A 57671-nucleotide genomic window follows, 5' to 3' on the forward strand; every position below is an offset into this window, starting at 1 on the left:
CGAGCTTTCGCTCGATGGTATTGATAAGCCCATTGGTGTTGCGGATTATCAATTGCTGTTGCCTAAAGATGAATTACAGAAAGTTCTTACAGACGAAATGAAAGCATTTAATGCCGGGCAAAAACGTGCTTTACCAGCTGAAGGATGAATTAGCAAAATATCACATGTGCAAATTTTGCACATGTGGGTGCTGAACGTCGCAACACAACTAATAGTTAATGGCAATGTAGAGGCTGCCTGCACCGAAGCGACGGCCAAAATCGCTGAAGCCGTCCCACAGGGCATCCCACGTGGCACCGAGTTCCAGCTGCATCGCGGAATTGCGGAAGAACACTATGCCCGCCTCGACTCCGCCAGCAATACCCAGCGCGAAATATTCGCTAAACTCCGCGTAGTGGTTATCCAACTGCGCGCCAAGTCCGATTCCGGCACCAAAGTACGGAGAAACCGCCCCCGACTGGATGTAGTAACGGCCACCGATAAGGAATGTCTCGTGAATCTGCCAACCCTTGCCGAACACCATATTCGTGTTGTTCAGCATGGTAATGGCGGCATGGTTCGACACCTCGAAAATCCTCGCGTAGTGGACCACGAATGACGTCGACCAGTCGCGGTCCACGTCCTTGTCGTCCTCGTTATCGGGGTCGGCAGAGTAATCGTAGTTGTGCCACAGGGCAACGCCCAGGCCAAAACCGTTGTAGTTGCGCGTGGGGCGCTTCTTCTCGAGCGTATCCGGTGCGGGCTTTTCCTCGTACTCTACGGTAACGACAGACGTGTTCACCGGGAGCGGTTCTTTCTTCGCCTCGGCCGTACTCTCGGCAGGAGCCTGGTCGATAAGGTTTTCCTGGGGGCCCAGGAGCGCCTCCACGGTAGCCTTCTCGATAGATACATCCAGGTCGTCAACGCTCGCAGACTTCTGCTTGCTCGAAACCACAACGGCGCCACCCTTGAGCTGTTCGCAGATCACCAGGATGTAACCGCCCATGGTCATGATGCTCGTGCGGAGCTGGATTTCGGAAGAATCCTCGACGGGCGTATTGCCCGACTTGCTCACCGCCGCGCGGAGCAGGGACTTTACCACCGTCGGGGCATCATCCGAAAAGTCGGCACCCGTCGGCTCGAGTATCTGGACGTTCGCGGCAAACGAAACCACCGCGAGGGAGAAAAGCGCTGCGATAAACTTTTTCATATTCATAAAGATATAAAAAAGTGCCAAAAGTGGGCAAACCTGGCATACAACTTTCTATTTTTTTAATAAATACAGGACTAGATCCTTCGACTTCGGGCTTCGCCCTCCGCTCAGGATGACAATCCTAATGACTAATGACCAATGACTAACCTATGAATAAAGCCGCCATCATCGTCGCCGTATCCATGCTCCTGAGCCGTGTCCTCGGGATTTTCCGCGAAATGTTGCTCGCCCATGCCGCGGGCGTATCGCTCGAAAAGAACGCTCTCGACCTCGCCTTCATGATTCCGGACATCCTCAACCATGTGGTGAGTACGGGCTTCCTCTCGATTATCTTCATCCCGATTTTCACGGGCTACAAGGTCGCAGGTGACGAGAAGGGCGGCTGGAAGTTCTTCAGCAACGTGCTGAACACCTTCGGCATCGCATTGCTTATTCTGGTGGTTCCCGCATTCATCTGGATGCAGGAACTTTTGCAGCTCTTGACCGTAGACGGAGCCACGCCGGAACTTATCGAGCGCGCCACGTACTATGGCCGCATCATCTTGCCCGGCCAGGTGTTCATCTTCGTGGGGAGCATCCTCGTGGCCGTGCAGCACACCCGCAAGCAGTTCCTGATTCCCTCGCTCACGGGCCTCATCTACAACGTGGCCATCGTGGGCGGCGGTGCCCTCGGGCTCGCGCTCGGTAAGTACACCGGCACGGATTACGGCCTGGAAGGTTTCGCCTGGGGCGTGCCGGTGGGCGCCTTCATCGGGTTCTTCGCGCTCCAGATTCTCGGCGCCCGGCGTGGCGGCGTGCACTACGAACTCCTGGTACAGCCGACACACCCGGATATCGTGCGCTACTTCAAGATGATGCTCCCGATGTCGCTCGGAGTCGGGTCCATGTTCGGGCTCGAATTCATTATCCGTAGCTTCGGCGCGAACTTCGGCACGGGAGGCATCTCTAGCCTCAACTACGCCTACCGAGTAATGTACACGCTGGTAGCGGTCTTCGGGTTCTCCGTATCCGTCACGAGCTACCCCGACATGGCGCGCCTCGTGAAGGAGGGCGACTTCGGGCAGCTCAACCGCAAAATCTGGAAGAGCCTTTCGCGCATGTTCTGCATCCTCATCCCGGCAGTAGTCGCCGTGTGGGCGCTGAGCTTCCCGGCGGTGCGCATCCTGTTCGAGCGCGGCGCCTTCCAGCGCGAAACGACCGAAGCCATTTCCGAAATTCTCCGCTGGTACCTGCCCGTAAGCCTCGGGCTCTGCCTGCAGGCGGTTCTCGTCCGCAGTTTCTATGCCTGTGAGCGCATGTGGGTGCCGACCCTCCTCAACACCGGCATCTTCGCGGCGACCATTCCCGCGTACATCGTGCTTGGCGCTCCCGAAGCAGGGCTCGGCATCAAGAGCGTGCCCATTGTCGGCGCTACGGGCGCCATACTGCAAGTTATCTCGATGATTTTCATGTGGGCCAAGAAGAACGGCACCGACGGCATGAGGGATGCCCTCCTCAACATGCTCCGCGCGCTTATCGCCTTCGGCATCATGATTGCGGCCGCCATCGGGCTCGACCACGTCTCCGGTGAATTTGTACGTAACACAAGCCTTATCGTCCTCGTCATATACGCCTGCGCAGCGGGCATCGGGCTCTTCACGCTCACGCTCATCGTGCAGCGCTACCTGGGCAGCAAGGACGCAAAGGATATATTGAATGAACTGCTCGGCAAGGTGCTCCGCAAGCTGCACCTCGCAAGGTAAGCCCTTAAAAAAAGCAGCCACTTTTCTATATTTGTAAACATGACCGCAGACGAACTTTTCAACAGACTGAACAAAATCCAGCCGGGCGCCGTGCTTTGCCACTACACCCGTGAAAAAGTCGAACAGATGCTCCCGCTGATCAACGAGATCAACGAACGCAAAAAAGACCAGGATACCGTCATCCTCGCGCACAGTTACTGCGCACCCGAAATCGTGCTCGGTGTCGCCGACTACACGGGCGACAGCTACAAGCTGAGCGAAGACGCCACCAAGGTCCCGCAGAACACCATCCTGTTCTCCGCGGTGCGGTTCATGGGCGAAACGGCCAAGATCCTGAGCCCGCAAAAAGACGTGCTTATCCCGGGCACACTCACGGGCTGCAGCCTCGCCGACTCCATCACCGGCAAGGACGTGCAGGCGCTGCGCGAAAAGTACCCGGACCACGCCTTCATCTGCTACATCAACACCACCGCCGACGTGAAGGCGGCCTGCGACGTGTGCGTCACTAGCGGCAACGTGATGAAGATTGTGGAAGCCTACCCGAACGACAAGATTTGCTTTGTGCCCGACAAGCTCATGGGCCAGAACATCATCACCGAAATGGAAAGCCGCGGCGTCAAGAAAGACATTGTGCTCTACACGGGCAGCTGCTACGTGCACGAGACATACGACGCAGAACTCATCCAGTTCTTCCGCAGCCAGAATCCGGGCCTCAAGGTGGTGAGCCACCCCGAATGCAACCCGTCCGCGGCGTTCTACAGCGACTTCGTGGGCAGTACCGGCCAGATGGTCAAGTACATCGACGGGCTGCCGCCCAAGAGCAAGGTGCTGCTCCTTACGGAATGCGGGCTCAACGCACGCATGCACTACGAGCACCCCGACATGGAATTCATCGGGAGCTGCAGCATGTGCAAGTACATGAAGTCTAACTCGCTCGAGAACATCCTCGAGACGCTCCGCCACCCCGAAAAGGCGAACCGCGTGGAACTCGACGAAGACACGCGCGTGAAGGCGAAGAAGTGCATCGACGCGATGTTCCACTACGCGAACCTCTAGCGCACAACTACACGGCAACAAACAAGCAGGCACGCGCATGGCAAAGAAGGTAGCAGTCGGACTTTCCGGCGGAGTGGATTCCGCCCTCGCCGCTTTCCTACTGAAACAGCAGGGTTACGAGGTCATCGGCATGACGATGGCCACATGGGACGGTTCCATCGACATGCCGCACGTGGAAGGCCGCGAGGGCTGCTTTGGCCCAGGCGAAGACGCGAGCATAGCCGAGGCGAAGACGGTCGCCGACCGGCTCGGTATCCCGCACCACGTGGTACGCATTTCCGAAGACTACAAGCGCGAAGTTCTCGACTACTTCCGTGCCGAATACCGCGCCGGACGCACGCCGAACCCGTGCGTGCGCTGCAACCAGTTCATCAAGTTCGGCGCGCTCCAGACGGCGGCCCGCCGCATGGGAATCGCGTTCGACTACTTCGCCACCGGGCACTACGCCCGACTCGATTTCAAGAACCCCGACGTTCCCTTCCTGTACGCGGCGCTCGACCACGGCAAGGACCAGACGTACTTCCTCTCGCGCCTTACCGCAGAGCAACTCTCGACGGTACTTTTCCCGCTGGGCGGCATGACGAAGGTCCAGGTGAAGGAACTCGCCAAGCAAATCGGCTGGGTGGATTTCGCCACCAAGAAGGAGAGCATGGACTTCCTCGAATGCGGGGACTACTCGGTGCTCTTCGACGAGTCCGACAACGTCCCGGGCGACTTCGTGGACCTGCAGGGCAAGGTACTCGGCCAGCACAAGGGAATCATCCACTACACCATCGGGCAGCGCAAGGGCCTCAACATTGGCGGGCAGCCTGAGCCGCTCTTCGTGGTGGCAATCGACGTGAAGAAGAACCAGGTGGTTCTCGGGCCCCGCAGCACGCTCGACTGCACCGAAGTCGAAGGTACGGAACTCAACCTGATGGTATCGGAATCCTCCCCGCTCCTGAAGGGCGAACTCACCGCGCATATCCGTCTCGGGCACAAGGGCACCCCCGCCCGCATCGAGGCGCTCGACACACAGAAGGGGTTCATCCGCGTGCAGTTCGACGAACCGCAGTTCGCCTCCGCACCCGGCCAGATCCTCGTGCTGTACGCCGACTCGGGTGTGGTCGCCTCCGCCATCATCGCCTAGACCGCCCACGACCCACCCTCACAATCCGCCCTCTTTTCTAAAAAATTACGTGCCGTAGGCCAAAAATCATAATAGATTTTATATGTAGATTTTCCCGGACCTAGGTTCCCGAGGTGTATTCGATGAAACTGCTATCGATACTGAAATCAAAGGACTTGCACTATGCCGTGGCGCTTATCGCCATCGCGTTCCTCGTCAACATAATCCCCTCCAAGATAGCGATTGCGCTCGGAATCCCCGTCTTCATCGATTCCATCGGCACGATCCTCGCCGGTATGCTCGGCGGCACGCTCCCCGCGGTTATCGTGGGCTTCTGCTCCAACGCGTTCAACAGCATATCCGACCTCCCCACGCTCTACTACGGCATCATCAGCATCCTCATCGGCGCAATGGCCGCCATATTCCAGCAGAAGGGCTACTTCAGGACCCTCCCCAAGATAATCGTCATGGTGCTCATGTTCGCCATCCTCGGCGGCGTGCTCGGGTCCATCCTCACCTATTTCCTCTACGGCTATGATTTCGGCGAAGGCGTCTCGGCCCCGTTCGCCATCGGCATCCACGAGCACCTCGGGCTTTCCAAGTTCACCTCGCAGCTCGTCGCCGACTTCATCATCGACGTCATCGACAAGATATTCGTCGTCGCCGCGGTCATCATCACCTACCACAAGATTCCGCTGCACGTAAAGACGCACTGCAGCAGGGTGTTCCTCTTCGACCCCAATCCCGTCACCCAGTTCGAGGATGACGGCACCCGCGCCGTCAAGCGCTCGCTCCTGCGCAGGGTGGTCGTCATGGTCATCACGGCAGAAATCCTCCTCGGCGTGCTCGCGAGCACCACGGGATTCGTCCTCTACCAGCAGCAGTCCATCGAGAAATTCACCGACATCGCGCACGGCCTTACCGAGGCGGCATCCATCGCCGTCGATACCGAGCGGATAGACGAGTTCATCGAGAAGGGCCGCGAGGCGGAGGGCTACACCGACATAGAACAGAAACTCTACAGGATGAGGGACGGGTTCCCGCAGGCGCTGTACCTGTACGTCTACCGCATACAGCCGGACGGCTGCCACGTGGTATTCGACCTCGACACCAAGGAAGGCGAGAAGGCGAGCCAGCCCGGCGACCTCATCGACTTCGACCCGAGTTTCGAGCCATACATGCCGCAACTGCTGAAGGGCGAACCCATCGACCCCATCATCTCCGACGACCAGTACGGCTGGCTCCTCACGGTCTACAAGCCGCTCAAGAACTCTACCGGAAAGACGGTCGCCTACATCGCCGCCGACATTTCCATGGGCGAAATCATCACCGACCAGGCGGAATTCTTCATCAAGCTCCTTTCGATGTTCTTCGGCGTATCCATCCTCATCATGAGCATCGTGCTCGAGTTCGTGAACAGGAGAATCGTGCATCCGGTGAACCGCATGGCATCGGCCGCGATTCACTTCGCCTATAACATGGAACAGGACCGTGCAAACGACATGCACGAAATCAAGAACCTCAACATCCACACCTCCGACGAAATCGAGCACCTCTACAGGGCGCTTACCAAGACGTGCATGGATTCCATCGGGTTCATCAACAGGCTCGAGGCCGCCGCCGAGCGCATCCAGCACATGCAGGATGAAATTATTATCAACTTCGCCGAAATGGTGGAAGCGCGCGACACGAGCACCGGCAACCACATCAAGAAGACCGCGTTCTACGTGGAAGCCATCGCGCGCGAACTCCTCAAGGAAGGCAAGTACAGCGACGTGCTCGACGAGAAGTACATCGAGAAGCTCAAACGTTCCGCGCCTCTGCACGACATCGGCAAGATCGCAGTCTCCGACCTGATCCTGAACAAGCCGGGCAAGCTCACCGACGATGAATTCGCCATCATGAAGAGCCACACCACCGAGGGTACGAACATCCTCTCGAAAATCGAGGCGAACACCAACGACACGATGGACGACAACTACCTGAAGGAATCCATGGAGATGGCGCACTACCACCACGAAAAGTGGGACGGCACCGGATACCCCACGGGAATCAAGGGCGAAGAAATCCCGCTGTCTGCGCGCATCATGGCGGTCGCGGACGTGTTCGACGCCCTCGTGGCCGAACGTGTGTACAAGAAGCCGTTCACCTACGAGAAGGCGATGGCAATCATCACGGAAGGCGCAGGCAAGCACTTCGACCCCACGGTGGTGGAAGCGTTCTGCCACATATCCGAAAAGCTCTACGCCGAACGCACTACGCTGAACAACAAGGTGTAATGCCGAGGCCCGGTAACAGCACTCCGAAAGAACAACGCAGTAATCCTGCAGGACTACGCGAAGGCTAGTAGTTCACTGCCGCGTAGAAGTTGAATGCGCCGAACACCTGGTCGTTGAAGAACCCGTCCTCGACGGCATCGTAAACGGCACCCACTTCGAACTGGTACTTGCAGTAGCGGCAGAACACCATACCCGCATTCACGTCGCCCGCGATGTTTATCGCGAACTTGTCGCGGAACTTGCTGTAATGGTCGTCGTACTGCATGCCAAGCCCGAACTGCGCGCCAACAAAGGGAGTCACCGCGAAGTTGAAGAAGTTGACGCGGAAACCTATCATGTACATCGCGCGCCAGCCCCAGTTGTGCCACGCGTCGCCCGGGTTCCACCCGTAGATGTTGAGGGAAGTAAACTCAAGTCTTTTTCCGGAATCAAGAATCTTTCCTTCGCGCAGTATAACCGCCTTGCTGAAGTCCCGATCCGGGTTCAGGTCCTCGTCTTCCCAGTTGTACCAGATAGCCATGCCGCCGCCCAGCGTGCGCCAGGTACGGGAGTCGTGAGACTTCTCTTTTTTGTCCGAGGTATCGGTATCGGCATCGGCAACCTTCTGGTCGTCCTTCTGGTCAAGCAGCGCTACCCCCAGCTCGCGAGAATCGCCCGACAGGGGAGCGCTGACGTTCACGAACACCCAGTTCTCTTTCTCGGTATAGACTGCAAAATCGCACACCTTCTTCCCGTCGGCGGCAATGCAGGTCCACGCCCTGCGCTTGTCCAAGTCCTGCCCCTCGGTCCTTACCGCATCTTCCGAATTCGTGACCCTGTTCTGCCCCATCTTCCATTTCAACATCATCTGGATCTTGGCGGAATCCGTCTTCGCGTACTCCAGCATCTGCTTGAAATCGCCGACCAGCGCACTCTTGCCAAACGTCTCGATCAAAATGCGCTCGTTCCCCGCATTGCGTTCAAATTCCACCTTCTGGCTGTTCGACGTGGAACTGTTGTCCACAAGTTTCCAGCTCGGTTCGGGCAAGTACACCATCATCTCCTCCGGAGACTTCAGCATGTATTTGCCGGAATACCACTCGTCGGCCTTGCTGGACCCGGAACCGCTATGCACCACGGCGCCCACGGCATCGTTCAGGACGGAACGTCCGATAGACCTGACGACACTCGCGCAGCCTGTCAGGGAAAATACAATCAGGAGAAGGAGTATTTTAGTTTTCATACCACTAATACACTCTCATTGTAACGAAAAAGAAACAATTTTTTTCGTTTTTTTAGTAGTTCACCGCTGCGTAGAAGTTGAACGCACCGAACACCTGGTCGTTGAAGAACCCGTCCTCGACGGCATCGTACGATGCACCCAGTTCAACCTGGTACTTGCAGTAACGGCAAATCACGAGACCCGCATCGATATCCCCCGCGAGGTTTATCGCGAACTTGTCCGCAAACTTGCTGTAATGGTCGTCGTACTGCATGCCAAGCCCTACATGGGCGCCAATGAACGGAGACACGAACGCGCTGAACATGTAGACGCGGAAACCGAACATGGTCATGTAGCGCCAGCCCCAGTTGTGCCAGGCGTCACCATAGTTGAAACCTAATAGATTCGAGTAGTTGAAAGCGAGCCTTCCGCCAAAGTCAATGATACCACCCCGACGAATGAGCAGCGCCTTGCTAAAATCGCGGTCAGGATTCGCATCCTCGTCCTCCCAGTTGTACCAGATGGACATGCCCACGCCGTAGCTCTTCAGCACGCGGGTCGCATGCTTCTCGTAATCGCTCAGTTCCGCGTTGTCTATCATGGAAAGCGTCCGCGTACCGAGTTCCTCGGCGTTCACGTCCTTCGGGGCAACCACGCCCGAAACCACCCAGTTGCCCTTTTTGGTCACGATAACGAAGGTGCACTTGTTCTTGATACTGTCGCTCATGCAAACGTGCCCGCGGTTCGCGGTGCGCACGACGCCCCCAATCGTAGCTGCCGCAGACGAATCGCCCGCAGGGGCCTTGAAATCCAGCATTTCCTTCTCGAGCATCTTCCAGATTTTCACGGAATCCGGGTCGGCAGGGTTGTAGTCCTTTATGCCATCGGTCCTGAGTTTCTGCGGGGTAGTCGCCGAAACCGAGACGCTCACGCGGCCCGAGTCGCGGTAGAAAGTCACCACTTTCGAATCTGCGTCCTCGTACAGTTCAAGCGCGCTCCATCCGGTATCGGCAAGCGCAATCTTCATGGGCTCGGGCGAACGAATCATGTAGTTACCGAACACGCGCGTGAACGTCATGTTCATGGCAGGCGCCGCATCCTCCTTCGGCGACTGGTACAAGCCCGCACATCCTACGAGCATGGCCGAAAGCACAAGTAAAAATGCAAGCAAGAGCATGGTCAGTCTATTCATCGAATTTCGCCTCCTGAATTTCGCGCGCCGCCTTCTCGATCTCGCGCTCGCGCAAGACCTCGTCCACCTTCGCGCGCAGGACATCTTCCTCGTGAAGTTTGTAGAGCATGTTTCCCTGCTCCACGCAGGGGCGCAACATGCGCAAGTAGCTCACCATAAGCCCGACCATCGCGGCGCATGCCGCAAAACAGCCAGACCAGGAATCAGCAATCTCGGCGAATGCCACCACGATGCCGACAAGAATGAAGGCAAGGAAAATAACGAGGTCGCGCCTGGTCACGGGCGTGTATCGAATACCGCGCCCGTCAAGTAGTTTCTGCTGCCGCCGTGCGATATCGCGCAAGATAAACACGTCAAAAACATGCCCGATGTAGGGGAGGAGCACCGAACAAACAACCGCAACGTTCGGAGAGAAGGTCGTCGTCGTGAGGCAGCGCAAATTCCTTATGGCACGGTAAAGCCACAATATCCAGTAGACGAAAAAAAGCCAGAACACGACGAAGCATACGGCCATAGTTCCAATCATCGGAACCAAGGCTGCCAAAAACAGATAGTAGAGATGCCGGGCGGTATCCGCATCCGTCACGGCCCCGCTCGCCATATAGCCCGTAACCTGGATGACGGTATTGCACAGCACCAGGAATACGACGATAATGATATACAAGAATTTCAGGAAGAACATGGCGCGTGCGCCGCGCCGGGAATTATCTTCCAGACGCACGCTACCTGAACTCATACACCTTGGTAGCGAGCACGGTCTCGCCGCTAAGCATGCTGACCTTGATCTTCACCGTGGTCATCTTGCCGCGCGGAATCTGCACCGTGGCGCTGTAGCCGATACCCGTTTCCGAGGGCACAAACTTTGTCTCGAATGCCTTGCCGCCAACACTGACCTCCACCGACTTGATCTGTGCAGGGTCGTTGCCCACGATATGTTCCACGTCGAACAGGAGTTCAGGATAGAGCGAGGCTCCCTGCGAAACCTTCTTCTTGAAGACTTCCTTCGCGCCACCGCGCACCTTCACCTTCACGCCCGTCTTGGGGAAGCAGGAGAATTCGCGCTCGATGCTGGCATCGACACCTTCCACGTTCTCGGGCACGAACTTGTACTTGAACGTACCCGGCAACAGCTTGAAGGTAGCCGCGTAGTCCCTATCCAGCGTGACTTCCTTGAGGAGGCTGTCGTGCGCAAAGATAGAGAGCTTACCCTCGTTGTCCCTGAACCCGGACGTGGTGTAGAGCACCTCGCACTTGGTCACGTCGGACTTGATAATCTTCACACCGCGATCGAACCTGTAGACAAACGAGAAGTTACCGCATACAAACGAATTGTGTTCGGCAGTGCATATCGCCTCGAACTTCTTCGGACCGAGGGCGGCCCTGCTCCAGCGCGGCACGAAGCGCATGGGCTTGCCGTCGGAGATGTTGCGTTCCGGGCCGATCGCCACCTGCATGCCTTCAGTGCAGGTTGCAAAGATCTCGATGCTGTCGGCGTTCACCAGCGTGGGAACGGGCTCGAACCGGCATTCGTACTTGGACCGCAGGTCCTCATTGCGCTTCTCGATAGTCTCGTCGATTTCCTTCGCCTGCTTCTGGATATCCTCGACGGACTTCGTCGTATCGTCCACGGCCTCGCTTATCTTCTTCGCGAAGTCCGGATCGCCCGCGTTCTTCGCCTCGACAACCACGGGCGGCTTGCCCTTGCGGAAGGCGACAAACTGCTGCGCGTGAACCGCAACTTCCTGGCCGTCCTGTTCCATCACCATCTCGCCAGAGTTGAGCGAACCGAACGACTGCCCGCCGTTGGTCACGCCGATGGTGCCGTCCGTACCGCGGATCGATGCGGTCATGGTCCCGGTCTTGAACTTGAACTGGCTCTTCTTGCCGGTCTGCTTCTGCGCGTTGAAGCGCAACAGGCCCTTCTTGATATTGACTTCGGAAATCTGCGAATCCTTGATGAACAGCACCTGCGTAAACTCGACAAGCGCGTTCTCCTCGATGGAGATCGTGCTGCCCTCGGGCATCGCGATAAGCACGGCAGATTCCACATCCGTCTGGATGAGGTCCTTGTCCTGGACCTTTGCGCCTACGCGCAGGCTAGCCCAGTCACCGTTACCCTTCTTCTTGAACGAGACGTCGCCAAGAACAGAACGTACCTTGGCGCTCTGCGGGGCAGCCATCGTGAAGGTGACCGCCAAAACCACCCAAACCGTTAAGCTCCTGAATATAGACATAGGACCTCTCGGAAACAAAAAACACTACGCCACAGGGCGCAACACAAACATAAATATAGACTATAATTTTTCAAAAAGCACGTGGCGTATTATTCCAAAGCGGTATAATCAAGCCTATCACGGCGATAATGCAATTACGCGTGACGCGAACGACAACTTTTTTCCAGCAGTCGATTGCGGAATTGTCAAGTCATCCTGGCTCCGGGAAGGTCATATTTTCAACATGGCACCCGTGTACGTAGTGTTAATTCAATGTTAATACTATGTTGATTTATGATTTGCGAGAGTAATTCGTAATTTCCAAACCGCACAAGTTATCCACATGAGCAACCCGCGTTTCACGTGAAACATCCCAAAAATTGAAATCAATCCAAAATTTATTCACGAATATAAAAGTCAACTTCTGCGCTTCCATGCATTTTGTTAATAGAATGTTTACAATATAATTAACAGCGCAGGGAATTCTTCCAATATAAAATGCCCCGACGAGGAGGTCGTCGAGGCGAATTTTTTTTTGCCAGCCGCGCCGTCCAAAAGATTCCGGGTCAAACCCGGAAAACGGGCAGGCGCTTCACGTGAAACTAGCGCCTAGAATTTCACGACTTTCGGAGCCGCCGTAAAGCTGTAGAACGTAGCGGTCGCGTCCTTGAAGTAGAGCGTCTCGGTGTTGTCGTCGTCGGGCGAGTACATCGACTTGAGCTCGGGGTAGTGCTCCAGCATGTCGACCTTCGGTTCGCGGCGGTCGTCGCGGACCAGGGTACCGGCAACGCGGACCCACTCGTTACCCGCGGCGTTCATCGCGCAGATTTCAACCTTGCCGTTCTTCTGGATCTGCTTGGAGCAATCCTTGGACTTGCCGGTCTGGATATAGAGCTTGCCCTCGAAAATGTTGGCGGTACCAAACGGGCGTACACGCGGCTGGTCGCCGTCGGCCGTCGCGAGGAAATACGCACCGCATGCCTTGAGAAATTTTACGACTTCTTCCATCTTGTTTTTCCTTAATAACGTCTGTTATTGTTTTTGTTAAAAGTTCGCTGTTGCTGTCAACTATATATAATATACAAAAAATGGATTTCACCTATTTTCGGTACGCGTCCCGATAAACTTTCAACATCTGTTCACCGAAACAGCAGAAAATGACCTTCTTGAGGCATTTTGCAGGGTACTTATCAACAGTCCGAACCGCAATCTCGGTAGCCGCCTCCCAGGGGTAACCGTAGACCCCGCAGGAGATGGCGGGGAATGCGACCGTCCGGCAACCGTTCTCCTCAGCCAAGTCAAGACAACTTTTATAACAAGATTCCAGGAGTTCGGGTTCGCCGTGCAGGCCGTCCCGGTAGATGGGTCCCGGAGTATGGATGACGAACCTTGCCGGCAACCTGAACCCGGGGGTAATTTTCGCCTTGCCCGTCTCGCAACCCTTCAGGGGGATGCACGCCTTCAGAAGTTCAGGGCCCGCCGCCCGGTGGATCGCACCGTCGACACCGCCACCACCCAGCAGGGAACAGTTCGCCGCGTTCACGATGGCATCCACATCCAGCTTGGTGATGTCGCCCTGGATAATCTCGATTTCTACCATATAGGCCTCCGTGGTACAATATACTATTTATACCACATAATGAGCAGAACCGTTATGAAAATGGCCGCGATGAGGGAACACATGGGAACCTCCCTGAAATGAATTTGTCCCTTTTTTAGTTGAAAATCCAGGTCTCCAACTGGTGTAAATCTAGGCTATTAGCGCTTCATTGTCAAGTAATTTCATGCTCTTTTCCCGAAGTTTTTCGACAAGTTCGGGGATTTCCGCATAGCCGTCCAACCGTCTCCAGTTCTTTTCGCGGTGGAGGACCTCAGCGGCCATCCAGCGTTTGAACATTCCAATGTCCCTGTAGCGCTTCACGTTCTTCTCGATGGCGTCGAGACCGTTGAAGGTGGACTCGATTATGTTGGTCGTTATGAGCGACTTGCGCAGGAGCGCGGGGATGCCCAGCCGGTGGACCGTAAGCAGCCTCTCGCCGCCCTCGGAAAGCGATTTGGCGGCACTCGTGTTTATGCCTTCGAGCCACTCGTGGACCTTGAGAAGTTCCCTTCTCGCGTCCTCGTAGCCCACCATCCCGATGGCGTTGTTGTAGCGCCTGTCGAACTCGGCCCGGTACATCTCGGGCAGATGGGACTCGACGTTGCGCCTCTTGTGGATCACGCAGCGCTGGTGCTTGAGGTCCTTGCCGAAGCGGTCCTTGAGGGCGCGGTTGAGGCCCGTCCCGCCGTCGGTCACGAAGATGATGTCGGGGTGCAGGGCGAGGCCCCTGCTCTCCATGTCGGAAAGGAACGAACGGCACATTTCGGTGTTTTCCGAACTGCCCTGCCAGAGGCCAAGCACGCGCTTGTAGCCTTCCGCGTCAACGCCTATGGCGGCCATCACGACCTCGCCGCAGCGATGCATTGCGTCCATGAAGACGGCAACCGCCTCGAAGTCCTCCAGCCTGCGCTCGTTCAGTTCCTTCAGTTTCCTTGTGCATGCGGCAACGACCTTGCGCGACACCGACGACTTGCTTACGCCGAACGCCTCCCCGGCAGTCGAGAACACATCCTCGTAACGCCTCCCGGACAGGCCTGAGAGGCATGCGTGCAGCAGGTGCTCGGAGAACGCGTCGGGGTCTTTCAGACGGGCGTAGATACGCGATTTGACCTCGCCGTTTTCGTCCCTGAGCCTGGGTACGCGCACCTTCGCCTTGCCACCCGCGATGTACACGGAACCACCCTGGCTGGACCACTTCTTGAAGCCCTTCCTGGGGTGGTATGCTGCACCGCCGAGCTGTTCCCTTTCGGCCAGGAGTATCGCCTCCACGAGCCTTGCGCCCATCTCCCTCGACAGCGCGTCAAGGCAGCTTTTCCCCTGTTCGGCAAGGTCGGCCAGAACCACCCCGACACTGGTCGAAATGTCGATTTCTTCGCGGCGGACGATTGACAGTTTGGGGGTTCTTTTTGTACTTTTCATCATGGTGGTTATCCTCTTGCTTGGTGTTTTTTTGCTGAACCAAATTTACAAGTTGGAGACCACCTTTTTCTTTTTGGTTGCAGAAATTTCAACTAACTTTGGGGCATCTTCCCCTGAAATAGTCCTGCCGGCAATATATAAACATTTGATGACAAAGAATGTCAATAATAAAAAATATCTCAAATAAATGAATTTTTCGCGAAAACTGAATATATATTTGAGTATCAGGGATTAAGCCCTCCTTAAAAGGAGAAAATATGGATAGGAGAATGATTTTCATGGCGCTCGCCTGCGCCGCTACAACTGCACTTGCGGCAAATACCGCCAGCCCGACATTTTTGTGGGACGCCACGACCGACACCATAGGCCGAATCGAGACCGGATCACCCGACTCTACGTCCGGCTGGTGGTACTTTTATGACGACAGTGATTATGGGGGCACGTCCAATGTAACCATCCCAGCGGATATGGAGACAATCGAATCACCTGACTTTATAGGTGCTATGGCTGAAGCATACGGTGCAATCAAGGCCACCGTCAAGTTGAATGATGGCTACGAGTTCCCCTATGCCGGAATCGGTTTCAATGTCTGGAACGAGCAAAAGGAAGGCGCAGACATTTCCGCCTGGGGAGGCTTTTGCCTCGAGTACCAGTCCACAATCGGTTTCAGCATCGAACTCGTTCCCGAAAACGAAGAGGACGTGACCGCATTCAACAACTACAGGGCAACTGTCGCGAAGGCGGCAACCATGACTACCATGAATTTTCGATGGGATAAATTCAGGCAGGAGGCCGGATGGGGCAAGGAAGCCGACAAAGATTCCGTCCTTGCAAAGACAGCCGCAGTCAAGCTGGCTTTCAGAAACAGTGCGGGAACTGAGGGGGATTTCCAGATACAGTGGATAGGTTCTTACGGCATGTGTTCATGTTGCGGTCCAATGCCCGACAGAATCGGGAGCGACCCCACCACGATTCCCGTCAAGGCGACCCTTTCGGGCCGCATACTGCAACTTACCGGAGCGGCAGCCCTCGGGAAGGCAACCGTCGTCGATCTCCAGGGGAATGTCGTGATGTCGGCACCAGCTACCGGCATAATGGATCTTTCCGCACTCAGGGCCGGCATGTACATGCTCCGCATCGAGGGTCCGGGAGTCAACCACACGCAGAAGATTCTCCTGAAGTAAGACAACAGGGGAGAGAACGATGAAATGCAAGTTCATCATATTGCTCGTAATGATTGCCGGCGGGATATCGTTCGCCCAGCTACTGCCACAAAAGCAGGCAGAGGACTTGCCGAAAATCGACCGCGCCATGATATTCAAGGTGGACTACAGTGACGAGGTGGAGATGCCCGCCGATACTTCCAGGACCATCAATCAGCCGGTCCGGAGCGCAGAAAAGAGTGAACTTGCAAACAATACGCTGTTTATAAATACACTCTGCGCGACAGGGGCGGTGCTCGGGGCTGTCCTTGGCGGGAACGGAACCGCCGGCTGCTTCGTGATACCCAGCAGCAAACTGAAGTTCTAATGTTTGCGATTGCCATGTAGGAAAACATGTTTGGGAAAGCAATCGCAACCTTAATCGCCTCGGTCATAGAACATACAAATATGTTCTGCGACACTCGGCTCATGTTGGGCTCCTTCGGAGCCTACATGCTCATGCTCGGTCATGCCGGTGTGCAAGCACCCCGTCGCGACACTCGCTATCGCATGTTTCACGTGAAACACGCACAAGGTTTCCAAGCAAAAATGTGCTTGCACATTTTTATTTGGGAACCGCAGGGTGTAGGACTATGGCGCAGCCATAGTCCCAACATGTGCCAACATGTTGGTTTCACTACCAGATTTATATATATTCCATTATATGAGGCGAACATTCATCATATTGGCGTTCTTGGCATTCAATGCACATGCGGTTGACTGCATCCGCGCCAAGTTCGATATCTTTGTCGCGCAATACGAGGCACTCAACGACAATTACACAGGACTGATTATCGACAGCACGAGCTCTGACAATACCCAGGAAAAATTCACCTTTTCAAACGACCATACCTACCTATGGACATCGTACGCGCGCTTGAGTCCGAATAGCGAATTCAAGAAATATGAACCTCAACAGATGAGTTACAAAGCGGAAATCTCCCAAGAAGGAGACTTCAAGATATATGACCGTGGCCCCCTAGTATACAGGGTATTCCACACGGAAGATTCCATTTATGTCGAGAAGTTATCAAACGAACGCTCCGATACGACTATAATAATTTGGCACATCCGGAACGACACCCTTTACGAAAAGACCTCAAGCACCCTCATTGTTACGTACGATCCCGGATTCGAAAACAGGTGCTTCGAGACCCGGACGAATAACAGTTCCTATGAGGTACTGTACGAGTACGAAACCAAGGGGGATACCCTCATTGAATACTATGGTGCACTCCTAGGGAATGTGGGCTATCCTTCGGCAAACAGCAAGGCTACCGACAGCGTTTGGACCAAAACCTTCTACGTACCATTCAACACCGAGCAGTCTCTGGGGATTTTCCAGACACCACGCCCGACTAACATCTCTAAAAAGGGAAGACACTTCGACCTCCTCGGACGCCCCGCGAGGGGAAAGTACACCGTGAAGTTTTCAAGATAAGTTCACACTATTTCAACATCTATCAAAAAGTTATTCACGGATATTTTTAAAAAATGAAAGGGCGCCGATGTCGGCGTTCTCTTTTTTTTGTGAGATATACTAAATTATTTCGTGTTTGTTGGCGAATGCCAACACTCTTATATGTTTCACGTGAAACGCCCGATGGCGAGTGTCGCGACAAAATGCTTGCATTTTGGCATGACCGAGCATGAGGGCGTAGGACTTTGCGAAGCAAAGTCCCAACATGCCCAGCATGTTGGTTTCACAACCAGAGATTAGATTGAGTTATAAAACTAACATAGAGCAGCAGAATCTTCTGAACCAGTTCCTGAAGGAACATATTCTCTCTGAGTTGTCCAAAGAGCAAATGGACAAGCTCTATGACTTTGCCGACCTGGTGGTAGAAACCAAGCAATTCGGCAACCTGATTTCGGCGAAGGATTCCGAGAAATTCTTGAGCCGACACATCGCCGACTCGCTCGTCCCCTATATATATATATTAGACGAAAGACGAAAGACGAAAGACGAAAGCCATTCAGACTCTCTATCGTCTATCGTCTACCAGCGAAGCGATCTTTCGTCTAAGACATGGGCGGATATGGGTGCGGGTGCAGGCTGCCCGGTTTTCCCGCTCGCCATCGCGATGCCCGAAGTCCAGTTCTATGCAGTAGAACCCCGCCACATGCGCGTAGAGTTCATGAACTACGCGAAGGAAAAACTCGGACTCAAGAATCTGACCGTAGTAGGCAAGCGCTTCGAGACTTCGGGCCTTGCCGACCTGGACTTCATCAGCTGCCGCGCCCTCTCGACTTTCGAAAACGACTGGGAACGTGCACAGCCCGCCCTCAAGAAGGGTGGACTCTTCCTCACATTAAAAAGTTTCAATAGCATTTCACACCTGGAAAACGACCCGGCAGTCAACATCTGGAAATACAAGCTGCCGAACGAAGAACAGGATTACGCCTTAGTCACTCGAGGTAATAAATGAGTAAAGTGATAGCAGTATGCAACCAGAAGGGCGGCGTGGGCAAGACCACGACGGCCGTGAACCTGGCTGCAAGTTTTGCCGCTCTCGAAAAGAAGACTCTCCTTATCGACATGGACCCGCAGGGCAACGCCTCGCAGGGTCTCGGGTTCAACGAGTCGCAGGAACTGGATATCCACGAGGTCTTGGACCTGGCGGAAAACCCAGACAACATGACTCTCGAAAACATCGCGCCCGCCGTCATGGACACGAGCCTCGACTACCTGAAGGTCATCACCTCCGGCCCGGACCTCGCCGTCATGGAAATCGAACTGGTGAACGCGATGAGCCGCGAACACAGGCTCGAGCGAATCATCAACGTGCTCAGGAACGAATACGAGTTCATCATCATCGACGCACCTCCGAGCCTGAACCTGCTCACTCTGAATGTGCTTACAGCCGCGACGAGCGTGCTTATCCCTATCCAGTGCGAATACTACGCCCTGCAGGGTATGACCGAACTTTTCAAGACCATCCGTGAAGTGCAGAAGAACCTGAACGCGAACCTCAAGATCGAGGGTGCGCTCCTCACGATGTACTCCGCAAATCTGAGCCTCTCGAAGCAGGTCGCCGCCGAAGTCCGCGAGAACCTTTCCGACACGGTATTCCAGACGATGATTCCGAGAAACGTCCGTCTGAGCGAAGCGCCCAGCCACGGTAAGCCGGTCATCCTGTACGACGTGCAGAGCACCGGCTCGCAGGCATACATGAAACTCGCCGAGGAAATTCTGAACAAGGGTAAGTAATGGGAAAGAAATCTTTTGCACTGGGTCGCGGTCTCGCCGCCATCATGAAGGACCACGACATCAATTTTAAAGGTGAACAGGCGAACACTATCAACAATCCTGCCGAAACTTCCGAAAAGTTCGAGAAGATTGTTGAAATCTCGATTGACCTTATCGACCCGAACCCGTACCAGCCGCGCAAGGCGTTCGACGACGAAGGGCTTTCCGAACTTGCCGACTCCATCAAGCAGCAGGGTCTTATCCAGCCGATCGCTCTGCGCAAGGTGGGCGACCGTTACCAGATTATCAGCGGTGAACGCCGTACCCGTGCCACCAAGATTGCAGGTCTCCCCACAATCAAGGCGCAAGTCTTCGAGGACCTCGACGACAAGGCGATGGCGGAATGGGCACTCATCGAGAATATCCAGCGCGTCGACCTGAACCCGGTCGAAATTGCACGTTCTTATCAACAATTGATCGATAAGCACGGCTACAAGCACGAAGATCTGGCAAAGATTGTGAGTAAGTCGCGCTCCGCGATTACCAACAGCCTGCGCCTCCTCAAGCTCCCGGAACAGGTGCTCTTGTGGATAGAGGAAGGAAAGTTGAACAGCGGTGCCGCCCGCGCACTCTGCAGCGACAAGATCGGCGACCCCGAATCGCTTGCGGAACGCATTATCGAGGAAGGCCTGAACGTGCGCCAGATCGAGGCGATTATCCGCGGCGACGACAACAATGACGATGAAGAAGAAGAACCGTCCCTTCGGCAAGCTCAGGGACCTGAAAATTCCGAGACGCCCGCAAAGCCCAAGCCGGAACTGAGCGCCGACATGAAACAGTTCGAGACCAGGCTCGAGACGTTCTTCGGCACGAAGGTGCAGCTCAACCCGAGCAGCTCCGGCAAGCCGGAAGGCACCATCGTCATCAAGTACTACAGCATGGACGACCTGACCCGCATCCAGGAAATCATGGAAAACCGCTAGGCAGCTCATGAAAAAGAAGTACTACACAGTACAGATTATCCCGGAAGACTCGCACGAAATCAAAAAGTTCAAGGTTTCGACGCGTTGGTTCCTCTTCGGGAAGATTTTTCTGGTAATTTTCATAATTGTTCTCGGTGCTTTCTGCTACAATCTGGCAAAAATCAACCGGATTGTCGCAAGTTACGAGAAAATCCGCGTGGTTAATGCCCAACTTATCAAGAAAGACAAGAACTACGAGGAAATGTTCGAGCGCCTTGACTCCCTCTGGATACTGGAACAGCGTATCCAGAACATATTCGAGACATTTATCGAAAACGACTCCAACAAAATCAACAGTATTATAGACAGGAACAGGTTCGCGCACTCGCCTTCCGAGAAAAACGAAATTGATTTTGAAGGACATGGGTGGAAAACCCTCGAGGAAAAGTTAAAAATCGAGAAAATTCCGGATATCGTGCCTGTCGTGGGCATCGTGAGCAAGAAGTTCGACGAGGACGGAAGCCACCTGGGGATAGACTTCTCGGCCAACCCGGGTAACCCGGTCTTTGCGACCGGTACGGGTACCGTTGAATTTGCAGGCAAGAAGGGCGAACTCGGGAACACCATCGAAATCAACCACGGGAACGGCTACGTTACCACCTATTCTCACCTGATGAACATCAAGACGAGAAAGGGGAGCCCCGTTCACAAGGGCGACATCATCGGATCGGTAGGCGCCACGGGTACCACGAACGGACCGCACCTGCATTATACTATTATTAAAGACGGGGTCCCGCAGGACCCGGAAACCTATATCAACTACTAAGAGGTTAAAAATGGCTACAAAAGGCGAACAGGAAATTACCCAGATTGGCGGAAGCATCACCATCAAGGGCGATATCAGCGGCAAGAGCGACGTGCGTGTTGCCGGCAACGTGAACGGCAGCATCAACATCGAAGGCGAGCTCATCATCGAGCGCAGCGGCTACATCGAAGGCGAAATCAAGGCCACCAACGCCGTTGTCGCCGGTAGCGTGAAGGGCAACATCGATGTGTCTGAAAAGCTCATCCTCGAGAGCTCCTCCAAGTTCGTGGGCAACATCAAGACCAAGCAGCTCATTATCCAGGAAGGCGCAATGTTCCAGGGCAACTGCCAGATGGGCATGCCGACACAGGCTGCAGCACCTGCCAAGAAAGAGGAAAAGGCCTAATCCACCACCATATCATAGTTATCTATTTATTTATATATATAGTAATAACTATGATGCTGTTTATAGTGGATAAGTTTTCCGGCTATTTTGCATAAGGTGATGATGGTCAATAGGTTATGAAGAAATGTTGAAGGTTGAGAAATGTTGAAAAGTTTATAGTCTCTCAACTTTTTTCAATGTTCACAAGTGTTGAACCTTACTTTTCAATGGCTGTGAACAACTATTCACCACCCCCTTATTGAAGAATCCGGAAACCTGCAGGTCTGTGAATATGCGAAATATCACACTCAGTGCAGATAAATTCTTTTTTTCTTGTATAAACGGCAGTTAATATTTTATATTAAAGGCGCTAATGTCGTCTAAAGTATTGAAGATAGGTCAGATAACGGATATCCATATCGGTGAGGATGAAAACCTTGTCCAAGGGATCGATGTTCGCAAGAACTTCCTTACCGCGTTGAATTCCGAATCCATGAAGGATATCGACCTTCTCGTGCTTTCGGGCGACCTCGCGAACGAGAACGCCGAGCCGGGCGCCTACCGCTATATCGCGGAACAGCTCAAGGGGGTCAAGTGCCCCGTGTGCATTATCCCCGGCAACCACGACAGCCTCGACGTTATGGTGAAGTTCTTCGACATGCCGGTGAAGAACGGCAAGTGCTATTTCCGCTACGACCTCGAAGGCAAGTCCATGTTCTTCCTGGACAGTGCAATCGGTGAGGTTTCCCGCGACCAGCTTGACTGGCTCGAGGAAGAAGTCCCGAAGGTCGACGGCGAAGTTATACTGTTCATGCACCACCCGCCCTGCTTTTGCGGGCACAAGTTCATGGACCTGCACTACCACCTGAGGAACATGGTGGAGGTGCAGCAGGTTCTCTCGAAGTTCAAGAACCTGAACCACGTTTTCTGCGGGCACTACCACAGCGAGCACCAGATGAAGTTCTCGCACATCCACGTGCATGCCGCACCGCCTACGCAGATGCAGATTGACGCCGACAGGCCGTACTTCAAGTTGAAGAGCACCGAGCCCGGTTGGCAGGTTATTTACTGGGGCGATTCCGTCAAAACCGAGGTACATTACTAGTTTTTTTCGGGAAATCCCTTGAAATTGCTCGACTACTATGCTATATTTGCCCCTACGTGGCGGTTTAGCTCAGTGGTAGAGCACTGGAATCATAATCCATTGGTCCGGGGTTCAAATCCCTGAACCGCTATTAAAAAAAGAGGCGCATATGTCGAAACGAATTCTTGCAATTTCAATTCTGGCTATCGCCTCTTTTTTTGTTGCCTGTGAAAACGACGATGGCGACCAGCCGCAGATGCAGCAGGTGCAGGCGAACCTCCCGAAATCCGTACCCATAGTGAACGTCGACCCGTTCACCGCCCCCGCCGAACCCATAGTGACGCAGGACCAGGCGAACAAGTACGTGAAGGCGAGCGCCGCACTCGTGGAACTCGGCGTGAGCTGGTCCAAGAAAATCGAGGAAGCGAAGGAAGGCGAGAAGGTCCAGATTCTCGACGCCTACAACGTGGCCCGCGACCAGCTGTGCGCACGCATTGGCCTCAAGGGCATCGCCGAATACAACTGGATTACCGAAGTGGCGCTCCCCAACCCGCGCAACATCCCGTTCTTCGAGGCGGCAGGCCTCAAGAAGTAGAGAAAGCCCGCAAGAAAAAATTTGCAGAAGACCGCCCGCTGGGGCGGTTTTTTTTATAGATATATGTTGTCAACCTTTATGCCGGAGATCTAGATGCCGATTCGTATTACTATCAACCCGAATTCAGATTCCAGCGCGGAGTGGGCCATTTTCCATATGGCAGAAACACTCGGACCCGCGTGGGACGTGTGGATGAACCGCCACCTTGTTTTCAACAGCCGTGCGTGTGGCGCCATGAACAGGGAGGTTGACTGCATTCTGTACCACCGTGAGTACGGCATGCTTATTGTGGAATGCAAGGGCGGCAAGATTTGGACAAGGTATAACGAGAAATCAAAGGCCACGGAATGGTTCAGTGGCAATAACCCGCTGGTGCCGCCGCCGAGCGAGCAAGTGGGTTCGCTTATTTCTCCCCTGCACGAATACATGAAGGAAATCCTCGAGCCGGCACGCGAAGGGAAGATGCGCAAGGTGCGCGTGCAGTGGGCGGTATGCTTTAGCGACATGGACAGCATGGAAGGGATTCCCGGTTCGGAAATCCCGAGGAAGCGCGCGCTGCTGCGGCCAGACGTCCTCAACGCGAAACGTTTCGAGAAGCGAATCATCGAGATTCTCGAAACTCCTGTACAGGCGAACGGCAACATGCCGTTCATGAACGAGTACCTCGACGAGGATTCGCTCTTTAGGCTCAGGAACTTCCTTGACGGCCAGGGCGAAAAACCCGATGCGGCAGAAATCATTAAGAGCAGTTACGAGAACTGCTTCCAGGAGGCGACCGAGATGCAGCAGATGATGATGGAATCCATCTCGCGCAACCCGCGCATGCGCATCGAGGGAGTGGCCGGTTCTGGGAAGTCGCACATGGTAGTGTGGGATGCGCTTCGCCTTTCGCGCATAGGCAAGAACGTGGCGATAGCCTGCTATAACGACCTGCTGGCAACAGAACTCAAGCACGATGTAGACAAGGTAATAAGCAAGGACCGCATAGGTGTCGAAAAGAAGTATGCGCAGGATGGCGGCGTGAGTTACGGGCGCGTAGACGTGCTTGCCTATTCCGAATGGTGCGAGAAATATGTACGCGCCGCGAAGGTGAAGGTAGCGAAGAGTGGCGACAGGTCGCTGTATTTTGACAAGGAACTCCCCCAGGCATTCGTGAAGGCGCAGAAGATTCTGGCGAAAGACAAGAAAACGCGCGAGAAGTTCTTTTACGATGCGGTAATCATCGACGAAGGGCAGGACTTCGCTAGCGAATGGGTAGACTCGTTCCTCGGGCTCTTGCACAACGAGGAACACGGCACCGTGAGGTTCTTCTACGATCCGGCACAGCGCCTATATGCAAGCCGCAACGGTATCGACAACGCGCAGGTCGAGAAGATGCCCGTGATGGTGCTGAACCGCGGATTCCGCAGCACGAAGCGCATTCTTGAATGGGTGCGCAAGAATACCGGGTTCAGGCTACAGGCTTTCGACAACATAGTGCTTGGTGAAGCTGTCAAGGAAATGCAGTACAGGGACGGTGTAGAGCAGGCGCAGATGCTGCGCGCTCGTATCGACGAACTCATGAAGAAGAAGCACCTTTCCGTTTCGGATATCCTCGTGGTATCGATGAAGAGCGACAAGAGTTCCGCGCTCAAGGGTATTTCTGATGACCGCATCGTATGGAATGCGGGGGGCGACAAGACTCTGATTAAGGACAAGGTAAATATCGTGAGCGTCTACCGTATCAAGGGTCTTGATTCTACGGCGGTAATACTTACCGACATCGAGGAACCCGCCGAGGCGAGCAGGCACGAAGACTGGAAACGCTGCCTGCTCGTAGGTGCCACCCGCGCGAAATCGCTCCTTACAGTTTTCAGGAAGAAGTAATAGCGCCTTGCCGCGCGGGCTATAAACTACCACGCGAAATCGACTACGATACGCCAGTAGTTGTCGGTATCGAACCTGTGCGAGTGACCGCTACCGCCTACGCCGAAGTTGAACTGGTATTCGGCGGAGAAGTGGCGCGTAATCTGCAGGCCAATCCCGAGCCACACGGAGAACGTGAGGTCCTTCACTCCGTTGAAGCGCGTCTCGATATCGTCGAGGAACCCGAGCCCGAGCTGGTCCTTCGCCGCCTCCTTGACTTCTTCTTCCTTGCTCAGTTCCTTCTCGGATTCCGGAGCCTCCACCTTGTATATCTCGAAGATAGGCTTGTGGAAGTTGAAGGTCTGGCTTATGAACGGCTTGAATATGGGAATGTAGGGCACGCCTAGCCTGAACGATATCGGGATATCGAGCCCGATGTTGTGATAGTATATATCTACTTTGTCTGTAAGAGCGAGGGTATCTTCGAGGGTGAATTTCTTGTAGTGGTAGAACGTGCCCATGCCTATGCTGAACGCGCCGCCGTCGTAGAAGTACCAGCGCAGGTAATAGGTGAGCCCGCCCTCGTATCCGGTTTCGTCGTCAAGGTTGCGGATGCGTCCGTAGCCCTTCTGGTAGTAGCTGTGCTCGCCGAAGTTGCCGTACGTGAATTCCATGACCTTGTAGAAAATGCGGTCCTTCTTCTTTGTGGAATCGGCAGGGGCAGATTCGGCGGCTTGCGGGCAGGCCGCGGGCGCGGGCTGCGCGGCCGTGGTGTCGGCAGGTGCGCTTGCGGGCGCCTGCTCTACTGCGGGCGCCTGCTCTACTGCGGGTGCCGCCTTCGCGGTATCCGCGGGTGCTGCGACCGCTACCGGCTTGGGTTCTTCGGTCGGGTGCATCTCGAGGATGGCGAATTCAGCGCTCGTGAACGTGACGGTATAACTGCACTTGCCTTCCACGTTGCAATGCGCCTGCACGGAATCCGCGATGGCGCGGGCCATCTCTTCGCGCAGGAGCTTTGTACGGAACTTGAGGAGGCTGTCGGCGTATGCTGTCTTTTCGGCAATCTCCTTGTCGATGGCGATGATGTCGCGGGTGTTCTGCTCGTGCGCCTTGCACTGGCACGAGGATTCCGCAAGCTGGCAGAACGCCTTGAGTTCGGCTTCGGCCTTCGCGGCGGAATCGGCGCGGGCGATAGAATCTGCGTGTGCCTTCGCGAGCGCCGCGGAATCGGGCGGCGTTGCAATTTCTGGTTCTTGCTCAATGAGAATCACGTCGCCTGCGGGCTGTGCAGCGAGCGCGCAAGTGTTGCAGCGGTCGGTGCATTCCTGCGACATCGGCGCGATGGGCAGCAGGCTACGGCGCCTCTGGAGCGAATCGACCGTAGCGTTTGCGGCGCGGATAGCCTGGGGCTGCATCTTGAGGGCGCGTTCGCTTGCGTCGGACGTACCCGAGAGCAGCTGGAACTTCGTGAGCGTGGTGCGGCCCTTGTCCATCGACTTGTAGTATCCGTTCTCGAACGTGATGCTGCGGGCACATGCGGCCTTGTCGCAGCCTGCGAGAATCGCCTCGGTGAGCTTGCGCTTGCCGAGTTCCACGCCCATGTTCTTGGATTTCGCGCTGTCGATGACGAACGGGCAGTTGCAGGTGGATTCTATCTTGTCGCAGTTCTCGGCGCGTGTTTCGCCGTGGCACGATACGCACAGGTCATAGCACATCGAGTCGGCGAGGGCGCCAGTCGCGAGGAAGCAGGCGAGGAATGCAATTGCAGGAAAAATCTTGAAAATGTTTCGCATGGTAGCCCCCTAGAAGATGATGGCGAGGACGATGAAGGCGACTGTACCGATGGCCGACATTACGATGGGGAATATCGGGATGCTGCTTTCCGGCTTGGCGGTATTGTCGCATTCGGGGTTGGACTGCGCAGGTGCGGCTTCTTCTTTTGCAGGGGCGGCGCTCTCGGCCCCTTCGGCCTTTGCCTCGGGTGCCTTCGCGTTGTCTTCGTCGATGAGTGCGGCATCGTTCTTGTCGGTGCGGCCGGAAGCGGGTGCGGCCACGGAATAGCATGCCAACAAGCCCACGAGCAGGGCGATGGCGGAAAGAGTCGAAAATCTAGACGTATTCATGCGCAGAATCCTCTGTACCTATATAACATAATTTAACACCTTTTGCGCGCTAGCGTACCGGGTAATTCGCGTTTTTCCCTATTACTCGGCTTTTTTTTGACAAAATTTCGGTATAAAACGATAAAATAATGCATTCGTCGGGAATTTTTCGGCCAATTTCCAAAGCGACATTATTTGTCGCAGTTGGGTGCTATATTATGCACAGGACGCTATTATGGTTAATAAGAACAAGGACCGTTCTTTTGAACGGATTGCGTACAGGTATTGGGAAAAGCTGGTTGGCGGGATTCTTGTCCCCGGTGAGCGGGGGTATGTGCCTTCCGAAGGGGAGGTGCTTTGCGCTTATAACGAGCTGAAGGAACGGCACCTTGAATGTGATTGCATTGTACTTAGGACTGGTACACATTCGGGGGAATTCTACCAGCAAGGCGATAAAATCGCTGGTGTCAGAATTGTCCGGCAGCTTGATTCGGTCGGTACTATCGAATTCCGTTTGTCGACCGATTTCCATGTGCGCCTCGATATCGAAGGGCTTTCACCATTATCCCGGACGGAAGCGAATTGCGATCTGACGCAGACAATAAGCAACTTTGAAAATTTCATCGACAATTTCCCGCGGTACATGGAAGGGCTCGAACGAAAGAAACTTGAATTCGAGAAAAATAAGAAGCTGGAGGAGATGGCGAAGGGCAGTATCCGGACGACCGTATCGCAGATTCTTCCGCCGCTGGGGTACCGTTGGGACCTGGTAGAACGGGGCAGGGATTACCTGCTCAAGGTTGGAGGGCATGGAACCTGGATGGAGTTTACGCTCAACCGCAGGAACTTTTCCAAGCGTCTGGCGGAGTTGCCCGATGTGCTCAGGCAGATAGAAACCCTGAGCAAGAACATGACCTTTCCGATGAAAATAGAGATAATAAAGTAGGCAAGAGGAATATATGGCGGTAAGAATAAACGCGAATGAATTGGAAAAGCTGCTGGCGGCGACACCCGCATCGCAGAACATAATGCTCACGGGCAAGCACGGGATTGGCAAGTCGCAGATCCTGGAGAGGTTCTTCACGTCGCGTGGCGAGCGCGTGGTGATTCTGTTCCTCGGGCAGATGAGCGATCCGGGCGATTTGATAGGCCTCCCGCGGCTCGACGAGTTGAGCGGCAAGACGCATTTTATGCCGCCGTACTGGTTCCCGACGGACGGCAAGCCCGTGGTACTTTTTTTGGACGAACTGAACCGCGCCCGCCCGGAAGTTTTGCAGACCATCATGGACCTGACGCTCAACCGGACTCTTGCGGGCCGCAAATTGCCCGAGGGCTCCCGCGTGATTAGCGCGGTGAACGACGGCGAGGAATACCAGCTCACGGATTTGGACCCGGCACTCGTGAGCCGCTTCAACATCTACGAATTCAAGCCCACCGCGCAGGAATGGCTCCTGTGGGCGGCAAAGGCGGGGCTCGATTCCCGCGTCATCGACTTCATCTCGGAAAACCCGGATATGCTCGACGGTGCCGCCTTTACCCGCGAGGACCAGGGGCTCGAAAAGTCGCCCGATAGGCGCGGGTGGGAACGCGTCTCGAAGGTGTTACAGACAAACGAAGTGACGGCGCTCTTAAAGACCGTAATTGCGGGCATCATCGGGATGCCTGCCGCATCGAAGTTCTTCGCGACTATCAACCAGAAAAAGCTCCCGAGCGCGAAGAATATTTTGCTCGGCGATTTCGCGAAGCAGAAGGCGGCAATCAAGAAATGCACCACGCCGGAACTTGCCTCCGTGAACGAGTCCGTGTTCCGCTTTATCGAGACGAAGGGCTACGACGCGAAGGACGAGGCGAAGGTGATAGAGAACTTCGCCGCATACTTTGAATTCCTTTCGGGCGAAAAGTTCCGCGAGGCGCAGGCGCATTTCGCGAACCTGTATTCCTCCTCGATGTACCCGGCCGCCATGACGCTTGTCATCATGAAGTGCCCCGAGCTGTACAAGAAAATCACGCAGTTTGTCCAGTCAATTTAAGGTCGGCATGAACGCCTTGGACAGAATAAAGAAAATCAGCGAGCGGTGGTTCCTGACGGAGCCGCTGCTGTTTGCGGTTTACTGCAGTCACGAATTCGTGGAGAACAGTGCGATTGAAGTACCGATGAGAACCGGCAACATGAAGATTGAATTCGCTCCAAAAATTCTGGACAAGATTGCAGACGATGTGCTGGTGGAATACCTGAAAATCGAGATGTTTCGCATATTGCTCAAGCACCCCTACCAGCGACAGCCCTCTTTCGCCGCGAAGGCCCTGCTGACCATGGCGAGCAATATAACGATTGCGGACGTGTACGATGTATCGCGCGAGGTGAAGAAGCAGATGAGCGGTACGGAGCAGAAACTCCCCGGCGGGCTGTGTTTCGAGGAATACTACAATCTGCTCCTGCAAAATACGACCCCGAATTCGGGAAAGTCTGGCGGCGAGCCGCAGAAAACGGATAGTGGCCCCGGTCAGGGCGACAAGTCTGGGCAGGGTGGCGATGACTCCGGCAACGGCAATCAGGAAGGCGGCGAATCCGGACAACAGGGTGGTGACGGGAGCGGCGCAGATTCTGGCGACGCTTCCGGTGACTCGCGCGGCAATGGCAGCGGTTCGAAAGGCAATTCGCGCGGGAGTTCTGGCCGAGACGGCGGCGGCTCCGGTGGCAAGGGTTCGGGCGCTTCGGGTAATTCCGGCGCCGGCAATTCGCAGGAACATCGCGACTCGCAAATCTCGGAACTCTGGGAAGATAACGAGGAGGCCTGCTGCAACATAAACGAGTTTATCGAAGTCGCCACCGCGAGCAACAACTGGGGCACCGTCGCGGGCAAGTTGCAGGGGCTCATCAAGGCAAGCCTGAAAGTTGACATGGACTACCGCAAGATGCTCAGTTTGTTCAAAACCTCGGTCATCTCGAGCAGGCGCCGCCTCACGCGCATGCGGCCCAACCGCCGCTCCGGTTTCGACGCGATGGGTAGCCGCTACGAACTTTCGACGAACTTGCTTATCGCTGTTGACGTGAGCGGGTCCGTTACCGACAAGAGCCTGCAATTTTTCTTCTCGGTCATTAACCGCCTTTTCAAATACGGAGTCGAGAAACTGGACGTATTGCAGTTCGACGCCCAAATTCAGGGCGAAATCGAGCCGCTCAAGAAGGCGCGCAAGACCGTGAAGATTATGGGCCGCGGCGGTACGAGTTTCCAGCCCGCTGCCGACTATTACTGCGAACACCCCGAATACGACGGGCTTATCTACTTTACCGACGGTTACGCCCCGCCTCCTGTATTCAACACCAAGCGCCCCATCGATGTGCTGTGGGTCATTTGCAGCAGGCAGTGCTACGCGGAGAATGCCGAGTGGATCCGCAAGATGAAACGCAATCGCGTCACCTTTATTCCGAGGAGTGAATGATGAAAAAAAAGAAACTTCTAGAGACCTCGTGCCATTTCTTGATGGCTGAGTTCTGGCGCGGGCTCACCCTGGGGCTCGGCAGGTCGCGCGAAGACGGGAAGGACCCCTACTGCAGGGATTACAAGATGGCGGCCTTCAAAATGACCGTCTTTGCGAATGGTGTCAAGGGTTATTTTAACGATGTGACCAGGCGCCTCAAGGACTCGTGTGTTGGAATTGAGTTCAGGCCTAAGGCATGGAGGGACCGCTCGAAAATGTGCATTGCACTTTCCGTCAATTTTGTGACGGGAATAGGGCATGTGTTTTTCCAAAGCAAGATCGGCCTGCTCAAGGGCGATCACGTGCACCTGATGTCGGAAGAAATCCGGGACGTGGATATCCTTGCCTCGCTGGAAGACATACGCGCATTTCTTGAGAAGTATCCGGAATACGAGAAGGCGGCCGAGGCGATTGCAGAGGAGAAGAGGACCGAGGAGATAAAGCAGCATAAGCTTGCCGAGATGGCGTCTCAGAGTATCGAGACGATTGTGCCGCAGATTATGTCGCAGTCGGGTTACGAGTGGATTCTGGAAAGTGTGTACAAGGGGTGGGGCCGCGGTGGAATTCCGGAGAGCTACATTCTGCGCGTCAAGACGAAAAAGCACAAGATGATAGAAATCACCCTGAACAAGAACAATTTCGCGGAGAAGATTCCCGAAATCCTGAATGTGGTCAAGCAGATCGAGCAACTGCTGGAACAGACACCCTTCGCCGTAAACATCGTCAATTACGGCCCGGGTACCCGCTGGATCAAGGGCACGGAAAACGTGAAGGAGTAAGCATGAAAAAAGCAGAACAAACAAAAAGTATTTTCATCCTAGAGGTTTACGAGTTCGCACCCTGCGAAAGGCGTGCTTACCAGGTCTACAAAGAAAGATGGAGCCGCTGTACCGGTCCCTGCGCCCTCACCTGGAAAAGAGGAGTCGGGTATTTCGAGACATTGCGTGATGCCGAAAAGTGCATCAAGAAAATTGTTCGTCGCAAGCGCGATGACGTCTATGGGTTTGTCATCAAGGAAATGCCGCGGGATTGCGTTGTTAACGTGTATATGCCCCTTTCGATTCGGCGCTATCTAAAAGACGGTTCACTATGGTGCACGGGCAGCGACAAGACTGCAAAATTCAAGGAAGGCGACCTCGTCGAGATAGCCTATGACGACTATGTTGAACTTGGGATTGTTCAAGGCTTTGACAATGCTGACTGCTCCTATACCGTGGTCACCTATAACCTGGACGAAAACGCTCCCTCCGAATTTTGCGGCCGTTTTGGCAATACGGCTTATGTACTCCCGCCCTCGTTCCCTGTCCAGAAAAAGTACGCCGCGGCACTCCGTCGCGGGCTCAAGCAGGCGGAGAAGGAATCTATAGACGATCTTCCGTTTTAGGGAATGGTATTTGCCGCGATTGTCTAGCGAAGCATGAATTCGTGAACGCCTGCGATTGCGCGGATGACGCTTGCGGGGACGCCGTTCTTTTTGGCGAGTTTCGGCCAGCGTTTTACCGCGCTTTCGACTTCGGCGAGAATTTTCTTGTAGCGGCCCTGCCTTAGTCCTGCGAACTTCGCGACCGCATGGAAATCGTCCAGCGTAAATTTTTCGCGCTTGCCGTTGAACGTCATCTGGTGCGTGCCGGTCCATGTGCCCTGCGGGTTGTAGGCGTACGTCATGTCGAAAGCGGGCGCGAGGCTCCACACTCCGCGCTTGTCCATCAGGAATCCGATGTTTTTCGCGTGGTCGTCCTGGTTGCGTGCGCAGATGTTGAATGCCGCCCTGCGGAACATTTCTTCGAGAGCGTCGTAGCCGAGGCCGAGCCGCCTGACAATATCGAGCGCCTGCTCGTAGCTGTATGCGCCCGGCATGTTGAAGTCGTAGTGGGCGAGCGCGCAGAGCGACTGGTAGTGCAGTTTCTTGCCGCCCGCGAGGCGGTCGAAACGCCGCGTCATAAAATGCCTGTGACCCGCGCATTCGTAAAGCCTGCATTCCGTCATGTCGATGCCCGCGAGTTTAGCCATTTGCGAGTACGTGTACTCGATGGCTCCGTACCCGAACAGGTCGGCGCCTTCCTTGTCGCTGTTATTTTGTACGTCGTCAAGTTTTAGGAGCCAGTAACCGAACCGCGGGTCTGTCGCCACCTGCCCCGAGCGCATTTCGCCGGTGGCTTCGTCGTATGCCACGAGAATCTTTGCACGCGCGCCGCCCGCCGACGTGCCCACCCGAAGGATTTCCTCGAAGGCCTTGCCGTTCTTCTTGGAGAGTGGCCTGCCCTTGATGTTCCTTACCGAAAAGCGCTTGCGCTGGTTCAGCACCTCGGCGGCAAATTTTCGCAGGTTTTCTACGTCCAGCGAGTCGTCGCCTGCGGAGTCGGGCCCCTGCAACGGCAGGAACTCCAGCGCGCCCATGCCGCGGTTTCCCGTGTAGCACAGGCGTTCGAGCGCGGTGAAGCTTTCGGGCGTGCGGCCCTGTTGCAGGAGCCACGCATCGATTACCCTGTTGCCGAACTTGTCGGGAAGGCTATCTGCAAAAAGCCCGGGCAGCCCGTGGAACGTTCCGGAAAGCTGCGGGAAGGTGTAGATGCGGTTGGAAACGGGCATCGCGATGGGCGCAGGCTCGACGCCCGCGCCGATTAATTCAGGTGCGTACTCGAAACGCGCGACCGATTCGCCCTCGAGCATGGAGAGCGCCCCGATGGTCGTGCCCCAGAGTTTTACCTCTACCGCGATCATGGCGAGCCCCTACTTGTCTTCGCCCCAGACCCAGGGCGTTTTGCGTTTAGTTTTTGCGGCAGATGTTTTGCCTTTCGTGCTAGACGCTACGCCGCCTGCAACATAATCCGCGGAATTTTCGGCGACTGAATTCGCGCTGGCGCTTGTTGCGCCGGTATTGCGCGGGGCGTTTGTGCCCAGCGAGTTATTTGCGCTGCGCGGGGTGCGGACGCGCTTGCGCGCCTTGACCTCGCCCATCCGCAGGATTTGCATGGGCGACGGCGAGTCGTCGGGGAATATGGCGAGGAACGCTTCGAGCATGCCGCATACCCGCAGGACCTTGATGAGGTTCAGCACCTGCACGGAATCGCCCCGCTCGATGTGCTCGACGGTGCCCTTGCTCACGCCCGCCTGTTCGGCGAGCTGGGCCTGCGTCCAGTTGCGGCGGATACGGAATGCCGCCATGCGCCTGCCGAGCAGGGCAAGCGCGGATTTGTCGGTCTGTGCGGAATATGTAGCCATGAACCCTCCCGGTACCTGTATTGAATATAGTAAAAAGTCCCGGAAAAGTCAAATATTATTTCATAAAATTTAGTGAATTGTAGCGTGAATTGCGTGATAATTCACAAGATAATGTGAATTAAATTTTGCCAATATTCAAGCCAAAATCTAAATCACCCTGTTGCCATATTTCTTCTCGAATTCGACGAGCAGCTTTTGCAACTTCGGGAAAAGGGCCTTGAGGATGTTCACTTCGTGCTTGTACATCGCCTGCGAGACACCGAACAGGGGTTCCGCGATGCTCCCCGCAATGCACGCGAGCGTATCGCTGTCGCCGCCGAGCGAGATTGCGTTCCGGATGGCGTCCTCGAAATCCGTAGCCTCCAGCACGCAGCGGATTGCCTGCGGAACGGTCCCCTGGCATTGCTCCGCCCCGTAATAATCCCATCCGTATATGGGTCGTAGTTCGTCGAGGGTAAAGTCAAGACCATAGCCGAACTCGCTTTCCACGAATTTCTTGATGTCGGCTTTGTCGGCGCCTTTGCGGGCTAGCAGGATTGATGCGGCGGTCGCTTGTGCTCCCTTGATTCCTTCGGGATGGTTGTGTGAACATTCCGCAGATACCTTCGCCCATTCGAGAACCTCGTCCATGGTATCGAACGCCCAGCCGACAGGCCCCACCCGCATTGCGGAACCGTTTCCGCAGCTGTTGTAGGGTTGCGATTTTTTGCCCCTGCGCGCGTTCGCGACGAACTGCAAGAACCCGGAGCCGTACTCGCCCATGGGGTTGTCGTATTCGGTAGCGAAATCGCAGTAGTGCCGCCACGCCTCGCCACCGTGCAAAAGCCAGTTTGCCGTTGCGAAGGTCAGCACGCTGTCGTCGGTCGGCTCGATGCCCTCGCCCCAGAAATCGAAATCCTTGGTCTTGATGTTGTCGAATTCGTAAATCGACCCGATGGTATCGCCGATAATCGCACCTATCATTTTTCCTCCATTTTGGCCTTTTTTCGGTAAATATAGCCCCGCAGCGCGACAAATGTAGCCGCATGAAAAAAATGTTTTCTCGGGCCGTTTTTTTTGAAAATTTCAGTATATATTCTTTTACGAGGATACAAAATGCCCGAGATGCCAGAAGTTCTTTTTACCAAATCCGCGTTCAAGATTGCAACCCACTGCCCGATGCAGGCTTATTATTACCGTAATTCCAAGGGCAAAAATTTGGAATACGAGAACCAGTCCGCTATGGACGAGTTCCTGAAATCCATGGCCGAGGGCGGTTTTCAGGTTGGTGAACTGGCAAAAATCTATGGCGAGGTTCCACCAGAGAATGACTTGGAAGGTTGCTATGGCTATGACGAGCCCCTTAAGCGCACTCGTGAACTCTTTGAACAGGAAAACGTGAACATCGCAGAAGCGGCGTTCCGTTTCGGTGATTGCTTTGTCCGTGCCGATGTGGTGAAAAAGCAGGGCAATTTTATTGACCTGATAGAGGTGAAGGCTAAAAGTTGGGACCCGAAAGATGCTTTCGTGAATACGCCGACTAGGGGCGCCAATGCGGGAAAGCGTGTCGTGAATTCAGGCATTCGTGACTACCTTTACGATGTTGCGTTCCAGAAGTGGGTTGTCGAGAACGCTCTGAAGAATGACTACCCAGGCAAGACATTTACAGTGCGCGCTTACTTGATGATGGCGGACAAGAGCAAGGTGAATTCCATCCCGCGATTGAACAGCCTTTTCCGTGTCAAGAAGAGCGTGGGGAGCGACGGCGAAAAACGTGCCTATGCCGAAGTTGCGCCTGAGGCTATTGAGGTGTTGAAGAATCCGCATGAGCATGTTCTGACTCCGTTCTATGTTGATGATGAATGCAAACAGATTATCGAAGGCAAGACGGCCGAACAGGCGGACGTGCTAGGCATGCCGTTTGTCTCGTTCATTGAAGAGAAATCAAAGTGGTGGACCATGCAGGAGTTTAATAAGAGGGTAGCATAAGCTACTATATTCATTGCGCAACCCCCAAAAGGTAAAACAATGGCAAAAATCAACTATAGCTCCGAGACAAGGGAACAGGTCATCAAGCTGGTCCTGAAAGGCGAAAAGTCAGCAAACCAAATAGCCAAGGAACTCGGAATCGGGCCCAATACAGTCGGTCGGTGGGTAAACGAGTACCGCAAGGAACACAACCTGCCGAGCTACCGCGAGGAACGGCGAATCCGCAAGGTGTCCGTCGAGGAACTCGCCGCCAAGAACAGGGAACTGGAAAAACTCCTGAAGAAGCGTGAAAAGGAGCTTGCGGACGAGAAGGAGACGGTAGAGATCCTAAAAAAATCCCTGCACATCTTTATGCGACCACACGACTGAAATGCGAGGCGATACACGTGAACCGCAAGAAATACTCAGTCAGGAAGATGTGCAGAGCCCTAGGAATACCGCAGTGTTCCTACTACCAGTGGTCGCGCCAGCAGGAAAAACGTGCCGAGAAGAAGGCCCGCGAAGAACGGCTTGTCCAGAAGGTCCGCGACACCTTCGAAGAAAACCACCGCGTGTACGGTTGCCCGAAGATGCAGGCGGCACTCCATGACAAGGGTGACGAGGTAAAGGTGTGGAAACTGCGCCGCATCATGCGCGAGAACGGTCTCTATCCGGTCACGCTCAAGAAATGGAAACCCTACCGCAAGGGCAAATGTGACTCCATGTACAGCGAGAACCTGGTGCAGCGGAAGTTCGATCCCGACAGTCTGAACGCCGTCTGGGCCGGCGACATCACCTACGTCAAGACTACGCTTGGCTGGGTGTACCTTGCCGTGGTACTTGACCTATGCAACAAGGAGGCGGTGGGTTATGCCGTGAGCAAGAACATCGACACGGAACTTGTCAAGCGCGCGTTGTCCAATGCCATCATGCAACGCGGCCATCACGACGGACTAATCTTCCATTCCGACCGTGGCGTGCAGTACAGCAGCATGGGCTACCGCACGATGCTCTCGGAGAATGGGATAACGCCCTCGATGAGCGCCCCGGGCTGCCCCTACGACAACGCCTGCATGGAAAGCTTCTTCGCAAGCTTCAAGAAGGAGATGGCCTACAGGCGAGACTTCAAGGACATCGAAGACGTGCGGGAGGCCGTTTTCAGGTACATCGAGCTGTTCTACAACCGGAAACGGCTCCATAGTTCGCTCGGTTACATGACACCGGTGGAATATAGGCTGTCAAAACAGGCTGCCTAGACCACAAGGGTATACCACTTAACAAGAAAAAAGGATATATTTTAACTTAACCGGTAATGAATATGGTTGTTCATGAACCCACTATTAAAAAAACTACAAATCCACGCTGTAAATAGCGCTAGATTAAGAGAAATCTTTAGCTGACCATATAATCCATGCGTCATCAGTTGTCGCATGGTGTTTGTATATTTATCCACAAAAACGGAGGTTTTTATGAGCGAAGAGAAGATGATGCCTATTGCGGATTTTGTGGAAGAGATGGTCGCGAAGGCGGACTGCACGAAGCGCCAGGATTGCCAGGGCTTTACTGGCTTTCGGGACATTGACAACTTGACAAACGGGATGAAGAAGGGGGGCTTGATCCTGCTGGCGGCGCGCCCCGGCGTTGGGAAATCTACGCTCGCGTCCAATATTGCGGGGAACATGGCGATTGATTGCCATAGGCGTGTCGCGTTCTTCTGCATGGAAATGGGCAATGAGCTTTTTGCGCAGAGCATAGTTTGTTCTCGTGCGCATGTGAAGGGCTCGGCCTTGCGGAACAACAAGATGACCTCCGCCGAGAAGGACCGGATCGCAGCAATCGCCCGAATTGTCAAGGACGCTCCGCTGTTTATCGACGAGCGCCGCGACTGGAATGTTGCGGAACTTGTAGATACGGTGCGCGAGATGAACAAGGAAAAGAAACTCGATCTCGTCATTGTCGACTATCTGCAGCTGGTGATATCGGACAAGGGAGAATCTCGCGAAGAAAAACTGGAGAATGTCGCTCGTGAGCTGAAGGTCCTTGCCAACGAGCTCCGCATCCCCATCATCGTCACCGCGATGCTCAGCCGCCACAACGAGAAGGGTGCCGGCCACCTGAAGCCGGAAGAACTGCGCGAGATCGGCCTTGCCGTGCAGCAGGCGGATTCTGTCTGGATTCTGGACCGGCGCTATATGCGGACGCACCGGGACGAAGACAAACGCCTGGCCGAACTCTATGTGGATAAAAAGATAATCCTTCTAAAATTTTTTTCCGAGTATTTGGAATTCTGCGACATGAACGAGGAAGAAAAGTCGGGATATTTCTATAGAGAGCCGGAAGACAAGAGCGACATGGGCTAAAATGCACACGCTTCCGCAAATCAGGGGTTGCATCGAGTCCGTTCGCAAGGAACTGGTCGTTTTCGAAAGCAAGCGTGCGATGCTGCGCAAGATTCATCTAGAACTAGTTTCATTTTGCTGGTTTGACGGAATGGAGATTGATCATGATGCGGTGCCGACGGACTGTCCGAACCTTGACAACATTGATAACGAAATCAATGCAACAATAATTGCGATCGACCTATATAGCCGAACAGTTGCCGCTATAGAAAGGTTGCGCGACTTAATTTCCGATGATTACGGAAAGATGTTTGCTGACACGGAAGATGAATTTGTATTCTTTGCAAAAAAAGAAAATGACCCTGATGAAAAGAACCGGGAGATACTGAATGGATTCCGGAAAATCAGAAATTTTTTCCCGCCAGTCGGCGGTGAGTGTGCCTTGTGGAAACGCTTTTGTGCCAGTGATAAAGAGATGCTGCACGATCTATTGTCGAAAGCGGATGAAGCGATTGCTCAAGGCAAAGGTCAGAAACTCCGGTGCATCCTGACCGAAATATTTAGCAGGCAGGCATCTGTGCTAAAAAGTCAAATCGTGGAACACCTATGTTTCCTGAAAACTGAACGTAACCGATTGATCCGCGAGTTGCCGAATATGAGCGGACGGGAATCTGCTGAAAAATGCGGCAAACCCTATTGGGTGGAGGTGGGCGGTTCTGAAAATTTGTTTGTAAAAAACAACGCTTTCCCCGTACCGATCCTTTGTGCGAAGGATTTTGTAGCTCAAGAAATAACTGAAATCGACGAAGACATATTTCATTACAAGCGACTTCTCGACGATACGAGCGAATCTCCCTCAATGAGAATTTTCGGATTCAGTTCTGAGGAAGAATTTGAAGGCATCGTGAAGCAATGGGATGTCTCCAACAAGCATTGCGACGAAATAGAGTGGGCAAGGTGGATTATATCGAAAATAGACGATTACATCCATTATGGTTTTTCCAACGAATTGCTCCCGCAGTGGAAAGAGGTCCTTGACAAGGCGGTTGACATCCTTGAAGAAAAGGACGAAAAGGCTCAGGATCTTCAAAAGGGTAAACGCCTGCTCGAATTGCCCGTTTTGGAACTGAGAAAAGTTTGATTTTTTAAACAAATAACACATTTCCCCAAAAAAATTTGACAAACGCTTTACATTTTCTCCTTGTTTTTCGATAATGATTATGCGTATATTAGCATATATGCATAAATAGGCGATAACACAATGCCATCGACAGGAGGTCTTTTATGGCGACAATTCACATCGACGACTCGAAACCTTTCCCGTGTTTCCCGGCGGAGCCGAACAACAAGCGCGAAACCTTTGCGGATTTCTGCAAGCGGCAGGAGACGGGACTCAACATCGTCAGCGACGAGATGGAACAGGAGAAAAGGGAGCAGGCGGAAATGCAGGAGCTCATGAAAAAGAGCTGCGAACGCAAGAAGGCGCTGTTCTACGACAACCTGGACTTGATTCTGCGGCATCGTGACGAAATCCGTGGAACCCCGCGGTACGCGAATATCGATGTGCAATACGCAATCAAGGGTGGCGGGCTTTATGTGGGACACCTGTCCGCTGTAAGGCATTTTAACTTCGCCGGCACCCTCGTCAGCATCGGCCTCAAGCTTTCCTCGCTCCTCGAAATCTGGGACAACGAACAGTTCAAGGTGGAATGCAAGTGCGGCGACACGGCGGTCATCCGCTCGTTTTCGGGTTCGCCCCTTTCGGGAGGATCGATGGCGACTGCGGTTTGCCCCAAGTGCAAGAAGGAAATTCACGTCAAGAACCGTAGCTTTGGCGGTTACTGTGGCCTGATGCATACAGGGCACGACAGGGATATCGAAAAGGTCGTGAAGAGTATTATCGCCAAGTGGACCCTCGCCGAGGTCGCATACGGAAAGAATGCCGCCGAAGGGAAAGACGCGAAATGGCGAAAAGCGGGTCGCGAATTGCATGACGACGGTGAACCCTGCAACCTTGAAACCATGATCAACGAACTGAAGCTGAAGGAATTCCAGCTTGCTTCACGATGATGAAATATAAGGAGGATAAAATGGAACAATGCAAAATCAAACCGTGGAATATCCGCAAATTGCACTTTGCAATCGACCAGTTGCAGGGTGCCGGGAAACGCAGGGACCGGAGGGAGATGCACCACGAGCTGGATGCCATGACGCACCTGCTCTGTGAATCGCACAAGATGACCTTGCCCGACTATGGCCAGGCGGGCGGAGCGCCTGTTTCGGGCAACGGGATGAACATGGCGATGTTTACCGTCAAGAAGGGAAAGTTCCCGCAAGAGATTGAAATGCAGGAGAATTTCTTCCCGTGCAGGCTTGTCGAAGGTGAACACGGCGATTGCCTTGTTTGTATTGTCGCCTCGGCGGAAATCGCCAAGACGTTGGCAGCGAGATTGGAGGTGGATGGCTACATCTTCATGGAACGCGCGGCCGCCCGTTCGCCTGAATTCTCGCAGTATTCCAAGACGACGGATGACACCGGCTATTACTATCTAGTCCAGGTGAATTCGAGCCTTCCGCTTCAGGAACCGTCGGCGGTATTCGATGCCATCGCCCAGATCGATGCGCTTGTGGATGGGCTGGACGAAAAAACGCGGAAAATGCTTTCTGAAGAGAACGTGGATGAATTTTTGGAATTCCGGAAACGTGCGTACTATATGCACAATGGCCTCGGAAAAAACGAAACCTACGAGGCAGCACTTGAGTGGCTCAAGGTACAGCAGTTCGCGTTGGTGGAGTTGCCTGAATCGGAAAAGAAGCTTACCCCGATGTTCAACCTTACCCGTTTTGAACTCTGCATGAACCATCTGGGGTACGCCGTAAAGAAGATTGCGGGGGATTGCCGTTACGTTGTATTCAATACGCCTAATTCGGCGACCTTCGAGCAGAACATGCAAACGGTTGCGGAACGCATGCACGCCGTAAAAATCCAGATGTCGCCGGAAGAAAGTCTGCCTTCGATTGCGGAAAGCCTCCGCGACGAGGTCCTCTGCTACGACAAGGAAAAATACTACAGCGTAGAAGCCCTGAACGAGAAGGAGTATTTCCCTATAAATGCGAGCGCTCCGAAGCGGTTGGGGAGCTTTATGCGGGCCGTGTACTATTGGGGCGCTGCCCTCAGCCCTGTCCTGGACTTGAAATGATTTTTTTGCGGCAATTAAAGAAAAACCGCAAAATATGCAAAAATAATTCCTAGAAGGATGTGAACGGTATTTTGCGCCGGCCTTCTATGACGAAAATGGAATTTTAACCATGAACGTCATTGATTTCTTGATGGAACCGAAGATTTGACTAAAATTGACGAAATTTGCATAAAATCAGCAATTTTACACTTTTTCGGTGGGGAAAGTGCGCTTTTATTGCACTAATTCGGTTGAAAAAGTGCGTCAAAGTGTTGACAATTCGGTCGGAAAAGTGTAGTTTTTGGACATGTTCAAGAGAAAAATCCTTAAAGAATTTGAAAATTGGAAGATCTCGGGGGGCAAAAAGAAGGCCCTGGTTGTCAAGGGAATGCGTCAAATCGGCAAGACATCCAGCGTCCTGGAATTCGCCCGCAGCAACTACGAGAGCGTCGTCTATATCAACTTTAAGGAAAATGAAAATGCGAAGAAGGTCTTCGACAACGACCTGAACGTGAGCAGGATTACCATAGACCTGTCAGCACTCTTTCCCAACGCTCATTTTGTCGAAAACAAGACTGTCATCATCTTCGATGAAATTCAGGAATGTGCAAACGCCCGCGCAAGCATCAAGCCTTTTATGGAAGACGGTCGCTACGATGTCATCTGTACTGGATCCCTGCTTGGTATTAAGGGGTACAACCGTAAAAAGGGAAAAGGCGTCCCGACTGGCTTTGAAAGAATAATTTATATGAAACCCATGGACTTCGAGGAATTTCTGTGGGCAAAGGGCATAGGCGAAAACGTCATCGCATACCTGAAGGACTGCTACGAGAAAAAAGAACCCGTAAGCGAGGCGACGCATAACGCCATGCTCCGCTATTTCAAGGAATACCTTTGCGTGGGTGGCCTCCCTTATGTCGTTTCTCGATTTGTCGAGACGAACGACATGAACGTTGTTTGGCAGGAACAGCAGGACATTCTTGAAGAATATAAGGACGATTTCGGCAAACACCTTGACGAGAATGAAAACGAGGAAATTGACCGCACGCTTCTTGGCCGCATCAATCGCGTCTTTGATTCAATTCCCGCCCAACTCGCGAAGGAAAACAACAAATTCGTTTATTCGCAACTAGAAAAGAAGGGTCGTTCCGAAAATTACCAAACCGCAATCCAATGGCTCTACGACTGCGGCATAATCAACATTTGCCACAACCTGACCAACATCGCAGAACCTCTTGACGGCTACAAAATCGAAAACACCTTTAAAATTTATGTGCAGGATTCCGGCCTGTTTGTCGCCATGCTGGAACGCGGCACCGCGGCCAAGATTCTAAGCGGCGATCTGGGATTCTATAAAGGTGCCATCTACGAGAACATCATCGCAGATTGTTTCTCTAAACAAGGTCGCAAACTATTCTACTTCCGCAAAGAATCCGGGCTAGAAATTGACTTTGTAGAAAATGTCGGCGGCGAACTCGCCATTATTGAAGTCAAGGCAACAACGGGACGCTCCAAGTCGGCAAAGACCGTTCTGAGTAACGACAACTACGCAGCCAAGGTTTGCTACAAGCTTTCCGAAAACAACATAGGTGTTGCGGGCAAGATGGTTACACTGCCATACTACATGGCAATGTTTTTGGAGTGAAAAATCGAAAGAAAATCCTTCGGCATCCTGTCGCAAAGCCAAACCTTGTTATTGCCGATATAGAACTGGATGCCCGCCTTTTGTGCTGCCTCGGTATCTATTTTCAAGATGACCGGATTGCCATCGCGGCGTTTACCAACACGAGTAGCAGTGTCAACATCAGCAGAAAGATGAACATATTGTCGTTGCATCGGCTTTAAGCCATCATGAAGAATCTGCGATAAAGCCTTGTGCGCTGTTCCATGGTATAGAACGGCAGGGGGAATCCCTGGTTCCTTCTTTATAATTTGAGGAACAGAGTGACCATAAAGTGCCCGAATTTTGTCCCCAACAATTTCGTGGCGTTTCTTTTCGGAAGTAGTGATAATTTGTTCTAAGTCTGCTTGCGTGACCTCGCATTCATACGTTCCGGATTCATTCAGGGCATGGAGTAACTGTGCTATCGGAACAAAACCCTGCTCGTCAAGTTCCAACTCGTATTCCCACGGAGCGTGCCGAAGTGCATAGGAAATTTCTTTGGAAAGGTCAACTAGATTCATTTTGCCAGCTCCACTTTTTCGAGTTCGTCAGCCATATACCTCTTTTTCAGCATCTTTCCGTTCTCGTCGGCTAGCATGTAATAATAATATTGGTCGTTATAGTGCCAGAGATACTGCTTGACAACAGCATAGAGATCCTTTTTTATCACCCTTACTTTTTCATTAGGTAAAAAAGATGGTGCCGGGCGCTCTTCTAAAACGCTTTTGAGGGTCGGAAGAATTCTAGAACTATTTCTGTAACACAATACCACAGAATCTTCTTTTTCTTCAATACATTGAAGGGTTTCCCAACCGCGAATAAACCACTGGTCGCGAGCGATGGGGTCAAGTATTCCGCTTCGGTCTTTAATCCAAAACCATTTGTTTAAGTAATCTGTCATTTGGATTTTCCTCCGATATAGTTCTTGTGAAACACGCCTTTAGGCAATCTAGCAAAAATCTCGGCAGCTTTTTCTAAAGATTTAGGATTGGGCTTAAAATGGCCGCTCCTGTCATCAAAAGAATAGATTTTTCCGCCACGAATATCTAGCATTCCTGCACATTGTACCTTGGGGTTCTTGCCTCCTATCAAGGTCGGGTGGGGCGTAGGCGCATCGCTGGAGTTTGTCCCGTTGCCGTTCCTTTTCCCGACAATGATTTTGTCGTTCATATCTATGGCGTATGTGAACAAACCATTGGTGTTTTTGTTGCCTATATAGTTTCCATGAATCAGGTCACGAATATCCTTTGCTGTTGGATTTTTAGGGTACACTCCATTCTGAACAATACCTCTTGAAACGTCGCTCTTGTGCATATCAGGCATTACGCCGTATGAAGGGGCGAACGGTTGAGAACTTCCTCTTGTTCCATGATAGCCCCCTTTATTTCCGCTACCCATATCACCCCCCTTTTTTTCTTGCAATCCAATTTGGATAGTTATGGAATTCCGCATATTTCAAATACGTTCCAAAGACTTTTTCTGGCATGGCTCCATGGACAAGAACAATCTTGGGCGTGAGCGCTCGTAGGCATGCATCAAGTCCGGCTTCAAAATGATATTTGTCTTCTTTTGTCTTTATGCATCCGTAGGTGCTGATGACGATAATACTGTCGTGAGGGATTCCTGCAAATGCAATCGGTTCAGGCAACACGTCTGTCGTGTAAGTGTCGCGGCTGCCCCAGCGAACAAGTGCAAAAACGTCTATGCCTTGAGTTTGCCAATAATGGCTGATTGCATTCTTCTTGTAAACGTTTGCTATTTGCACGGTTAAGGGAGCATCCCTGTAAAGTGAACAATCGGGCGAAATAACCACAGGAAACTTTTTGAGTTCTTTAGCATAGGCTTGGGGATTTCTCAGGACGTCGGCAAACATCGGGTCCATTTCGAAGAATCCGATACCCTCGCTATCCGTCGGAGCCTCGTTTCTGCGGCTAAACGGCGTAATTCCGCCAGGGATAAAGATTCTTTTGGGTTTGTCAATGACAGGAATCTCGAAAATGCCCTCAAAACGGGCGCTTTTTACTAGTTCAGGCTGAAAACCGTCATCAATAGCTGCTTTGGCTCTTTTGTTTTTAGACATATCTGTCTCCTTGTTAATTCTTCAGAGACAAATCTGCCTTTTGAGGTATAAAAATGCTTTTCGCAGCGCGAAAGGAAATTTTGCGAATTTCGCCATTTTTAATGTAAGTCATGCTGAAAAATGGCGTTTTTGGGTTATTTTCTTTTCGCCGTGCGAAAGAAATATTTTTAAGAGCAATTCGTAGACTAGGAATACGCCTAATACATATCCTTACCACTTATTGGTTCGAAATGATTTTGGATTAGAAACCGATTCGCTCTATCTATGTCAAAACGATAATTATTCCGAAGAATGAACATATACATCTGGTGACAAGGATCGTAATCGTCCAAGCAATAGTTCCCCGCCTTCAACAACTGCATTGAAGAAAGATAGGGAATGTCTAAACCTATACAAATAGCAATGATACTTTCCAAAGATGGCTTGTACCGGCAGTACTTATCTGATTTGATTTTCGTAAAAATCGTCGGGCTTAATTCTGTTTTTTCTTGAAAACGACTGGAATTCCATTTTTTTATTTGGAATAATTCTTGTAATCTATCTTTAAAATCCAATTTTTGAGTGCAAGAAAGATTTTTGAGATCAGCACATTCCTTCAACCACAGGTCTTGCAAGGCCTGCTCCTGGTCGGGTTTATGTATTGATTCCTTCTGCTGCATCTTATACTATTTTAGTCAGTTAAATTCCAAAAGGCTGAAAAAAGGCTCATCTTTTTTTGAATTATAAAATCGAATCTTTTAAACAAACATCCTTTAACCTGTCGAGCAATTTGCCCGACAAACTTGATTAAAAACACGATGTCATTTACCCTATGGTCTTATGTTTCGCTCCTTTGGCCCAAGGCCAGTTTATCTCCGCTCTACCTTGAAAGTAGCCCTTTTTCTTCACCATTCAAACTACACGTCTCGCTAATAAATTAGTTGCTTCAGCACCTGTAATAAAAATATTTTTACACTCTATTTCCAAATGCGTTTTGGTCTCATCTTTTCTGACACTGAATAATACAATCCGCTATTTCCGTCTATTTTCATTTTGTCGCAACTTCAGCATGCCTATGCTTTTTTATGAATAAAAAAGGCGTGGTGTCGAATGCACATACACTACTGAGGCTCTGGTAAACCTATCCACAATATGTGCAAACGACCCACGCCCAAATTGAGCGAAGATTCTTTTTCATTGTGGATATTCTTGATTCGCCTAAAGCAAACGACCAGATTTTCAGTAGTGGAATCAGAAATCTCTTCAGTCTATGTCAAAATCAAACTATTTGATGATGTTTAGTGTCCTCCAAAATATGGATTGATCTTAATCTTATTTCAAAAAACCATATGAATACACTTGGGGTTGAATTTTTTCAGATAGCGTTTTGTAAGCTTTTTCAAAGTGCTCAAAGTTAGTTGGAACAGTATTGCCAGATCCATTTTGAGCATTGAGAGCCTTGCATATTTGATACCACCCCACATCGGCACGATTCAATTTGAATTCGTCACGGATTTTGTGGTTGAACTGTTGCTTGAAATATTCTTGCCAAATTTTGCGACCTTCGTCAAGAACAGTTTGGGCTTCAACACTAAACGTTTTTCCTCTCATGTAACGAACCATAAAGTCGCTTTCGAAGCGACTGGACGCTCCAACCTCAGAGGCGGAGAAAGGAATAAAGTGATTGATTATATTCCACTTGCGGTTATTCCATTCAAGATTATTGGCGCTTGCGGTGAGATTTGAACCATTGAAGAGCATATAAATCAAGCAATCGTTCTTGAATTCTTCGGAAAGGTCTGCGTTGGGTTGAAGGAATTGATCTCTATCATTAATCCAAGTATGAGGAATTACTTTTCTTACAGTAAAAACAACAGATACCTGCCATAAATTATTTTCTGTAACATATATTCCATGTCCTCCATTAAACCCCGAAGAGAAAAGTGCTGTTCTAGTGGGAGCCTGTTGCATATCATTGCTGTTGCACCAAAAATACGCAATTGCATTATCACACCATTGTGTCCCGCGCAAATCTTTCGTTGCTGTTCCCGGTGTCACTGCATTTTTTAGAGGAATACACAATTCCTTGTTGGGCTTTAGACGTTTAATCCATTTGGTAAGATAAGTATCAACGGGAATATTATAAAATGACTTACTTCCAACAGCATTAACATTTTTGTCAAGAATCTCACAGCTTATTTCAGAGGGGAACTCTGTCGGCTTATTCATAGTTTTCCAAATCAAAAAGCCTATTGGAAATTCTCCTTTCAAACCCTCAAAGGACTTGCAATGAACAATAAATCCACCTAAATATTTCGCATTCCATTGAATTCTAAATTTTTCCATTGTTTGTGCATTTATGTGTTTCAATGTACTAAACATCGCCAATGTTGCATTAGGAATTTCTTTTGAAATCCTTGCTACGAACTGCGTGTATAATTCATTACTCGCCTTGCCGAATTCATCCATTCCTTTTCTAGCAAATTTTGTATCAGCAACGCCAATCTTACTAGCATCGGTACCCACGCCATTTACCGCATTATCAGAACTTGTCGCCTCTGCATACGGTGGATTTATCAGCACCAACAACTTTTTCTTACCTTCGTTCGCATCGTGGATCACATCGCGTAGGCTCTGCGGAATTTTATCTGTTAGGTTGTAATCAATTTTACCATCATTCGTAATATCATCGTTTAGGTAGTCGTACTGAAAACGTTCTGCTTCCACGCAGATCTTGGCAGATTTCATGATATTCACATCTTCTTCGTCAAGTGTGCTCATAAAAAGATGGCGGTGGTTGCTATGCTTGGCCTCGAGGTTTCCTACTCCACAGCACATATCCCACACATAGTAATTTTTCTGCCAGTTTGCACCAAGCGTTTTTTCAAGCAAGTCGTAAGCCTTGTCAACCACTGGCAGAGGAGTGTAGTATGCTCCCTTGAAAGTTCTCTCTTCAACAGGAATCAAGCTATCGCGACGTTCTAATAAGTACGTTCGGTGTTTTTCTTCTGGCGGCCTATGGTATATCGTCCAAAAGTGGCTATAACCATCTGTAGATCCCAACTCATAAAGTTTTCCGTTTAAACTAAATACAGGATTATTCCCCTTATGCAACAGCTCTGCAGAAAGATGTTGATGGGTGCTAACCGTGCCATCACTCATAATGTCAGCATAAAAGAATTCGGCGTAGTTCTCAGGGGATGCTCCGACAATTTCTTTCCCGACCATCTCAACCCATTTGTCAAACACCTGTTTCAAATTGTCGGGAGTAATCTGCGTGCGAATGATTTCGCCTTTATCAATGGCATTGCGGAAAGTGTCAATAAATTCTTGTTCGTGCGTTTCGATATTGAAGCTCACAAAATGCGTGCCAATGTACTGGCTCACCATATCGAGTGCATCGCGGGTGACATCGCTTGCCGACTTACCCCACATGCTTTTCATTTTTTTATTTTGCAGAAGTGGAAGTGCCACATCGGTTTTCATAATAGCCGCTTTCACGCTATCAACCACACAAAGAAATGGCGGAATATATTCTCCATCATCCAAGGCCTTGTGAATGTAAAAAAGCAACTGCGTAAACATTTCGTAGAGGGACTTCTTGGAGCCAAACTTGGCCTCGAACCAAACCTCGCGCGTCTGGATGTCGATGAGGTTACGTTGCACGCCTTTAAGGTGCAATGCCTTGATGTACTCGGCTTTCACGTCTTCTTCGGACGAGGCTTTCTGCAGTCTTTCGAACAGGCTCATTTTAACTCCTTGTATAAAAGTCCACTCGACTCTTACTCAGGAGCACAAAAACTTTAGCCAAAACAAAAAAAAGGCGTGGAGTCGCAGCGCTTACCGAACCTGCGGGCTACCACACCCTACCATACAATAAGCACAAACGACCCACGCCCAATATGGGCGTGAGCGTTCGTCTTACTCTCGTATGGATTGAAAGTGGTAGTTTCAGGTTCGAGAATAAGAGACGAATCTCAAAAATTCCGGTCGCTCCGCACCATTCGGTGAGAGCTATGTCAATCTCAAAATAGCATATATTTGCGACAAATATATCTGCATCCGCAATTTTTTGAAAAATTTCGCGTTTTTCTCTTGACGACAGTTTGTAATTAGTGTATATTTGTGCAGTAGTTCCTGTTTTTTCTTGCTTGTAAACAGAGGTGTATGATATGAATAAGCGAAATGCAGTCGTGCAAAAGAGCGGTTCGCCCGCACCCGAAAGGACACAATTTTCCCTGATAGACGAAGAGTTGCTGAAATTGCGTGTTTACGCGATTCGCGGGTTTGATATCAAAATTTTTGATATCAAATCGGGACGGAACAAGAAAACTGCCTTACGCCTTTACGGAACAAGGCATCAAGTAGCTTCATCCTATTCAATTTTTTAAGTATTTATTGACAAGTAATAAAAAGTAATATATATTTATTATGTACAATGTTTTAATGTCAAGAAGAGTCTCTAGGGCCGTTTCAACGATGCCAATAGCGCAACAAGAAAAACTTGCTTTGCTTGTTGATGACATTAAGCTGAATGGACCCGTTAGGACAAATTGGCCGAATTACGGGATTCTAGCAGGAACGTCGACTCACCATTGTCACCTTTCCCACAAATGGGTGGCATGTTGGATTGAAACAGAAAAAGGTATAACAGTTGAGGTAACATATGCTGGCAGTCGTGGAAGCGCCCCCTATGCAGAACACTGATGAACCCGTGTCGTTCAGAGTTTCGGGCAAGAACATCCCGAAGCCCGTCATCGCCTTTTTGGACGCTCTTTTTCCTGATTCCGTCCGTATCGATGAAGACGATGATGCGCTTGAGCCGGTGGAAGAATTGGGTTGGTACAAAAAAGCGAAGAAGAGGATGAACCCCGCAAAAGCGTTGAAAATAATGCGGGTAAATGCGGGGCTTACCCAGGCGCAATTGGCCAAAAAGGTTGGTCTCGCAAAACAGAATTACAATTCGCTTGAACGTGGCGCCAGACCCATTTCTATGCTCATGTCAAAGAAATTAGCCGATGCCCTCGGGACATCTTATTTGATGTTTTTCCGCGAAAATAAAAGCAAGTTATAGTCTGTCGTAATCCAGCTAATTTCATTCTCTCGTCGTTACAGGATATACGTGCCTGATTTCTTGCTTGTGCGGAGAGCGCCCTTTATACGTACTTTCGATTCGATATTCATCAAACGAATTGCGTTGGGGCAAACATTCCATTTCGGCGAGTTCAAGTAGCGCTTTAAGCCAAGTGGTTGCGCAAGTGCACGCGATGCCGTTCATTTCCCAGCGGATTAAAGGTGGATGGGCGGCGTCGGGACTTGAACCATTTCCCCAACTTGCATCATGTTTCCAGTATGTGAGTTTGCCGATTTGTTCCGTTAGCGTTTCTGGGATTTCCTCAAATACGATATACCCTTCACCAAATCTGCCGGGATGCCCTGAACAGCAATAACGAGTCCTGCAACCATCCATGCTGTTAAGCCGCATAATGGTATCCGCCAGTGCCGTATCAATGGCTCTGTAACCGTCCTTGTGCAGAAAATCAAGTTCCTGAACGTTTATCGGGGTTTCACTGATATAGCGACGCTTTTCAAAGTTTACGAAAGTTATATCAGACTGTAACATGTTGCGGATTTTCGGGCTCTCCATATCCCTAACGAATGTAATTTCTGTCTTTTTCATATTCGATTCCTGCTGAATATCTAAAAATATCTTTTATATGCGGCAAATATTGTCGTTTGTCGCTCTAGCGTTTTTTTTGGGGGGGTGGCTTTATGCGTCATTAGTTGTCGCATTCTCAATCTATATTAAGAGTGTTAAAAAAAATGTCGCGGGGTGCTTTACGTTTTTGACTTTCGCGACGATATATAGGTGAGGATTGTATGAAGAAGAATTATTTTAAGGGTGTACTGGGCTCGCTCAAGGCCGGCCGCTATGACAAGAAGATTACACACGACTTCGTGACGCTCAAGAGTTACGAGTACTGGATCCGCATGATGCGCGCCTCCAAGAGCATGCCGGATGCGGATGACTGCATCGCGATTTTCACGAAGGAGGCCGCCTCGCGCGTGCTGAAGGACCTCTCGGAGCATTTCGAGAAGCTCAATGCCGAAGAGGACTGCATTACCGGTGCCGCCAAGAAGCGGTTCGTGAAGGAAGTGAACGGGAGTTACGCCGGAAAGAGGCTCCGCTGCGACGAAAGCAGCGAGGAGACGAGCGTTGCTTACCAGAGGCGCCAAATGGCGGTTGTGCGCTTTAACGATGTAATCGACAGGTCGTGTTCCGTCAAGGAGATTGCCGATTTCGTGCGCAACTACCTGTGCGGCGAGGGCATTTTCGACACCTCCTCGCAGAAGGTGTTTTACGAGAGCGTCGCCCGCGAGCTCGAGAAGGTTCTTGCGGAGAATTGCAGCGTGGACGACGGATATTTCCGCCGCCTGAACATTGTGCAGAACGCGTTCAACCTGAGCGACGCCGAGATGGAAATCGTGCTGTTCTCGTGGATTTTCTTCAACAAGGAGCAGTGCAGTTCGCTCCTGGACATGATTGGTTCACGCAGGTTCCGCGGGGCGGCGCTCCCGGATGTTTTCCCGCAGCTTTATCCGGATGTGGATTTCGAGAACCTGGTCTCGAACAAGGGGACTCTCAAGCAGATGGGTATCCTGGACGAAGACCTCGATATTTCCAAGCGAATCGGGATGTTCCTGGACGGGCATTCGGGCAATGACCTGGACAGCCTCTACTTCAGGGTTTACGAGGGCGGCTGCGTGCCGTACAAGAAACTCTGCCGCAAGGACCCGAAGGTGGAAATGGCTTTCGACATGATCAAGCACGCGAAGGTGGGCGAGGGTCTGAACATTTTCTTCTACGGGGCGCCCGGTACCGGCAAGACGGAATTCGCGAAGCATATTGCCCGCACTCTCGACCGCAAGCTAATAATCAAGAAGGCGAGCGACCTGCTGAACTGCTACGTAGGCGAGACCGAGAAGGCAATCCGCAAGATGTTCAAGGAAGCGGAAGAGAAGAAGGCGATTCTATTCCTGGACGAGGCGGACAGCATGATTCGCGACCGCAGCGGAGCCGCCCGCAACTGGGAGGTGACGCAGGTGAACGAGATGCTCACGCAGATGGAGAACTTCAAGGGGATCTTCATCGCGGCGACGAACTTTGAGGGGGAACTCGATACGGCGTCCCGCAGGCGCTTTGCGCTGAAGGTGAAGTTCGGCTACCTGAAGCCCGAAGGCATCGAGGCCCTGTGGAAGGGATTCTTCCCGAAGGTCGAAATGCCCGAGGCGGCGCGTGGCCTGCGCATGCTCACTCCGGGCGACTTCAACGCTGCATACGCATCGCTCCGTTTTTACGACGAGAGCGAACTCACCGCGGAAGCAGTCCTCAATGCGCTCAAGTCGGAGCTTGCCTACAAGGATAGCCGCGAAGGACGCACGATGGGGCTGTAGTTAATCGGTGCAAAAAAAACGACTGTATTTGTCGCAAAAGAGAACTATTTTTCCCTAAATAGTTCTTTTTGTTTATATTTAGGGAGAGTATATCCAGGAGGCATTATGGCGGAGATGACCCGCGGCGAAAGAACTGTGCAGCTTTTTGCGAAGGTGATTTCGAACCCCGACAAGAAATTCACCGTGAGCGACCTGATGGCATCCTTCAACATTCCCGACGAGGAAAGGCGCAACGTGCAGCGCGACATGCGTTTTTTGTCGGAGATGGATGGCGGCCGCTACATCGCCTGCGAAACCGAGGGCCGCACGGCGGTCTACCGTTCTGCGCTCCACAACGCGGAACGCCTGCTGTTCCCGAACTTTGAGAACACCATGCTGCATTTCATATTCCTGAAGCGCATCGCGAATATATACCCTGCGACAAGCGAAATCATCACGCAGCTCCTGGAACGTATCGAGAAAAGCCTGCCTACCCGCGAGCAGAAATCGCTCCGGCAGCTCGGTGACGACCTGAATACGAAAATACTTTTCATGGGGACTCCGCCCGATATCGAGGAGGATGCGAGCGAAAAGATCCGCACCATCTTGCAGGCGATTCACGACCACCGCAAAATTGACGTGGTCTACCGCGATGGCGGCGATTCCGAGAAGCAGTCGACGCGCATCCCGCTGATGGTCATTATTTACGAGGACGAACTCTATGTGGGTTGCCAGTCCGAAAAGCATGCGGGCGACACGTATACGCTCAAGTTCAGGCGCATGAAGAGCGTGAAACTCTCGAAGCAGACGTTTGTCGAAGACCCGAAGATTGTGGACAAGTTGCGCCGGCAGGTGACATCGGGCGCGGCGTTTTTGAGCGGGCAGGAACCGAAACTCCAAGATATCGAAATCGAGTTCGAGAGCCGGGCTCGCCTCTACCTAGAAGAAAACCCGTTCAACCGCTCCATGAAAATCGGCAAGACGAAGGACGGGAAAATCAACGTGAGGCTCAAGGCCGAGGTAAACCAGCTCCTGTTCAACTGGGTCGTGTCTTTCTCGAACGTGGCGCACGTAAAAAAGCCTGCCGCATTGCGCAGCAGACTCAAGGAATTCGCGGAATACCTGACGGAAACCTACGGCTAGGGCAATACAAATATTTTAGCCGAGGAGGTTTGCATGAAAGAAATTATTCCTTTCAATCTTCAGCACTTGAAGCTGGTTGTTCACGAGTGTATCGAAGAAAAGGGCCCGAATTGCGACCTGAACTTTATAAATGTCTCGTACCTTGAGGATCTGAGCGGCGTTTTCTCGTATCCGAACCACAGGTTCAACGGGGATATTTCCAGGTGGAACGTCTCGCACGTGACGAACATGTCGAACTTGTTCTACGGTTCCGACTTTAACGGCGATATAAGCAAGTGGGACGTCTCGAATGTGGAGGACATGTCGGGCATGTTTGCCAGGTCCCGCTTTGAAGGCGATATTGCGTGCTGGGACGTTTCACATGTAGAAAGCATGTCCTCGATGTTTGCCGATTCCGTCTTTAACGGTGACATTTCGCAATGGGATGTGTCCAGTGTTTATAACATGTCGGTAATGTTCAGTGGTTCCAGGTTCAATGGCGATATAAGCAAGTGGAATGTGTCGAAGGTGAAGGACATGTATTCGATGTTCGCCTGTTCGCAGTTCAATGGCGACATCAGCCGCTGGGACGTGTCCGCCGTAACCCTCATGGCGCAGATGTTTGAATGCTCGGAATTCAACGGCGACATTTCGGGCTGGAAGATTGCTAAAGGCGCTGCATTGGACCACATGTTCGCACAATCCATGTTCCGTGGCGACATAAGTGGGTGGGGCCTTTCGGAGGCGAACTCCGTGATAGGAATGTTCGACGGCTCCGTCCTGGATTTGGCGGAGGAACGGCCCGAGTGGTACGAGAAACTTGATGGATCAAGGAGAGCCGCTGAGGTGGCGAATAACACAAAAATGGACCCGGACTTAAAAGAAAAACTTGACAAGTGCTTTTTTGGCGAGTAAAAGGAATAAACATGCCCAAACTTTTCACTAAATCTGCTTTTAACCATGCCGTAGAATGCCCGATGCGCGCATATTATTACCGTAACAGCAAGGATTATGCCTACCATTATGAAGGGCCGGATGGCATTGCCGAAGTCGGTGATCAGTTCGGCGCTCTTGCCTGTATTTACGAGGGCGTCCCTAGCGAGAATATCATTCAAAGGGGAGGGGCAAATCCGATTGAGGCGCAGGCGAAGTCGATTGCGGATACGCTTGAGCTTTTGAAGAAAGAAAATGTAGATATCGGTGAAGCGGCCTTTGCGACAGATAAGTTCCTTGTCTATGTGGACATCCTTCACAAGCGAGGCGACAAACTTAAAATAATTGAAGTCAAGTCCAAGTGCATTGGTGCAGATGAATCGCCATTTGGCAAAAATGGAAATATTCCTTCTGATTATCTTAAGAAAATTTTGGATGTGACCTTCCAGAAATATGTAATTCAGCAATTTATCAAGACTCATAGTGAATTCTCGCATCTCAAAGTGAGTGCCAGTCTGATGCTTGCAAATTCCGATGCTGTGAGCGACGTTGATTCACTAAGCTCCCTTTTGCAAATAAAATTCCTTGAAGGCGGTCATCGCGAAATAGAATGCGCTCCTGATATTCGCGAAAAATTGAAGGGAAAAGCACGTATTAACCGTATTATTGATGTCGATGAAGTCAGCGACAAGATTATCGCGGATGAAATCCCGAACATTGCAAAAAAATATTTTGACGGCTGTTTTGTAAAATTCGTTGAAAAAGTTGCGGATATGTATGTCAACAACCGCAAGGATTATTGCAATTGCCGCTTTAGTGATAAATGCTTCAAGTGCCCGTTCTATGTCAAGTATGAAAAGAGAGATGACGGAACCATAGCAAAATGCAAAGAAGATGAACAAAAGCAGAATGGCCGTGCCGAATGTTTCCAGAACCTGTTTGGGGTTGATATAGCCGGGAAGGCTCTAATTAATGAAACTAAAGGCGGAATCGGAAATGGCGGCTTGCCCACAAGTCTTAAGAATGGCGCTTGGCTTGAAAAAAAGAAATTCCTTCTGTCCGATATTGACGAAAACGAATACGTTCCTGCCGCAAATGCGACGCCCGAGGCCTTCCAAAAACGCACTGAATTATCGGATGATGACCTCCGCTACTTGCATGTGCACAGCACAAAGACGGGGTGTAACGAACCGACATTCCTGAAAGAGGCCGCAAAGAAAATCAAGTGGAAGTATCCGCTCCATTTTATTGATTTCGAAACATACTTGGGTGCTGTTCCGCTATTCAAGGGAAATCATCCCAATGAAGAAATTGCCTACCAGTTCTCGCACCATATCGCTTATGAAGATGGTACTTATAAGCATGCTGGGGAATATATTTCGCTTGAGCCTGGTAAATTCCCGAATTTTGAATTCATTCGTGAATTGAAACGTCAATTGGAAAAAGACGATGGCGATATTTTCCGCTATGCTGATCACGAAAATAACATTCTCAATGCAATTCGATTGCAGCTGATGGATTCGAATGAATCGGACAAAGAGGAACTGATACGGTTTATTGAGGGCATTTCACACCCGCCAAAAAATAGTGAGCACCCTTACGTACCAACGCGTCGGGATATGATAGACCTTAAGGTGCTTACCCAGAAATATTTTTATCATCCGAGCATGGGTTCATCAAATTCTATTAAGCAAGTGATGCCTGCTATTCTGCATAGCGATCCGTTTTTCCGTGAAAAGTACGGCGACGACATGGATCCCTATCACAATTTGCCTTCTCTAGAGGAATTTGCTGCCGGAGTTAACAAGGACGAATTCCCTGCCGACTTTGACGATTCGGATGTCTGGAATGCCGATAAGCAAATCAATAAAGGTGGAATTAGCAAGCTGGACTATGTGCTGCTGCAGGCGGGTCGCTTTAACAAGCTGCACACGGAAGCCATTCGCAGGGCGTCTCTTGAATACTGCAAACTGGACACGCTATCCATGGTCCGCATTTGGGAATATTTTAGGATTTCGACGAAGTAAAGCTGTTTTATTTTTTCGCTTCTTTTCGAAGTTCTTGCAGCCTTTTCTTGATTTTGGCTGCCTTGGGATGATTATTCTCCATAATATTCAAGATACGCAACTTTTTTCCAATGAGATTCTTTTCGATAGACAACAGTTTTTTCGTTGATTCTTCCGATTTTGTTTTATAGCCAGTATAGAAGAATTCAACTACCAATTTATCAATAAAATCATTGGTTTTGTCCTTGTCATATTGATCTTTTGCGATAACGCTGGACAAACTTTTTCGCAAAGTGGAAAGGAATCCATTCTCGACTCTCTTTTTTGTATGCTTGTCATTGACATGCCAGTTGAGCCGTTGTCTGAGGGATGTTCTAGCAATACCGACATATATACAATATAAATCGTCCTCTTTTTCTATATCATCTTTGACATTAGAAAAAGTCTCGCCTAATCCTTTTAGCAAATCATTCAATTCGCTCTTCTTAGCCCACCATTTGTAATATCCGGGTCGAGTTTCAATTTCAAGCAATTTAGGGGACCTACCTTGCTCCGTGGGTCTTAATTCTTTTGCCTTGATTTTCATATCATTTTCCTCCATTACGATACTCTTTTATGGGCTTATCCAAGTAGATTCCCCCACTATAGCATTTATACACACTGCAATTCAAATGTTCGCACAGGTTTTCATAATATTTTTTGCCGCCAAAAATTACAAAGTGCTCTTTTCTTAAATCGAATTTCTTTTTCAACGAATCAAGAACTTTGTCAGCCCATTTTTTTCGTTCTGATGCAGTTTTATTGCCGAGATAGCAATCGTAGTAGCAAATCCCTTTTTTTCTGTCCAATAAATGATGCTTAGCAGAAAGAATTAGCCAATCCTTGCAATGAGATTGTGCATATTCTTTTGATTGTCGAAAAATATTCCCTGCGTACAAATCTTCTGCAGCAAACTTTTTGCCCTTATCTTCAACAGCTTTTTTATTTTTTCTCTTGCTGCAGGCAATAAGTCCTATACTTTTTTTCATATTTAGCACCTCATTGATAAATCCTTGCCTATTGACAAGTGATTGCATTAGTAAAATATATCTTTTCATCCTTCTGTCAATACC

At 51.5% G+C, this 57671-nt stretch carries 57 protein-coding genes and 1 tRNA gene (1 of these 58 only partly in view); 36 read left to right on the plus strand and 22 right to left on the minus strand.

Annotation, left to right across the window (positions count from 1 at the left end):
• Positions 1-148 carry the 3' portion of a YhcG family protein gene (locus CRO08_RS09205; protein ID WP_097035971.1) on the plus strand. 905 nt of this gene lie to the left of the window's left edge, so 148 of the gene's 1053 nt are visible here — the last part of the coding sequence; the start codon falls outside the window, past its left edge; its stop codon occupies positions 146-148.
• A gap of 60 nt (positions 149-208) precedes the next feature.
• Here CRO08_RS09205 and CRO08_RS09210 read toward each other — a convergent pair whose 3' ends face one another.
• Entirely contained in the window at positions 209-1189 is a 981-nt protein-coding gene (locus CRO08_RS09210) for a hypothetical protein (RefSeq protein WP_139258893.1), read from the minus strand.
• Positions 1190-1341: 152 nt separating this feature from the next.
• Here CRO08_RS09210 and murJ point away from each other — a divergent pair, with 152 nt between their 5' ends.
• The 4 genes from murJ to CRO08_RS09230 all read left to right on the plus strand — a co-directional run bounded on the left by murJ (position 1342) and on the right by CRO08_RS09230 (position 7377).
• The gene (gene murJ / locus CRO08_RS09215; RefSeq protein ID WP_097035973.1) at positions 1342-2934 is read left to right on the plus strand and encodes a murein biosynthesis integral membrane protein MurJ; all 1593 of its coding nucleotides are present in this window, start codon (positions 1342-1344) and stop codon (positions 2932-2934) included.
• A 39-nt stretch (positions 2935-2973) separates the two neighbouring features.
• On the plus strand, positions 2974-3990 hold the full coding sequence (gene nadA, locus CRO08_RS09220) for a quinolinate synthase NadA (RefSeq protein WP_097035974.1): 1017 nt from the start codon (positions 2974-2976) through the stop codon (positions 3988-3990).
• Between the two features lie 37 nt (positions 3991-4027).
• Positions 4028-5119, plus strand: a complete 1092-nt coding sequence (mnmA, locus tag CRO08_RS09225) for a tRNA 2-thiouridine(34) synthase MnmA (protein WP_097035975.1) — start codon at positions 4028-4030, stop codon at positions 5117-5119.
• A gap of 122 nt (positions 5120-5241) precedes the next feature.
• Positions 5242-7377 carry an HD domain-containing phosphohydrolase gene (locus CRO08_RS09230; RefSeq protein ID WP_097035976.1) on the plus strand — a complete coding sequence of 712 codons (2136 nt, stop codon included), beginning with the start codon at positions 5242-5244 and terminating at the stop codon, positions 7375-7377.
• A gap of 64 nt (positions 7378-7441) precedes the next feature.
• Here the strand turns inward: CRO08_RS09230 and CRO08_RS09235 are convergent, their stop codons facing one another.
• The 7 genes from CRO08_RS09235 to CRO08_RS09265 form a co-directional block, all read right to left on the minus strand.
• Positions 7442-8599, minus strand: a complete 1158-nt coding sequence (locus CRO08_RS09235; RefSeq protein ID WP_097035977.1) for a hypothetical protein — start codon at positions 8597-8599, stop codon at positions 7442-7444.
• Positions 8600-8651: 52 nt separating this feature from the next.
• Positions 8652-9770 (minus strand): hypothetical protein, encoded by a 1119-nt coding sequence (locus tag CRO08_RS09240; RefSeq protein WP_141398305.1) that lies wholly within the window; start codon positions 9768-9770, stop codon positions 8652-8654.
• Complete coding sequence (locus tag CRO08_RS09245) at positions 9763-10506, minus strand: hypothetical protein (protein ID WP_141398306.1); 744 nt, start codon at positions 10504-10506, stop codon at positions 9763-9765. Before CRO08_RS09245 ends, CRO08_RS09240 begins: the two co-directional genes overlap by 8 nt.
• Entirely contained in the window at positions 10493-12004 is a 1512-nt protein-coding gene (locus tag CRO08_RS09250; protein WP_097035980.1) for a FecR domain-containing protein, read from the minus strand. The genes CRO08_RS09245 and CRO08_RS09250 overlap by 14 nt, the downstream gene beginning before the upstream one ends.
• Before the next feature lie 588 nt (positions 12005-12592).
• Positions 12593-12991, minus strand: a complete 399-nt coding sequence (locus CRO08_RS09255; protein ID WP_097035981.1) for a pyridoxamine 5'-phosphate oxidase family protein — start codon at positions 12989-12991, stop codon at positions 12593-12595.
• 91 nt (positions 12992-13082) lie between these two features.
• On the minus strand, positions 13083-13583 hold the full coding sequence (locus CRO08_RS09260) for an O-acetyl-ADP-ribose deacetylase (RefSeq protein WP_097035982.1): 501 nt from the start codon (positions 13581-13583) through the stop codon (positions 13083-13085).
• A gap of 150 nt (positions 13584-13733) precedes the next feature.
• A complete protein-coding gene (locus tag CRO08_RS09265; RefSeq protein ID WP_097034567.1) occupies positions 13734-15005 on the minus strand; it encodes an IS256 family transposase in 1272 nt (423 codons plus the stop codon).
• A gap of 254 nt (positions 15006-15259) precedes the next feature.
• Between CRO08_RS09265 and CRO08_RS09275 the strand changes: the two genes are divergently transcribed.
• The 12 genes from CRO08_RS09275 (at position 15260) to CRO08_RS09330 (ending at position 25091) form a co-directional block, all read left to right on the plus strand.
• Positions 15260-16186, plus strand: a complete 927-nt coding sequence (locus CRO08_RS09275) for a T9SS type A sorting domain-containing protein (protein WP_097035984.1) — start codon at positions 15260-15262, stop codon at positions 16184-16186.
• Positions 16187-16205: 19 nt separating this feature from the next.
• On the plus strand, positions 16206-16532 hold the full coding sequence (locus CRO08_RS09280) for a hypothetical protein (protein ID WP_097035985.1): 327 nt from the start codon (positions 16206-16208) through the stop codon (positions 16530-16532).
• Between the two features lie 336 nt (positions 16533-16868).
• Positions 16869-17645 (plus strand): hypothetical protein, encoded by a 777-nt coding sequence (locus CRO08_RS09285; RefSeq protein WP_097035986.1) that lies wholly within the window; start codon positions 16869-16871, stop codon positions 17643-17645.
• 367 nt (positions 17646-18012) lie between these two features.
• Positions 18013-18633 carry a 16S rRNA (guanine(527)-N(7))-methyltransferase RsmG gene (locus tag CRO08_RS09290; RefSeq protein ID WP_176495114.1) on the plus strand — a complete coding sequence of 207 codons (621 nt, stop codon included), beginning with the start codon at positions 18013-18015 and terminating at the stop codon, positions 18631-18633.
• The gene (locus CRO08_RS09295; RefSeq protein WP_097035988.1) at positions 18630-19415 is read left to right on the plus strand and encodes a ParA family protein; all 786 of its coding nucleotides are present in this window, start codon (positions 18630-18632) and stop codon (positions 19413-19415) included. Before CRO08_RS09290 ends, CRO08_RS09295 begins: the two co-directional genes overlap by 4 nt.
• Entirely contained in the window at positions 19415-20377 is a 963-nt protein-coding gene (locus CRO08_RS09300; RefSeq protein ID WP_097035989.1) for a ParB/RepB/Spo0J family partition protein, read from the plus strand. The genes CRO08_RS09295 and CRO08_RS09300 overlap by 1 nt, the downstream gene beginning before the upstream one ends.
• A gap of 7 nt (positions 20378-20384) precedes the next feature.
• The gene (locus tag CRO08_RS09305) at positions 20385-21182 is read left to right on the plus strand and encodes a M23 family metallopeptidase (protein WP_097035990.1); all 798 of its coding nucleotides are present in this window, start codon (positions 20385-20387) and stop codon (positions 21180-21182) included.
• 10 nt (positions 21183-21192) lie between these two features.
• Positions 21193-21567, plus strand: coding sequence for a polymer-forming cytoskeletal protein (locus tag CRO08_RS09310; protein WP_073114826.1), 375 nt, complete (start codon positions 21193-21195; stop codon positions 21565-21567).
• A 352-nt stretch (positions 21568-21919) separates the two neighbouring features.
• Positions 21920-22651 (plus strand): metallophosphoesterase, encoded by a 732-nt coding sequence (locus tag CRO08_RS09315; RefSeq protein WP_097035991.1) that lies wholly within the window; start codon positions 21920-21922, stop codon positions 22649-22651.
• 58 nt (positions 22652-22709) lie between these two features.
• Positions 22710-22781, plus strand: a tRNA-Met gene (locus CRO08_RS09320).
• Positions 22782-22799: 18 nt separating this feature from the next.
• A complete protein-coding gene (locus CRO08_RS09325; protein WP_072811609.1) occupies positions 22800-23225 on the plus strand; it encodes a hypothetical protein in 426 nt (141 codons plus the stop codon).
• A gap of 93 nt (positions 23226-23318) precedes the next feature.
• Entirely contained in the window at positions 23319-25091 is a 1773-nt protein-coding gene (locus CRO08_RS09330) for an ATP-binding domain-containing protein (RefSeq protein ID WP_097035992.1), read from the plus strand.
• Between the two features lie 26 nt (positions 25092-25117).
• On the opposite strand, the gene CRO08_RS09335 is transcribed toward CRO08_RS09330, so the two are convergent.
• Positions 25118-26863 (minus strand): hypothetical protein, encoded by a 1746-nt coding sequence (locus CRO08_RS09335; protein WP_097035993.1) that lies wholly within the window; start codon positions 26861-26863, stop codon positions 25118-25120.
• A 9-nt stretch (positions 26864-26872) separates the two neighbouring features.
• Complete coding sequence (locus tag CRO08_RS09340; RefSeq protein WP_072811616.1) at positions 26873-27193, minus strand: hypothetical protein; 321 nt, start codon at positions 27191-27193, stop codon at positions 26873-26875.
• A 214-nt stretch (positions 27194-27407) separates the two neighbouring features.
• Here CRO08_RS09340 and CRO08_RS09345 point away from each other — a divergent pair, with 214 nt between their 5' ends.
• From CRO08_RS09345 to CRO08_RS09365, 5 genes are read left to right on the plus strand one after another with little or no spacing between them, the layout of a single operon-like run.
• Positions 27408-28118, plus strand: coding sequence for a hypothetical protein (locus CRO08_RS09345; protein WP_072811618.1), 711 nt, complete (start codon positions 27408-27410; stop codon positions 28116-28118).
• 13 nt (positions 28119-28131) lie between these two features.
• Entirely contained in the window at positions 28132-29202 is a 1071-nt protein-coding gene (locus CRO08_RS09350; protein ID WP_072811620.1) for an AAA family ATPase, read from the plus strand.
• A gap of 7 nt (positions 29203-29209) precedes the next feature.
• Complete coding sequence (locus CRO08_RS09355; RefSeq protein WP_072811622.1) at positions 29210-30616, plus strand: VWA-like domain-containing protein; 1407 nt, start codon at positions 29210-29212, stop codon at positions 30614-30616.
• Positions 30613-31434: a hypothetical protein gene (locus tag CRO08_RS09360; RefSeq protein ID WP_097035994.1), complete on the plus strand. Its 822-nt coding sequence runs from the start codon at positions 30613-30615 to the stop codon at positions 31432-31434. Before CRO08_RS09355 ends, CRO08_RS09360 begins: the two co-directional genes overlap by 4 nt.
• A gap of 2 nt (positions 31435-31436) precedes the next feature.
• A complete protein-coding gene (locus CRO08_RS09365) occupies positions 31437-32039 on the plus strand; it encodes a hypothetical protein (protein ID WP_072811627.1) in 603 nt (200 codons plus the stop codon).
• A gap of 23 nt (positions 32040-32062) precedes the next feature.
• Here the strand turns inward: CRO08_RS09365 and CRO08_RS09370 are convergent, their stop codons facing one another.
• The 3 genes from CRO08_RS09370 to CRO08_RS09380 form a co-directional block, all read right to left on the minus strand.
• Positions 32063-33376, minus strand: coding sequence for a type II toxin-antitoxin system HipA family toxin (locus CRO08_RS09370; protein WP_072811629.1), 1314 nt, complete (start codon positions 33374-33376; stop codon positions 32063-32065).
• 9 nt (positions 33377-33385) lie between these two features.
• A complete protein-coding gene (locus CRO08_RS09375) occupies positions 33386-33877 on the minus strand; it encodes a helix-turn-helix domain-containing protein (RefSeq protein WP_072811631.1) in 492 nt (163 codons plus the stop codon).
• Between the two features lie 147 nt (positions 33878-34024).
• Positions 34025-34840 (minus strand): ADP-ribosylglycohydrolase family protein, encoded by an 816-nt coding sequence (locus CRO08_RS09380; protein WP_072811633.1) that lies wholly within the window; start codon positions 34838-34840, stop codon positions 34025-34027.
• A gap of 141 nt (positions 34841-34981) precedes the next feature.
• Here CRO08_RS09380 and CRO08_RS09385 point away from each other — a divergent pair, with 141 nt between their 5' ends.
• The 8 genes from CRO08_RS09385 to CRO08_RS09420 all read left to right on the plus strand — a co-directional run bounded on the left by CRO08_RS09385 (position 34982) and on the right by CRO08_RS09420 (position 42987).
• On the plus strand, positions 34982-35845 hold the full coding sequence (locus CRO08_RS09385) for a hypothetical protein (protein WP_141398308.1): 864 nt from the start codon (positions 34982-34984) through the stop codon (positions 35843-35845).
• Positions 35846-35884: 39 nt separating this feature from the next.
• Positions 35885-36214, plus strand: coding sequence for a transposase (locus CRO08_RS09390; protein WP_097034692.1), 330 nt, complete (start codon positions 35885-35887; stop codon positions 36212-36214).
• A 17-nt stretch (positions 36215-36231) separates the two neighbouring features.
• Positions 36232-37080 carry an IS3 family transposase gene (locus tag CRO08_RS09395; protein ID WP_176495013.1) on the plus strand — a complete coding sequence of 283 codons (849 nt, stop codon included), beginning with the start codon at positions 36232-36234 and terminating at the stop codon, positions 37078-37080.
• Between the two features lie 213 nt (positions 37081-37293).
• Complete coding sequence (locus CRO08_RS09400; protein ID WP_072811643.1) at positions 37294-38184, plus strand: DnaB-like helicase C-terminal domain-containing protein; 891 nt, start codon at positions 37294-37296, stop codon at positions 38182-38184.
• A 1-nt stretch (position 38185) separates the two neighbouring features.
• The gene (locus tag CRO08_RS09405; RefSeq protein WP_072811646.1) at positions 38186-39304 is read left to right on the plus strand and encodes a hypothetical protein; all 1119 of its coding nucleotides are present in this window, start codon (positions 38186-38188) and stop codon (positions 39302-39304) included.
• 143 nt (positions 39305-39447) lie between these two features.
• Positions 39448-40233: a hypothetical protein gene (locus CRO08_RS09410; protein ID WP_072811649.1), complete on the plus strand. Its 786-nt coding sequence runs from the start codon at positions 39448-39450 to the stop codon at positions 40231-40233.
• A gap of 20 nt (positions 40234-40253) precedes the next feature.
• A complete protein-coding gene (locus CRO08_RS09415; protein WP_141398309.1) occupies positions 40254-41363 on the plus strand; it encodes a hypothetical protein in 1110 nt (369 codons plus the stop codon).
• A gap of 286 nt (positions 41364-41649) precedes the next feature.
• Positions 41650-42987 (plus strand): ATP-binding protein, encoded by a 1338-nt coding sequence (locus tag CRO08_RS09420; protein WP_072811861.1) that lies wholly within the window; start codon positions 41650-41652, stop codon positions 42985-42987.
• Here CRO08_RS09420 and CRO08_RS09425 read toward each other — a convergent pair.
• The 6 genes from CRO08_RS09425 to CRO08_RS09450 all read right to left on the minus strand — a co-directional run bounded on the left by CRO08_RS09425 (position 42963) and on the right by CRO08_RS09450 (position 48814).
• Positions 42963-43526, minus strand: a complete 564-nt coding sequence (locus tag CRO08_RS09425; protein ID WP_072811653.1) for an RNA 2'-phosphotransferase — start codon at positions 43524-43526, stop codon at positions 42963-42965. The two genes, CRO08_RS09420 and CRO08_RS09425, sit on opposite strands and share 25 nt — an antisense overlap.
• Positions 43523-43906 carry a hypothetical protein gene (locus CRO08_RS09430; protein WP_072811655.1) on the minus strand — a complete coding sequence of 128 codons (384 nt, stop codon included), beginning with the start codon at positions 43904-43906 and terminating at the stop codon, positions 43523-43525. The genes CRO08_RS09425 and CRO08_RS09430 overlap by 4 nt, the downstream gene beginning before the upstream one ends.
• Positions 43903-44403 carry a hypothetical protein gene (locus tag CRO08_RS09435; RefSeq protein WP_141398310.1) on the minus strand — a complete coding sequence of 167 codons (501 nt, stop codon included), beginning with the start codon at positions 44401-44403 and terminating at the stop codon, positions 43903-43905. The genes CRO08_RS09430 and CRO08_RS09435 overlap by 4 nt, the downstream gene beginning before the upstream one ends.
• 1 nt (position 44404) lies before the next feature.
• Positions 44405-45085, minus strand: a complete 681-nt coding sequence (locus tag CRO08_RS09440) for a DUF4417 domain-containing protein (protein ID WP_072811660.1) — start codon at positions 45083-45085, stop codon at positions 44405-44407.
• Between the two features lie 197 nt (positions 45086-45282).
• Positions 45283-45744, minus strand: coding sequence for a hypothetical protein (locus CRO08_RS09445; protein WP_072811662.1), 462 nt, complete (start codon positions 45742-45744; stop codon positions 45283-45285).
• 652 nt (positions 45745-46396) lie between these two features.
• Positions 46397-48814 (minus strand): hypothetical protein, encoded by a 2418-nt coding sequence (locus CRO08_RS09450; protein WP_072811665.1) that lies wholly within the window; start codon positions 48812-48814, stop codon positions 46397-46399.
• A 422-nt stretch (positions 48815-49236) separates the two neighbouring features.
• On the opposite strand from CRO08_RS09450, the gene CRO08_RS17010 reads away from it, so the two are divergent.
• A complete protein-coding gene (locus CRO08_RS17010; protein WP_097035998.1) occupies positions 49237-49455 on the plus strand; it encodes a hypothetical protein in 219 nt (72 codons plus the stop codon).
• A gap of 302 nt (positions 49456-49757) precedes the next feature.
• The gene (locus tag CRO08_RS17150) at positions 49758-50138 is read left to right on the plus strand and encodes a helix-turn-helix transcriptional regulator (protein WP_072811669.1); all 381 of its coding nucleotides are present in this window, start codon (positions 49758-49760) and stop codon (positions 50136-50138) included.
• Positions 50139-50159: 21 nt separating this feature from the next.
• Here the strand turns inward: CRO08_RS17150 and CRO08_RS09470 are convergent, their stop codons facing one another.
• Positions 50160-50744, minus strand: coding sequence for a hypothetical protein (locus CRO08_RS09470; RefSeq protein WP_072811671.1), 585 nt, complete (start codon positions 50742-50744; stop codon positions 50160-50162).
• Between the two features lie 200 nt (positions 50745-50944).
• On the opposite strand from CRO08_RS09470, the gene CRO08_RS09475 reads away from it, so the two are divergent.
• From CRO08_RS09475 to CRO08_RS09490, 4 genes are all read left to right on the plus strand, one after another.
• Positions 50945-52519 (plus strand): ATP-binding protein, encoded by a 1575-nt coding sequence (locus tag CRO08_RS09475; protein ID WP_097035999.1) that lies wholly within the window; start codon positions 50945-50947, stop codon positions 52517-52519.
• 105 nt (positions 52520-52624) lie between these two features.
• A complete protein-coding gene (locus tag CRO08_RS09480) occupies positions 52625-53641 on the plus strand; it encodes a YafY family protein (RefSeq protein ID WP_072811674.1) in 1017 nt (338 codons plus the stop codon).
• A 33-nt stretch (positions 53642-53674) separates the two neighbouring features.
• A complete protein-coding gene (locus CRO08_RS09485) occupies positions 53675-54535 on the plus strand; it encodes a BspA family leucine-rich repeat surface protein (RefSeq protein WP_083579583.1) in 861 nt (286 codons plus the stop codon).
• A gap of 11 nt (positions 54536-54546) precedes the next feature.
• Positions 54547-56580 carry a DUF2779 domain-containing protein gene (locus CRO08_RS09490; RefSeq protein WP_072811679.1) on the plus strand — a complete coding sequence of 678 codons (2034 nt, stop codon included), beginning with the start codon at positions 54547-54549 and terminating at the stop codon, positions 56578-56580.
• Between the two features lie 7 nt (positions 56581-56587).
• Here CRO08_RS09490 and CRO08_RS09495 read toward each other — a convergent pair whose 3' ends face one another.
• Together CRO08_RS09495 and CRO08_RS09500 are read right to left on the minus strand one after the other, a co-directional pair.
• Positions 56588-57145: a GIY-YIG nuclease family protein gene (locus tag CRO08_RS09495; protein WP_072811865.1), complete on the minus strand. Its 558-nt coding sequence runs from the start codon at positions 57143-57145 to the stop codon at positions 56588-56590.
• A gap of 1 nt (position 57146) precedes the next feature.
• Positions 57147-57635 carry a DUF6884 domain-containing protein gene (locus CRO08_RS09500; protein WP_217990582.1) on the minus strand — a complete coding sequence of 163 codons (489 nt, stop codon included), beginning with the start codon at positions 57633-57635 and terminating at the stop codon, positions 57147-57149.
• Positions 57636-57671: the final 36 nt, after the last annotated feature.

It is taken from the genome of Fibrobacter sp. UWT3 (genome assembly GCF_900230125.1).
GTDB lineage: Bacteria > Fibrobacterota > Fibrobacteria > Fibrobacterales > Fibrobacteraceae > Fibrobacter.

Coding starts and splice junctions, on each gene's coding strand:
- CRO08_RS09210 (WP_139258893.1), bottom strand. CDS start 1,189: ATGAAAAAGTTTATCGCAGCGCTTTTCTCCCTCGCGGTGGTTTCGTTT.
- murJ (WP_097035973.1), top strand. CDS start 1,342: ATGAATAAAGCCGCCATCATCGTCGCCGTATCCATGCTCCTGAGCCGT.
- nadA (WP_097035974.1), top strand. CDS start 2,974: ATGACCGCAGACGAACTTTTCAACAGACTGAACAAAATCCAGCCGGGC.
- mnmA (WP_097035975.1), top strand. CDS start 4,028: ATGGCAAAGAAGGTAGCAGTCGGACTTTCCGGCGGAGTGGATTCCGCC.
- CRO08_RS09230 (WP_097035976.1), top strand. CDS start 5,242: ATGAAACTGCTATCGATACTGAAATCAAAGGACTTGCACTATGCCGTG.
- CRO08_RS09235 (WP_097035977.1), bottom strand. CDS start 8,599: ATGAAAACTAAAATACTCCTTCTCCTGATTGTATTTTCCCTGACAGGC.
- CRO08_RS09240 (WP_141398305.1), bottom strand. CDS start 9,770: ATGAATAGACTGACCATGCTCTTGCTTGCATTTTTACTTGTGCTTTCG.
- CRO08_RS09245 (WP_141398306.1), bottom strand. CDS start 10,506: ATGAGTTCAGGTAGCGTGCGTCTGGAAGATAATTCCCGGCGCGGCGCA.
- CRO08_RS09250 (WP_097035980.1), bottom strand. CDS start 12,004: ATGTCTATATTCAGGAGCTTAACGGTTTGGGTGGTTTTGGCGGTCACC.
- CRO08_RS09255 (WP_097035981.1), bottom strand. CDS start 12,991: ATGGAAGAAGTCGTAAAATTTCTCAAGGCATGCGGTGCGTATTTCCTC.
- CRO08_RS09260 (WP_097035982.1), bottom strand. CDS start 13,583: ATGGTAGAAATCGAGATTATCCAGGGCGACATCACCAAGCTGGATGTG.
- CRO08_RS09265 (WP_097034567.1), bottom strand. CDS start 15,005: ATGATGAAAAGTACAAAAAGAACCCCCAAACTGTCAATCGTCCGCCGC.
- CRO08_RS09275 (WP_097035984.1), top strand. CDS start 15,260: ATGGATAGGAGAATGATTTTCATGGCGCTCGCCTGCGCCGCTACAACT.
- CRO08_RS09280 (WP_097035985.1), top strand. CDS start 16,206: ATGAAATGCAAGTTCATCATATTGCTCGTAATGATTGCCGGCGGGATA.
- CRO08_RS09285 (WP_097035986.1), top strand. CDS start 16,869: ATGAGGCGAACATTCATCATATTGGCGTTCTTGGCATTCAATGCACAT.
- CRO08_RS09290 (WP_176495114.1), top strand. CDS start 18,013: ATGGACAAGCTCTATGACTTTGCCGACCTGGTGGTAGAAACCAAGCAA.
- CRO08_RS09295 (WP_097035988.1), top strand. CDS start 18,630: ATGAGTAAAGTGATAGCAGTATGCAACCAGAAGGGCGGCGTGGGCAAG.
- CRO08_RS09300 (WP_097035989.1), top strand. CDS start 19,415: ATGGGAAAGAAATCTTTTGCACTGGGTCGCGGTCTCGCCGCCATCATG.
- CRO08_RS09305 (WP_097035990.1), top strand. CDS start 20,385: ATGAAAAAGAAGTACTACACAGTACAGATTATCCCGGAAGACTCGCAC.
- CRO08_RS09310 (WP_073114826.1), top strand. CDS start 21,193: ATGGCTACAAAAGGCGAACAGGAAATTACCCAGATTGGCGGAAGCATC.
- CRO08_RS09315 (WP_097035991.1), top strand. CDS start 21,920: ATGTCGTCTAAAGTATTGAAGATAGGTCAGATAACGGATATCCATATC.
- CRO08_RS09325 (WP_072811609.1), top strand. CDS start 22,800: ATGTCGAAACGAATTCTTGCAATTTCAATTCTGGCTATCGCCTCTTTT.
- CRO08_RS09330 (WP_097035992.1), top strand. CDS start 23,319: ATGCCGATTCGTATTACTATCAACCCGAATTCAGATTCCAGCGCGGAG.
- CRO08_RS09335 (WP_097035993.1), bottom strand. CDS start 26,863: ATGCGAAACATTTTCAAGATTTTTCCTGCAATTGCATTCCTCGCCTGC.
- CRO08_RS09340 (WP_072811616.1), bottom strand. CDS start 27,193: ATGAATACGTCTAGATTTTCGACTCTTTCCGCCATCGCCCTGCTCGTG.
- CRO08_RS09345 (WP_072811618.1), top strand. CDS start 27,408: ATGGTTAATAAGAACAAGGACCGTTCTTTTGAACGGATTGCGTACAGG.
- CRO08_RS09350 (WP_072811620.1), top strand. CDS start 28,132: ATGGCGGTAAGAATAAACGCGAATGAATTGGAAAAGCTGCTGGCGGCG.
- CRO08_RS09355 (WP_072811622.1), top strand. CDS start 29,210: ATGAACGCCTTGGACAGAATAAAGAAAATCAGCGAGCGGTGGTTCCTG.
- CRO08_RS09360 (WP_097035994.1), top strand. CDS start 30,613: ATGATGAAAAAAAAGAAACTTCTAGAGACCTCGTGCCATTTCTTGATG.
- CRO08_RS09365 (WP_072811627.1), top strand. CDS start 31,437: ATGAAAAAAGCAGAACAAACAAAAAGTATTTTCATCCTAGAGGTTTAC.
- CRO08_RS09370 (WP_072811629.1), bottom strand. CDS start 33,376: ATGATCGCGGTAGAGGTAAAACTCTGGGGCACGACCATCGGGGCGCTC.
- CRO08_RS09375 (WP_072811631.1), bottom strand. CDS start 33,877: ATGGCTACATATTCCGCACAGACCGACAAATCCGCGCTTGCCCTGCTC.
- CRO08_RS09380 (WP_072811633.1), bottom strand. CDS start 34,840: ATGATAGGTGCGATTATCGGCGATACCATCGGGTCGATTTACGAATTC.
- CRO08_RS09385 (WP_141398308.1), top strand. CDS start 34,982: ATGCCAGAAGTTCTTTTTACCAAATCCGCGTTCAAGATTGCAACCCAC.
- CRO08_RS09390 (WP_097034692.1), top strand. CDS start 35,885: ATGGCAAAAATCAACTATAGCTCCGAGACAAGGGAACAGGTCATCAAG.
- CRO08_RS09400 (WP_072811643.1), top strand. CDS start 37,294: ATGAGCGAAGAGAAGATGATGCCTATTGCGGATTTTGTGGAAGAGATG.
- CRO08_RS09405 (WP_072811646.1), top strand. CDS start 38,186: ATGCACACGCTTCCGCAAATCAGGGGTTGCATCGAGTCCGTTCGCAAG.
- CRO08_RS09410 (WP_072811649.1), top strand. CDS start 39,448: ATGGCGACAATTCACATCGACGACTCGAAACCTTTCCCGTGTTTCCCG.
- CRO08_RS09415 (WP_141398309.1), top strand. CDS start 40,254: ATGGAACAATGCAAAATCAAACCGTGGAATATCCGCAAATTGCACTTT.
- CRO08_RS09420 (WP_072811861.1), top strand. CDS start 41,650: ATGTTCAAGAGAAAAATCCTTAAAGAATTTGAAAATTGGAAGATCTCG.
- CRO08_RS09425 (WP_072811653.1), bottom strand. CDS start 43,526: ATGAATCTAGTTGACCTTTCCAAAGAAATTTCCTATGCACTTCGGCAC.
- CRO08_RS09430 (WP_072811655.1), bottom strand. CDS start 43,906: ATGACAGATTACTTAAACAAATGGTTTTGGATTAAAGACCGAAGCGGA.
- CRO08_RS09435 (WP_141398310.1), bottom strand. CDS start 44,403: ATGGGTAGCGGAAATAAAGGGGGCTATCATGGAACAAGAGGAAGTTCT.
- CRO08_RS09440 (WP_072811660.1), bottom strand. CDS start 45,085: ATGTCTAAAAACAAAAGAGCCAAAGCAGCTATTGATGACGGTTTTCAG.
- CRO08_RS09445 (WP_072811662.1), bottom strand. CDS start 45,744: ATGCAGCAGAAGGAATCAATACATAAACCCGACCAGGAGCAGGCCTTG.
- CRO08_RS09450 (WP_072811665.1), bottom strand. CDS start 48,814: ATGAGCCTGTTCGAAAGACTGCAGAAAGCCTCGTCCGAAGAAGACGTG.
- CRO08_RS17010 (WP_097035998.1), top strand. CDS start 49,237: ATGAATAAGCGAAATGCAGTCGTGCAAAAGAGCGGTTCGCCCGCACCC.
- CRO08_RS17150 (WP_072811669.1), top strand. CDS start 49,758: ATGCAGAACACTGATGAACCCGTGTCGTTCAGAGTTTCGGGCAAGAAC.
- CRO08_RS09470 (WP_072811671.1), bottom strand. CDS start 50,744: ATGAAAAAGACAGAAATTACATTCGTTAGGGATATGGAGAGCCCGAAA.
- CRO08_RS09475 (WP_097035999.1), top strand. CDS start 50,945: ATGAAGAAGAATTATTTTAAGGGTGTACTGGGCTCGCTCAAGGCCGGC.
- CRO08_RS09480 (WP_072811674.1), top strand. CDS start 52,625: ATGGCGGAGATGACCCGCGGCGAAAGAACTGTGCAGCTTTTTGCGAAG.
- CRO08_RS09485 (WP_083579583.1), top strand. CDS start 53,675: ATGAAAGAAATTATTCCTTTCAATCTTCAGCACTTGAAGCTGGTTGTT.
- CRO08_RS09490 (WP_072811679.1), top strand. CDS start 54,547: ATGCCCAAACTTTTCACTAAATCTGCTTTTAACCATGCCGTAGAATGC.
- CRO08_RS09495 (WP_072811865.1), bottom strand. CDS start 57,145: ATGAAAATCAAGGCAAAAGAATTAAGACCCACGGAGCAAGGTAGGTCC.
- CRO08_RS09500 (WP_217990582.1), bottom strand. CDS start 57,635: ATGCAATCACTTGTCAATAGGCAAGGATTTATCAATGAGGTGCTAAAT.